This is a genomic window from Rhodanobacter sp. MP7CTX1, assembly GCF_014205795.1.
Taxonomy (GTDB): Bacteria; Pseudomonadota; Gammaproteobacteria; order Xanthomonadales; family Rhodanobacteraceae; genus Rhodanobacter.
Genome location: NZ_JACHCN010000021.1, coordinates 1 through 57671 on the forward strand (window position 1 = coordinate 1; position 57671 = coordinate 57671).

Genomic DNA, 57671 nt, shown 5'->3' on the forward strand with positions numbered 1-57671 from the left:
TTGGACGCTTGCATTTCTTTGGACAGGTCGTAACCCTCCATCGCAAGACGTCCACACAATTCACCTGCGCACACTGTCAAAGATCAATCGCTTGTTACTGATTCCTCAGTAACTACCTGAGACGTTTCGTCCTAGGTGAGCCGCCCATTCTACATCGCTTTTCGCGACCGTCAACACCTGCAGAAGAACTTTTTTGCTGCCGGTGTGCCGTGCGATGCGCTGCAGCGGCGGGGTGGCGAATACTAGGTAGGCGACCCCGGTTTGGCAAGCTATTTCTGAAATTATTTTCCAAGCTTCGCGTAAGACGTTGTTCCCATGCGAAACATCCGTTCGCGAACGCATCGCGACGACGTTGCGTCATCGCGATCAGCTCATGCGAGCTTCAACAGCACGCGAGCGAAGTTGCGCTTGCCGATCTGCAAAACCCCTTCGAAACCCGGGGAAAACACGCGTTGTGCATCTTCGACAACTTCTGCGTCGATGCGCACCGCGCGTTCCTTGAGCTTGCGATTCGCCTCGGCGTTACTCGGCGTGAGGCCTGCTGCAGTAAGTAGTGCAGGCAGACGCAGCCCTTCTGCAGGCACGGCGATTTCCGTAAGTGGCAGCAGGCTGGTATCGCCTTCACCGCTCACCACGGCTTGCCAGCCGGCGATCGCCTGCTCGGCAGCGGCGGCATCATGGAAACGCGTTGTCAGCTCGCGCGCGAGGCGCAGCTTCGCGTCACGCGGATTGAGCACCCCGCTGGCGACCTCGCGCTTCATCTGCGCCAGCTCATCCAGCGACACGTCGAAGCTGAGCAGCTCAAACCAGCGCCACATCAACTCGTCGCCGATTTTCATGGTCTTGGTGACCATGTCGATCGCCGGCTCGTTGATGCCGATGTAGTTGCCGAGCGACTTGGACATCTTGTTGACGCCGTCCAGGCCCACCAACAGCGGCATCGTCAGCACGATTTGCGCGGGCTGGCCATGGTGCTCCTGCAGCGCGCGCCCCATCAGCAGGTTGAATTTCTGATCGGTGCCGCCGAGTTCGACGTCGCACTTCAACGCGACCGAGTCGTAGCCCTGCGTTATCGGATACAGGAACTCGTGGATCGCGATCGGTTGCTGCGCGGCGTAACGCTTGGCGAAGTCATCGCGCTCGAGCATGCGCGCAACCGTATGTTGTGCGGCCAGTTTGATCAGGTCGGTCGCAGACATCTGGCCAAACCATTCGGAATTGAAGCGCAGCTCGGTGCGTGTCTTGTCCAGCACCTTGTAGACCTGACTGGCATAAGTCTCGGCGTTGGCCAGCACATCCTCACGGGTGAGCGGCTTGCGGGTGACGTTCTTGCCGGTGGGATCGCCGATCATGCCGGTGAAGTCACCGATCAAAAAGATCACCTGGTGGCCCAGATCCTGAAACTGCCGCATTTTGTTCAGCAGCACCGTATGACCCAGATGCAGATCCGGAGCAGTCGGGTCGAAGCCCGCCTTGATGCGCAACGGGCGGCCGCTTTTCAGACGCTCGGCCAGGTCCTCCCGCTTGATGATTTCGTCGGCGCCACGCGCAATCGTGGCCAGCGCCTGCTCAAGCTCGCTCATGCATTTCCTTAGTGGTGACAGTGGGCGCAACCGGTGCCGGGACATCCGGCTGTGTCGCCAACGTTAATTGTGCGTTAACCAGGAACCGCACGCAAACCCTTGATGGAAAAGGCGTTGACGCCATTTACACATGACCGTTATGGTACCCCCTGTTTGTTACTTTGTACCGCGGGACACCTAGAGCATGGCTGAAGAGAATCAGGGGGCGCGTCATGCGCGCAAACAGGCCATCTGCCGCAAGGCACAACGTCAGCATTCCCACTTTTACGAGCGCTGCTCGCACTGGTCGTTCAACCGTTCCGCTGAAGTCGAGCCGATTCACTGGCATCGCGAGCGTTGGGTGCTCGCCGGTACCGCGCTGCTGATCACCCTGGTGTCCGGCTTCATCATGCCGGCCTGGGCCAGCGCCATGCGTCCCGCGCCAGTGCCGGAAGCCCATGCACTGCTGACGCTGGCATTGCCGCGGGATACCCCTATCAGCGCACCCGTCCCCACCGTGGATGACTGGCAGGTCGTGCGCGTACAGCCCGGCCAGACGCTGTCGGACATCTTCGGCGGTCGCGGCCTCAGCATGACGGATCTGCAGAAGGTGATGGATGCCGCTGGCAGCGCGAAGACCGCGCTGCATAACATCCGTCCTGGCGACGAGTTCGACTTCCTGCTGGGCAGTGACGGCAGCCTCAAGGGTTTGCGCTTCGATCAGGACCAGGCCAGCCGAGCCATCATTCGCCTCGATGGTGCACACCCGACGGTCGCCATCCAGCGGCGCGACATGGATTTGCGCGAGCAGGTCGCCCACGGTGTCATCCGCAGCAGTCTGTACGCTGCGGGCGATCAGGCCGGCATGGACGCCGCGATGGTCGGCAAGCTCGCTGACCTGTTCAAGTACGACATCGATTTCGTGCAGGATCTTCGCCTGGGCGACAGCTTCACGGTGATCTACGACGATGTCTACCGTGATGGCACCCGCTACGGCGAGGGCAACATCGTTGCCGCTGAATTCATCAATCAAGGCACGCGCTACACCGCTTATCGCTTCAAGAAGGCCGACGGCACCGACGGTTGGTTCAGTGAGGACGGGCGACCGATCCAGAAATCGTTCCTGCGCATCCCGGTCGACTTCACCCGGATCTCCTCGACGTTCAGCGCGGCGCGCCTGCACCCGATTCTGGGCCTGATGCGCGCGCACAAGGGTGTGGACTACGCCGCTCCGACAGGTACGCCGATTCATGCCGCCGGTGATGGCGTGATCAAGTTCCGCGGCTGGATGAATGGCTACGGCAACTTCGTGATCATCCAGCACAACAGCACCATCAGCACGGCCTACGGCCACATGTCGCGATTTGCTGACGAAAGGATCGGCCAGCATGTGCAGCAGGGTCAGGTGATTGGCTTTGTTGGCATGACCGGCCTCGCCACCGGCCCGCACCTTCACTACGAATTCCGTGTCGATGGCGTGCAGCGCAACCCGCAGACCGTGACTTTGCCGCCACCCGAGCCGCTGCCAGCGGTTCAGATGGCCAGGTTCAAGGCACAGGTCGTGCAGCCCCAACTGGCGCGACTGACCGAGCTGGATGCCCAGATCAAACTGGCGCGCGCAAACGCTCCCACCAACAACGACAACTGAGAGCAGCGCTAGCGTGGATGACGCCTCGGCGCTTTATCTGGGAATGATTTCCGGCACTAGTGCGGACAGCATCGACGTCGCACTGGTCAGTTTCAACGATGGCCTGCCGCAAGTAAAAGCCACCCATGCCCACCCGTGGCCATCAGCGTTGCGCGATCGCATGTTGGCGCTGGCACAGGGTGAAGCTGCGCTGGATCTGGACGCCTATGGGCGACTCGACGTCGAAATCGGCCATTGCTTCGCGGACGCCGCCCTGCAGTTGCTCGAGCACAGCGGCACTCCAACATCATCGGTGCGCGCCATCGGTTCGCACGGGCAGACCCTGCGTCACCGCCCCACGGGCGAGTACCCCTTCACGCTGCAACTGGGCGACCCCACGGTGATGGCCGAACGTTGCCACATCGACGTGGTGGCGGATTTTCGCCGCGCCGATATCGCCGCTGGCGGGCAGGGCGCGCCGTTGCTGCCGGCGCTGCACGCGATGCTGTTGGCTCGGCCGGGGCACACGCGGGTGATACTCAACCTCGGCGGCATTGCGAACATCACCGTGCTCGCTGCGGACGGCAGCGTGCTCGGTTTCGATACAGGCCCGGCCAACGGCCTGCTCGACGCCTGGTGCCTGCGTCATCGTGGCGAATCGTTTGACCGCGAAGGCGCGTTTGCGGCAAGTGGCCAAGTCGATCAAAGCTTGCTCGACGCCATGCTGGCCGATAGCTATTTCGCGCTGCCGCCACCCAAGAGCACTGGGCGCGAACACTTTCACCTGAACTGGCTGGCCACGCATCCGCGGCTGGCCGCAGTGAGCGTGGCCGACGTGCAGGCGACGTTGCTGGAGTTGACGGCGCGCAGCGTAGCCGCGGCGATCGACGAACAGGCACCTACCGCTGAAGACGTGCTGGCTTGCGGCGGCGGTACGCACAACGGCGCCATGATGCGGCGGCTGGGCGAACTGCTGGCGCCACGCACCGTATGCAGCATTGCCGAGTTCGGCGTCGATCCGGACTTTATCGAAGCCAGTGCGTTTGCATGGCTCGCGCGGCAGCGTCTGCTCGGGCTGCCCGGCAACCTTCCCGCGGTCACCGGCGCAAAGGGCCCGCGGGTACTTGGCGCGATTTACTCGGCGCCCGCGTCGGGCTCCTCGACACGGGTGTTTTCCGGCGCCAATTGAGTCGCCGGGGTCTGCGCCAAGGCATGCAGCGCTTCCTCGAACACCCCTCTTTCCTCCGCTCCCCAATGACCGCCAAGCACCATCAGCGCTTGCGGATCGCATAGCGTTTCGCTGGTCTCCTGCGCGGGTGACACGCCCAGGCCATGGCGCAAGGCATCCAGCATGACGTCATTGACCGGGCACTGCCGCTCCTTGGCCAGCGACCTGATGCGCTCGACCAACAGGCTGTCGACATGCTGCAAGATCATGTCCGGCACAAGCATCTCTCTTTGAAAGGTGACCCGGGAACGTGATGTTCCTTGCGCTGACTCGCATTCCGACGCATCCGGCGACGACTTCCGTGACCCGAATGTCATCTTAGCGCGGCTCGATTCGCTCGATGTATGGATTGCATCGCGAAAACAGCGCAGGGGAAGTTCATCGCTGGCTACTGACCGCCATTCAGGTCAGCGCGGTCACGGTAGTCAACCGCGACGACCTGATCGCCGCTGCGATTACGTCGCGCCCGACTGATCCACGGCTTGCTGCATACGCTCGATACCGCGAAAGCGTGGCCACAGATAAGCAAATAACCCCATGGCCGGAAGGATCGACAGCACGGTGATGACGAAATACTCTCCGTAACCGGTTTCCGCCACGATCCCACCCGCAAAGAAGCCAAGCACCTTGCCGGGCAGATTGACCAGAGAGCTCAGCAGCGCGTATTGGGTGCCTGTGTGCTGCTTGTTGACCAGCGACGACAGGAACGCCACGGTCGGCGGCCCCAGCAGGCCCTCGGCGAAGTTCTGCCCGGAAATAGCCACGCCCAGCATCATCAAACTGCCGTGGTGACCGATCAGTAGCAGGTACAAAAGGTTGCTGCAGCTTTCCAGCACGATGGCGATGCCGAGCACTCGCCATACGCCCCAGCGAGCGACTGCGGCACCGCCCACGAAGGCGCCGGCAATGCCGATCCAGACGCCATAGATCTTGGTGACGGCGCCGATTTCGGTCTTCGAGAAACCCATGTCCCGATAAAACGGACTCATGACGCCACCAACGATCGACTGCTCGGGAATCTTGAATAGCAGGATGAACAACACGATCACCGCCGCGAGAGTCCAGCGGTAACGGCGAAAGAAGTCAGCGAACGGATCGATGACGCTGTCGCGCATCGCCTCGCGCCATGAGGAGGGCAGCATGCGACGTAGCTGCGGCTCTTGCATGACCAGGGTAGTGATGATCGGCACCACCATCAGGATCGCCATCAGCGCATAGACCGTGCTCCATGCCATGTGATCGGCAAGGATCAACGCCAATGCGCCGGCAGCGAGCAAGCCGAAGCGATAGCCCAGCGAATAAGTGGCGACCAGGGCGCCCTGTGCCGACATGGGTGCAATCTCGATGCGGTAGGCATCGATGGCAATGTCCTGCGTGGCACCCATGAAAGCAACGAAGAGCGTCGCCGCCACAAAGGGCGCCAGTTGATGCGGCGTAAGCACCGCCATCGCCAGCAAGCCCGCAAGCACACCCAGCTGAGCGAACAGCAACCAACCGCGGCGTTGTCCCAACCGGGTAAAAACCGGCAGGCGCCAGTGATCAAGCAACGGAGCCCACAGGAACTTCAGGGCATACGTCATGCCTGCACTGGCAATCATCGTGATGTCCTTCAGCACGATGCCGTTTTCCTTGAGCCAGAACGCCAAGGTTCCGGCGACGAGCAGAAACGGCAAGCCCGAAGAAAAGCCGAGCAGACACATTGTCCTCGCCGCCGGTTGCGAAAACGCACGCCACACCGACGGCTTGCGCGCGCCGGGGACGGCCGGCTCAGTCGGCATAGTCCACCGTGTACGGCGCATGGTCGGAGAAGCGCTGGTCGCGATAAATCGAGCAGCCGCTCATGCGATCGCGCAGTGAGGGCGTCGCAACCTGGTAATCGATGCGCCAACCGACATTGTTCGCGCGCGCCTGGCCCCGGTTCGACCACCACGTATACTCGACGGCATCGGGCTTCAGCGCGCGAAAGCTGTCGACCCAGCCGCGCTGCTGGAACAGCATATCCAGCCACGCGCGCTCTTCGGGCAGGCAGCCGGAGTTCTTCTGATTGGAACTCCAGTTCTTGATGTCGTTCTTCGTGTGCACGATATTCCAGTCGCCGCAAATGACGTAGTCACGCCCGCTCTTCAACCACTGATCGAAGATCGGCGTGAGCCATTCCATCACCTTGAACTTGAACTGCTGGCGCTCGTCGCCGGAGGATCCCGAGGGCACGTACAACGAGACCACCGAGAGATTGCCGAACCGCGCCTCGATGTAGCGGCCCTCCTGATCGAATGCGTCCCAACCCAACTCGGTCAATACCTGATCGGGCTCGCGTTTCGCATAGATCGCCACGCCGCTGTAACCTTTCTTGCTGCTGGCATCGCGATAGAAGCAATGATGGCCATCCGGGCGGAACATCGGATCGGTCAATTGATCCTCCTGCGCCTTGGTCTCCTGCAGGCAGACCACGTCGGCGTTCTGTGTGCGCAACCAGTCGAACACGCCCTTGGTCGCGGCCGAACGGATGCCATTGGCGTTGAGGCTGATGATACGCATGGAGTCTCCCGGCAGTGATAGGCGATCATAACAACCGCAGCGCATCACCAGCGCCTTTCGTGGTGGCGACACATGCCCAGACAGAGCAGGCCTGACGTGAACACACCCGATGACTCCAGCATCCGCGTCGCGCCGGTCGATGCCGCACTGCGCCCGGCGCTGCTCGGCCTGAGCGTGCTGCCGGCACAGCGCGATTGGGTCCGTGTCATCGAGGATCTGCTGGCCGACGTGGCGCTGTGCCCCGGTAGCGAGCCGATGGCGATCCTGCGAGGCGATACCCCGGTGGGCTATTACCGCATCGAACCGAATGCGCGCAGCGTGGCCGGGCATGATTTCGCGGTGCCGGCGCTGGGCCTGCGTGCGTTCTTCATCGATGCTTGCTGGCAGGGTCGCGGGCTGGGAACGCAGGCGCTTGCCGCGCTTATTGCCGACGTGGCCAAACGTCATACGCAGGCGCATCTGCTGGTGCTCACCGTCAACTGCAATAATCACGCGGCGTTGCACTTGTACCTGCGCGCCGGCTTCACCGACAGCGGCGAGCTGTACCATGGCGGCCGTTCCGGTCCGCAGCACCTGCTGCTGCGTATCCTGCCCTGAATCCCGACCGGCCCTGAATCCAACTATTGGCGAGACGACCTGTGCACGATTATCAGCGCGACTTCATCGAACTCACCCTGCAACGCGACGTGCTGCGCTTTGGTGAGTTCACCCTGAAATCCGGACGGCAAAGCCCGTACTTCTTCAACATGGGCCGGATCGATTCCGGTGCAGCGCTGGCCCAGCTGGGCCGTGCCTACGCCGAGGCGCTGGTGAACTCCGGCTTGGCCGTGGACATGCTGTTCGGCCCAGCTTACAAGGGCATCCCGCTGGCCGCGGCGACCGCCATCGCGCTGGCCGATCAGCATCAGCGGGACCTGCCGTGGGCATACAACCGCAAAGAAGCCAAGGATCATGGCGAGGGCGGCGTGTTGGTGGGTGCGCCGCTCAACGGTCGCGTGCTGATCGTCGACGATGTGATGACCGCCGGCACCGCCGTGCGCGAATCGCTAGAGCTGATCCGTGCGCATGGCGCGCAGCCGGCGGGTGTGCTGATTGCACTGGATCGTCAGGAGCGCGGGCAGGGCGAGCGCTCGGCTGCGCAGGAGGTTGCGGCTGACCACGGCATTCCGGTGATCGCGATCACCGGCTTCGACGATGTGCTGGCGTATGCCGGGGAACGGCCGCAGCTGGCCGCCGAACACGCTCGTTTGCTGGCCTACCGCGAGCGCTACGGGGTGCAGCGCTGAGTCATGACTAGCAAGGCAGGCTCGGTGAACCCGGTCACGCTGGCAGCCGTTGCCATCGGCGCGTAGCTAGGCAGCGCGATGACGCCGGCTATACTGCCAAGCAAGGGAGAATCCATGCGCAAGTTACTATCTATTTTTGCCGCTGCCACGCTGCTCGCGGGCGTGTCGGCGCACGCCCAGACAGCCAGCACGGCCAACGCCAGCGCCTACCATTACAAATGGTATGACGGCCAGGGCCAGATGCAATTCAGCGACAGCCTCACCGCTGATGCAATGAAGTACGGCTACGAAGTGGTCAACGCCCAGGGCCTGGTCATCCAGCATGTGGCGCGACAATTGAATCCGCAGGAACGGGCGGCGGCGAACAAGCTGGCGGCCGAGCAAGCCGAGCAGCAGCACGCCGTGCAGGAACGGGCCAAGGCCGAAGCGCAGATGCTGTCTGCCTATCCGGACGAGGAGTCGTTCAAGATCTCGCAGCAGCAGGCGCTGGATACGATCGACCAGCAGATCCACACCACCCAGACCAATCTCCAGATTCAGGAGAAAGCGCTGACTGACCTGCTTACGCGTGCCGCCGATATCGAGCGCGCCAAGGCGCCGGTACCGAAGTTCCTGGCCGACAGCATCAGCACGCAACGCAACATCGTCACCGGCCAGCGCAACGCGCTGGAACGCCAGCAGGCCGTGCGAGCGCAGACGGTAAAGCTGCAGGCCACCCAGCTGGTGCGATATCGTCAACTGAAGGCGGCACAAGAACAGCCGGCGCAGTAAGGCGCAGCTCATCACGAATGAGCGCCCTCAGTGGGCGCCCTCTTCCTGCAGCAAGGGTATTGAACACAGGTCCCGGCTCCGCCGAAACCTGATTCTTTAGAACGGCAGCTTCAGCGTGGGATCCACCGCGAGCAATTGCGTGCTGAAAACCTGCTGGATGCGCTTGAGCGCGACCGGGTTGTCCGCTTCGAAACGCAGCACCAGCACCGGCGTGGTGTTGGAAGCTCGGACCAGACCCCAACCATCCGGCCAATCGGCACGTACGCCGTCGATGGTGATAAGCGTGGCGTCGCCGAAACTGGCCTGCTGGCGCAACTTGTCCATGAAGCGATAGTGCTCGCCTTCGGCCAGTTCGATCTTGAGCTCCGGCGTGGAGATATTCTTCGGCAGTGTGTCGAAGATCTCCTCCGGCGTGCGCCCCTGCAGATCTCCTGCGAGTATCTCCAGCAACCGCGCCGCCGCGTAGATGCCATCATCGAAACCGTACCAGCGCTCCTTGAAGAAGAAGTGGCCACTCATTTCGCCAGCCAGCTCGGCGCCGGTTTCACGCATCTTTGCCTTGATCAGCGAATGGCCGGTACGCCACATCAGCGGGCTGCCACCGGCATCGAGAATCTGGGCTTTCAAATGGCCGGTGCATTTCACGTCATAGATGATCGTGGCGCCCGGCTGGCGCGACAGCACATCGCGCGCGAACAGCATCAGCAGGCGGTCCGGATAGATGATCTCGCCGGATTTGGTCACCACGCCGAGGCGATCGCCGTCGCCGTCAAACGCGATGCCAAGATCGGCGCCGGTGCTTTGCACCGAAAGGATCAGATCTTCCAGGTTGTGCGGATCGGACGGATCCGGATGATGATTCGGAAAAGTGCCGTCGACATCGCAATACAGCGAGATCACTTCGCAACCGACGCCTTCGAGCACCTGTGGCGCCAGCGCACCAGGAATGCCGTTGCCGCAATCGACGACGATCTTCAGGCTACGCTCGGCCAACACGTCGGAGACGATTTTCTCGACGTAATCCGGGCCCACGTCGACCTGGCGCAGGCTGCCCTGGCCACCACTTTCCAACGCGCCGCTGGCGATTCGTTGGTACAGGTCCTGGATCGCCGCTTCGGCCAGTGTCTCGCCGCCGACCACGATCTTGAATCCGTTGTAGTCCGGTGGGTTGTGGCTGCCGGTGACCGCCACGCCACAGCCGGTATTGAATCGATAGGCCGCGTAGTAGACGACCGGCGTCGGCACCGCGCCCACGTCGATCACGTCGATGCCGGCCGCACGCAAGCCGTCGGACAACGCACCGGCCAGCTCCGGGCCGGACAAGCGGCCATCACGACCGACCACGATTTCGCGCAGGCCCTTCTCGCCCATCAGCGTGCCGATCGATTGACCGAGGGCGTGCGCAACGTCCTTGTTCAGGGTCTTGCCTACGACGCCGCGCACGTCGTACGCGCGAAAGATACTCGGATCCACCATGAGCGCCGCCGTGGCAGGAGGCGCTGGTGGCTTGGCGACCGCAGGCGGCGGCTCGGCCAGCGCGCGGGTATTCTCGATTCTTGCGGGCAACGCCAACTCCTCGGGTACGAGCGCTGAAGACTCACGCACACGAGTGCGCAACCACAGCAGAAATATCCCGCCGCCCAACCCCAGCAGCGTCAACAACGCGCTCAGCAACCAGGAGCGCGGCAATACGATGAACGCGCCCGGCAACCCGGCGCCCACGCTGAACATGCTGCCCGCAACCGGCTTGCCCGTTTTCTCCGGTTCGGCCGAGGCGGTCCCGTTCGACAGCAGCTGCAGGTCGCCACGCTCATTGCCCTGTCGCAAATCCAGGCGGCCGCCAGCAGGCGAGACCGACTCGAATCGCTGCTGCAATGGCGCGAACGGCAGCTCGACCCAGGCCCAGGCCTTCACTTGCGACGATGATCCCAACGGAATGACCAGACTCAGTCGACGATCGCCCTTGCCATAGGAAACGCTTTGCGCCGGCGGCATCCCATCCGCGCCCTGCGCAGCCATCAGCTGGGCCGCCTTGGCATAGCCAAACTCGCGGTAGTTGGCGTGCAACACCTCGTTCAGATCGCCGCTATACAGCTCCAGTTTTCTGGCCTGCGGCAATTGCTGGCGCAACGCAGCCGCCGCCTTTACCGGGTCGCTCATCAGGGTGTTCGGATCGGCCGTCGCCAGCACCCTCATGACGTTGCCACGCTCGCTGGCGATCTCTGCGGACAGCACCTTCACGGCTTCATTCTGTGCCGCATGCACGCGTTCGATGGCGTTGCTTTCATTGGCAATCAACCAGGTCTGCCAGCCGCAGAACAGCCCCGCCATGAGCAGCAGCGTGCCGCCGGCCAGTAACAGCTGATGTCGCCAGTCAACCTGCAGACCGCGCAGACGCGACCCGGTGATGCTTATCGCCATATCCTGCCCCCGCAGGTTGTGCATGCCAGGCCGATCCATGTCGCATCGGCTCGCTTCACATCGGACCCGCCCATCCTACTTGATACCCGTCGAACCAAACCCACCGTCACCGCGCTCGCTCGGCGCAAATGTCGTCACGATATTCAGCCGCGCCTGTGCGACCGGCACCAGCAGCAGCTGGGCGATGCGATCACCCACGGCGATGGTGTAGGGCTGAGTGCCGCGATTCCAGCACGAAATCATTAGCGGGCCCTGGTAGTCGGCATCGATGACCCCGACCAGATTGCCCATGACCAGACCGTGTTTATGGCCCAGGCCGGAGCGCGGCACGATCAGTGCGCACCAGCCCGGGTCGCCGATGTGGATCGCGATGCCGCTGGGTACCAGCGCACTCTCGCCCGGTGCCAGGGTGAGCGGTTGCTCGAGTGCGGCGCGCAGATCCATGCCGGCACTGCCTGGAGTGGCGGCCTGTGGCAGCGGGATGCTGTCACCGAGACGTGGATCGAGAACCTTCAGTTCAACGTCAATGATCGCCCGATCCATCAGGAACGCCCGGATCGGTAGCGCGCGGCCACCTGCGCAATCAGCTGTTGCGCCAGCTCCGGTTTGGACGCACGCGGCAGCTCGAGCGCGCCGTCGCCCCAGTACAGAGTCAACGCATTGTCGGCCGCCTCGAAACCAAGGCCGCCGCCGACCTGATTGGCAGCGATCATGTCCAGACCCTTGCGTCGCAGTTTGTCCTGCGCGTAGCTCGCCACATCATGCGTCTCGGCGGCGAATCCGACCAGGAAGGGGTGCACAGTTTTCGCTGACAGGCTGGCCAGAATGTCCGGATTTTCACTGAGCTGCAGGGACAACCCCGCGCCGTCGTGCTTCTTCAGTTTGTGCGTGGCTATTTCCTGCGGGCGGTAATCACCCACGGCTGCCGCGCCGATATAGATGTCCGCCTGCGTGGCAGCATCGAGTACGGCCGCGTGCATCTGTGCGGCGCTGCGCACGTCGATGCGCTGCGCTATGCCCACGGGCGTTGCAAGGCTCACTGGTCCGGCGACCAGAGTCACCCTGGCACCCTCCTGCGCGGCAGCCTGCGCGATCGCAAAACCCATGCGGCCGGAGCTGCGGTTGCCGATGAAGCGTACGGGATCGATATCCTCGTACGTCGGTCCGGCGCTGACCAGCACGCTCAAGCCAGCCAGGGAGCCGCCGCCGAACGAGGCCACCAATGCTTCACGCAACTCATGCGGTTCGAGCATGCGGCCACTGCCGATATCGCCGCAGGCCTGCTCGCCCGCAGCCGGCCCCAGCAAATGCGCACCACGCTGACGCAATGTTTCGATATTTGCCTGTACCGCCGGGTGCGCCCACATCTGCTGGTTCATCGCCGGCGCGAGATACAACGGCGCGGCGCTGGCCAGACACAATGTGGTCAGCAGGTCATCGGCCAGCCCATGTGCCAGCCGCGCCAGCAGGTCCGCGCTGGCGGGCGCGATGAGGATACGTTCGGCCCAGCGCGCCAGCTCGATATGGCCCATCGCCGCTTCGGCCTGTTCATCCCAGAGGCTTACCCGCACGCTCTGGCCCGATAGCGCCTGAAACGTGGTCGGGCTGACGAAGTGGGTTGCGCGCTCGGTCATCACCACGCGCACTTGCGCATCCAGATCGCGCAGGCGACGGACCAGTTCGCAGGACTTGTAGGCGGCGATGCCACCGGACACTCCCAGCAAGATACGGCGTTGAGCAAGACTCATGTAAGACGGGCCTGACAATCGGGCAGACACGTAGCTTACCGGATTCGTTCGGTTCAGCCGCTGCGCTAAATGGGTGGCAGCCTGCAGGCTACCAGGATGAGTATCCGCGATTGGCCCGAAGGTGAACGTCCCCGTGAAAAACTGCTTGGCAACGGCAGCGCCATGCTCTCCGATGCCGAGCTGCTGGCGGTGTTGCTGGGCAGCGGCACTCGCGGCAAGGACGCGATTGCACTGGGTCGCGAACTGCTGATCAACGCTGGCAGCCTGGGCGCGCTGCTGAGCCGCCCCGAGCAACAGATCCGCGCCAGCGGCATGGGCCCGGCCAAACGGGCACGGATCATCGCCGCGCTGGAGCTGGCCCGACGCAGCCTGGCTGAAGAACTGCAGCAACGGCAAAGTCTGGGCAATCCGCGCGACAGCGGCGACTACCTGCGGGCGCGCCTGCGCCATCTACCGTACGAGGTGTTCGGCTGCCTCTACCTGGACAATCGTCACCGCGTGCTGGCCTTCGAGGAGCTGTTTCGCGGCACCGTGGATGGCGCCAGCGTGCATCCGCGCGAAGTGGTGCGGGCATGTTTGCAGCACAACGCCAGCGCCGTGATCTTTGCGCACAATCACCCCTCGGGTGTTGCCGAACCCAGCGCCGCCGACCGCGCGATCACCCATGACCTGCGCGATGCATTGCAACTGGTCGGTGTGCGTGTGCTCGATCATCTGGTGATCGGCAGCGGCGAACCGGTATCGATGGCAGCCCGCGGCCTGCTTTGAGCCGGCCAAGCTCTCCGGGGTAGCCGGTGCCGGGACTCAGACACCAAAAAAACGGCGTGGTAGTGAACCACGCCGTGGGGCCGATTGAGTAAGGGGAGAGAGCGGCGTCTCCAGATGCCTGTCATGGAGGGGAGTCATGCTTGGCACACGGGCAGTGTCGCAGCGCCGCATGACAAACCAATGACGTCCATCGCATGAAGTTAGCGCCGGCAGGTTGCCGAAACTTATACACAAAGTAGCGATATAGGCACTTGCCGGCCCTTTCGTACACCCAGGGACAGATTGTTATTCTAATTAATTGATTTTGATACGTTATTTTTTTGATAACCCTGATTTTCGCGGCGAGGGAACACACTTCTACCGCACGTCTCAAGCTTTCCCCACAGACTTATCCACAACACCAGCCGCCGCAGTGCATCAAAATCCGGGCAAGCCATGGCGATGCCGGCCGGACTCGATCACCGTCGACATCCCGCGTTCGACCCTGAGGCGGTCTGTTAGAATTGGCGGTTCCATCAGGAAATGATCCCGCCCCGTGAAAGCACAGTTGCGCGACCTAGTTTTGCAGGCCATCCAGACGCTGCAAGGCGATGCCACCCTGCCCGTCGACCTGCCACTTCCGGGGTTTGTGATCGAACGTGCGCGCAGCCGCGAACACGGCGACTTCGCCTGCAACGTGGCGATGTTGCTGGCCAAGCCAGCGCGCCTCAAGCCGCGCGAGCTGGCCGAGAAACTGGTGGCCGCTTTGCCCGCGAATGCGCTGGTGGAGAAGGTGGAAATCGCCGGCCCCGGCTTCATCAACTTCTACCTGGCCGCAGAGGCGTATCACGCCGAGCTGCAGCAGATCCTTGATCAGGGCGACGCTTACGGCCGCAGCCGCAGCGGTGCCGGCAAGATGGCGGGCGTGGAATTTGTCTCGGCCAACCCGACCGGTCCGTTGCATGTGGGCCACGGCCGCGCCGCGGCAATTGGCGACTGCCTGAGTCGGCTGCTTGAGGCCACCGGCTGGAATGTCCGACGCGAGTTCTATTACAACGACGCCGGCGTGCAGATTGCGAACCTCGCGATCTCGGTGCAAGCGCGTGCGCGCGGCATTACCCCGGACGACAGCGGCTGGCCGGAAAACGGTTACCGCGGCGACTACATCGCCGACGTCGCGCGTGCCTATCTCGATCGCGAGTCGGTCATGGCCGATGGCGAGACAGTGACCGGCGCCGGTGATGTCGATGACCTCGAGGCGATCCGCCATTTCGCCGTGGCAAGCCTGCGCCGCGAGCAGGATCTCGATCTGAAGGCATTCGGTGTCGGCTTCGACACCTACTTCCTCGAATCGTCCCTGTATACCGACGGCAAGGTGGAAGAGACCGTTCGCGAGCTGGTTGCCCACGGCCACACCTATGAAGAAGGTGGCGCGCTGTGGCTGCGCACCACGGATTTCGGTGACGACAAGGACCGCGTCATGCGCAAGTCCGACGGCACTTATACCTATTTCCTACCGGACGTTGCCTATCACCGTAGCAAGTGGCAGCGCGGTTACGAGCGCGCGATCACCGAACTCGGCTCCGATCACCATGGCTCGCTGGCGCGCGTGAAGGCCGGCCTGCAGGCGCTCGATACGGGCATCCCGAAGGGTTGGCCGGAATACGTGCTGCACCAGATGGTGACCGTGATGCGCGGCGGCGAGGAAGTGAAGATCTCCAAGCGTGCCGGCAGCTACGTCACCTTGCGCGACCTGATCGACGAAGTCGGCCGCGATGCCACGCGCTTCTTCCTCATCTCGCGCAAGTCCGATTCGCAGCTGGTGTTCGACATCGACCTGGCCCGCTCGCAGACGCGTGACAATCCGGTCTACTACGTGCAGTACGCCCACGCCCGCATCTGCCGGGTATTCCGCCAGATGGCGGAAAAGGGCTGGACGTTCGACGCGGGCGACGGCCTCGCCCAGCTGCACCTGCTCGGCAACGAGGACGAACAGATCCTGCTGACCGAGTTGTCGAAGTACCCGGAGCTGGTCGAAACTGCAGCCGCCAATCTCGAGCCGCACCTGCTGGCGACCGCATTGCGCGAGTTGGCCAATGCGTTGCACAGCTTTTACGACAAGCACAAAGTTTTGATCGACGACAAGCCGCAGCGCGACGCACGCCTGGTGTTGCTGATGGCTACGCGTCAGGTACTGAAGAACGGTCTTGAATTATTGGGCCTGAGCGCCCCGGAGAGCATGTAATGGCAGCACGCAAGGGCAGGGGCCGGCAGGCCGTGCGCAATGGCAACAATGGCTTTCCCGGCTGGGGATATGCGGTCATCGGCATCCTGGTCGGTGCGATCCTGGCGGTCGTGATGATGCGCGGCAGCTTGCTGAGCAGCCTGCAGAAACCCGTCGGCCCGCAGGCGAACCCGCAAGCTACCGCCGAACCCGGCAGCGAGCCGGGCGTGGCCGAACCGGCAGCCAGTGTGGCCGCGCCGAAGAAGCCGCAATACGATTTCTATTCCGTGCTGTCGGAAAAAGAAGTGCGTATTCCGGACGCCGAAATCAGCGCGCAGGCCCGTGCCGAACAGCAGCAGAAACAGCTTGCCTCACAGTCGGCCCAGCAGGAGGCTCCAGCCCAGCAGCCACCGGCCGCTGCCCAGCATGCAACGCCCAGCACCCGTACTCCGGCTGCCGTCAGCGAAAACATCACTGCCGCTCCCGCCAGCGCGGCTCCGACGCCCGCTGCTGGCAGCGGTTACCTGCTGCAGGTCGGTGCCTTCCCAAGCGCCGCCGATGCGGAAACGTTGAAGGCCAAGCTCGCCATGCAGGGCTTCATCGCCAACGTGCAGTCCGTCAGCATCGGTGGCCAGACCTTTCACCGTGTCCGCCTCGGGCCGTTCCCGTCCGCCACCGAGCTGGAATCGACCAAGCAGCGTCTGGCCGGCGCCGGGATCAATGCGATTGCGTTGAAAGAAGGGAAGTAGGCTGCAGCTAGATGTTCACCATGAAAGGCCGCGCATCCGCGCGGCCTTTTTCGTTTCGATGCGAAATCCGCATACCGTCCCATGAACCTGTTCGGCTAAGCGCCGATCACTGTCGGCGTTTGAGTCGGATCAGCGCCGAAATATCGTCATCGCCATGGCCTTCGCTCATCAGCTGCGCATAGTCGGCGAGCGAACGCTCGATCACACTCGTCGCGGTGCCGGCCTGTTCGGCGATGCCGCGAACGATGGCGAGATCCTTGTGCAGCAGGGCCAGCTTGAAGCCGACGCTGAACTCGTTGCGCAGCATGGTGGCACCACGCTTGTCGAGGAACCAGTTGCCGGCGGCACCGGCGCCGAGCGTTGGGATAAGCCGTTCGGGATCCAGGCCCAGCGCGTCGCCGAGCGCGAGGCCCTCGCAGACTGCCTGTGCGATACCAGCCACCAACACCTGGTTCACCGCCTTGGTCGCCTGGCCGGCACCGACGTCGCCGAGATGGGTGACGCGCAGGGCATAGGCTTCCAGCACGGGCATCGCCCGTTGCAGCACATCAGAATCGCCACCGACCATGATGGACAATTTGCCGTTCTTTGCACCTTCCACGCCACCGGAGACCGGCGCATCGAGGAAGTGCGCGCCGACTTGTGCCAGCCGCAACGCGGCTCGCCTGGCGGTGTCCGGCGCCACCGTAGAATGATCGATCACGATCGCGCCGGGTTTGAGGTGCGGTGCGAGTGCCTCGACCAGGTTGAGCACATCGGCATCGGCAGTGACGCACAGTGCAATCACGTCGCATGACGCGCCGAGCTCGGCCAACGTGGTCGGTGCGAGCACGCCCCATTCGCGAGCCAGTGCCTCAGCCTTTGCCTGCGTGCGATTCGCTACGGCGTGCAGCAGGCCCTTTGCGTTGAGATGACCTGCCATTGGCGCACCCATCGCGCCGAGTCCGATGAATGCTGTTTGGGGGCTCGCTGTTTTGAGGGTCATGCGTGTTCCTGCGGGATTCGGGATTCGGGATTCGATAGGTAGATTATCGCGAGCTCAACGAACATCGGCCGCGCGGTGAACGTCGTGCGTCACGAATGGATGCTCGGGATCGGGCGCGTCGAACCAGCGTGGATGCGTCAGCGTGTGCTGCATGTCGGCCACGCCGCTTTGCCAGTGGCCGCGCATGCTGCTCGCGCTGAACTCATAGTCCTTGTAGTGCCCTTCGTAGGGCTTGTTGCTGTAGATCAGGTGGATCAGGTTGGTTCGCGCACCGTTCGCGCGCGCCTCGGCGCAGCGAAAGGCCGGGTGGTCGCGCTGATCGAGCGGCACCAGCGCCATCAGTTCATGTAACAGGCGCTGCTGCTCACAGTTCTCATGCATATATTCGGTGACCAATCGGGTGCGGCTGGAATACTGGATCTCCTTGGCCCGTTCGGCGACCCCGGTCATGTCAGTCGGGAGCGTATTGCCCGCGCTCCACAAGTCGACCTGGAGGATCAGCGCATCGCGATGCGGCCGCTCGGTCAGCACCTTGTACAGCGGCGTGTTGGAGACGATGCCGCCATCCCAGTAGAACTCACCGTCGATCTCCACCGCCGGAAACCCGGGTGGCAATGCGCCCGAGGCCATGAAGTGTTCGAGCTTGAGCACGCCATGCGTGTTGTCGAAATAGGCGAAGTTGCCGGTACGCACGTTCACCGCACCGATCGACACACGCACGCTGCGTGCATCGTTGATGCGATCGAAATCGACCAGTCTTTCCAGCGTCGCGCGCAGCGGTGCCGTGTCATACCAGCTCGTCGTGGCCGGACTGGCGTGCCTCTGCAGCAATGGCGACGCCAGCCGTGGCCGGAAGAAGCCAGGCTGACCCTCGATCAGCGCGCGCCAAGCGGCGAATCCGCTGAGGCTGTTCTGTATCGTCAGCGGCCACGAGAGACCGTCGAACAGGGTGGGTGCGGGCCAGTATGCGGGCTGGCAAAGGGTGTCCCAGAATTCGTGCAGTCGCTCGACCCGCCGTTCGGGCGCGTTGCCGGCAATGATCGCAGCATTCAGCGCACCGATCGAAATCCCGGCGAGCCAGTTCGGCCGCAACCCCGCCACATGCAGCGCCTCATAGACACCCGCCTGATACGCACCCAGCGCACCGCCGCCCTGCAGCACCAGGGCGACGCTGCGGTAGTCGCGCGCGACCGCGTCGGCCAGCGTCACTGGTGTCTGTTTGCGTTTATCGTTGGCCATGGCGCTTACTGCATATACCAGCCGTGACTGACCACAATACTTTGTCCGGTCAGTGCGGCGGATGGGAACGTGGCCAGATACAACGCCGTCTGTGCGATGTCATCGACGGTGGTGAACACGCCATCGACAGTGTCCTTCAGCATCACGTTCTTGATCACGTCCGCTTCGCTGATACCAAGCTCCCTGGCCTGCTCGGGTATCTGCTTTTCGACCAGCGGCGTACGCACGAAACCGGGGCAGATCACGTGCGAGCGCACATTGCGTGGTGCACCTTCCTTCGCCAGCGTGCGCGCCAGGCCGAGCAAGCCATGCTTGGCCGTGACATAGGCGGACTTGAGCCTGGACGCCTCATGCGAATGCACCGAGCCCATGTAGATCACCATGCCGCCGCGGCTGTTGCCGGTACCGTCGTCCTTGTACATGTGCTGCAGCGCGGCCTTCGTGGTGAGGAAACCACCATCGAGATGGATCGCCAGCATCTTTTTCCAGTCGGCGAACGCGAACTGGTCGATCGGGTTGATGATCTGCACGCCGGCGTTGGATATCAGGATGTCCAGACGGCCAAATGCCGCAACCACCTTGTCGGTGCCGGCATTCACTGCGGCCTCGTCGGTGACATCCATTGCGATGCCGATCGCTTTGCCACCAGCGGCGTTGATCTCGGCCGCCGCGGCATCCGCCGCCTGTTGGTTGATGTCGGCGATCGCCACGGCCGCGCCGTTCTTCGCATACAGTTCGGCAATCGCCTTGCCGATACCACTGGCTGCGCCAGTGATCAGTGCCACTTTGCCGTCAAGACTCGTCATGTCGTGTCCTTCTCGCAGGGGAAGTGCTCATGATACGGCGATTCGATCGAGCGTCGGGCCACGCACCCTGTAGGAGCGCACCCTGTGCGCGAAAAACCTACGGAGCGGTGACGCTGTCGCGTCTTTCGCACACAGGGTGCGCTCCTACGAAAGGCACCCGGAACTTGGGCCTAAGCCGCCAGCGGGTGCAGCGCAAACCAGCCGAGGCAGAGCGCGCCGGCCACGATGCAATAGATGCCGAACGAGGCCAGCCGCCCGCTCCCCTCGAAATAACCCATCAGAAAACGCACGCTGAGATAAGCAGCGATACCGGTCAGCACACCGCCGAGCGCGGCCGTGGCGAGCTGGGCATGATCGTGCATCAGCTTGGGCAGCTCCAGCATGCCGGCCGCCAGGATGATCGGCGTGCCGAGCAGGAATGAAAATTCCGCCGCGGCCTTGCGCGTCAACCCAACTCGCGCGCCAGCGATCATGGTCAGGCCGCTACGCGAGAAGCCGGGAATCAGCGCGCCGATCTGCGCCAGTCCGACCAGCGCTGCCTGCACCAGGGTGAGACGCTGAGGTGCGCGTTCTGATGCTTCGTCATCGCCACGACGGCCACCGAGCCACAGCACGATGCCATTGACCAGCAGCGCAAATGCCACGATGCGCAAATCGTGAAACAGGCGCTCAAGCGGCTTTTCCAGCCACAGACCGACCAGGCCCGCCGGTATCGTGCCGACCAGCAACGCCCAGGCCAGATGACCATCATCACTGGGGCGACCGCGCAGGCTGCCGAAGAAGCCCTGTGCAATGGCGATCCAGCGGATACGGAAATACCACAGCAGGGCGATCGCGGTGCCCAGATGCAGGGCTACCAGAAACGGTAGCAGCGCGGGCGCGTGGTGATCCAGCTGCACGCCAAACAGAGCGGGAACCAGCAGGGTATGGCCGAGGCTGCTGACCGGGAACAATTCGGTGACGCCTTGCAGAATGCTCAGCAATAACAGCAACAGCACGCTCATCCGGACTTCTTTCCTCGATACGAATAGTCATTGGGTTGCATCTGCGCAGAGGGCCTCCGCGCAGATGCCTGGCGACGGTGAACAGTCAGAGCGCTTCAGCCAGATAGGTGTAACCGGTCAACCCGTGATGCAGCGCCTCGGCGAGCTGCGCGGCCTCGTCGCCCACGATGCCGGCGGCCGACATCCGGTCGGCATAGGCGGCGCGCAGTGCATCGAGGTCGTAGCCGACGTAATCGAGCATCAGGTCGGTGGTGTCGCCTCGACGGATGTGGGCGAACTCGTAGCTGTCGTCGGCCACGCGCACATTCACCGCATCGGTGTCGCCGAACAGATTGTGGATGTCGCCGAGCGTCTCCTGGTACGCACCGACCATGAAGATGCCAAGCCGGTAACTTTCGCCTTCATTGAGGGCGTGCAACGGCAGGCTCACATCAACGCCCTCGGCATCGACGTAATGGTCGATGCGGCCATCCGAATCACAGGTGAGGTCCACAATCACGCCGCGGCGGGTGGGTTCTTCGTCGAGCCGCGCGATCGGTGTGATCGGGAAGATCTGTCCAATCGCCCAGATATCCGGCACCGACTCGAACACCGAAAAATTGACGAAGTACTTGTCGACCAGCTTCTCGTCCAGTTCGTCCAGCGCCTGCCGATGTGAGCGCTCCGCCGGCAGCAGGCGCGTGCGCACGGCGTTGGTGATGGCGTAGTACAGCTCGTCCAGCCGCGCACGGTCGGCCAGCGCGAGCTGACCCAGCGCATACAGCGTCTGCCCTTCGCTGAGATGGTGCTGGGCTTCGTGGAACAACTCGAGTGGTGGGCGGCGTCCGAGCTCTTCGTACGTCTCGCGCAGCCGGCGCAGCACGGCGGGTTCGTCGTCGCACGGTGGCGGGATCGTCCCGGCCGGCACTTCCTCCACCTCGGTCACGTTGACCACCATCACCGCATGATGTGCGGTCATCGCGCGGCCGGCTTCGGTGAGGATGTGCGGCGCGCGCAATCCTTCGGCCTCGACCGCCTCGGCCAGCGACTGCACGATGGTCGAAGCGTATTGCTCGATCGAATAGTTGATCGAGTTGTGGCTGCGCGAACGGGTGCCTTCGTAGTCCACGCCGAGGCCACCACCGACGTCGACGATCTCCAGCGGCACGCCCATCCGGATCAGCTCAACGAAGTAGCGCGTCGCTTCGCGCATGCCGTTGGCGATGTCGCGCACGTTCGAAATCTGCGAGCCCATGTGGAAGTGCTGCAGCTTCAGCGTGTGCTTGAGGCCGGCCTGATCCAGTCGCTGGATCAGGGTGAGCACCTGATTCGGCGAGAGACCGAACTTGCCCTTGTCGCCGCCGGTGTTCTGCCACTTGCCGGCGCCGATCGAAGCGAGTCGCACGCGCACACCGAGCAGCGGCTCGACACCAAGTGCCTTTGCTTCGCTGAATACATGGTCCAGTTCGGAAAGCTTCTCGATCACGATGTGCACGCGCAGGCCGAGCTTCAACCCGATCAGCGCGAGGCGAATGTATTCGCGATCCTTGTAGCCGTTGCAGATCACGATGGAACCGGGCCGCGCCATCGCCAGCACGGCCATCAACTCCGGCTTGGAGCCCGCTTCCAGACCGAAGCCGTGGGTTCCGGCTGCCACCAGTTCGCCCACCACACCACGCTGCTGGTTCACCTTGATCGGATAGATGGCCGTATAGCCGCCCGCGTAATTCCATTCGCCGATCGCCTTGGCGAACGCGCCTTGCAGCCGCGCCAGACGGTCGGCCAGGATGTCGGGAAAACGCACCAGCAGCGGCAGCCGCAAGCCCTCGCTGCGGGCGCGCTCGACAATCCCCGGCAACGACAACGCCGGGCCACTGGCGCCGCGCGGGCGCATCACGATGTGACCGGCCGCGTCGACATCGACGTAACCGTCACCCCAGTGGGGGATGGCATAGGTATGCCGGGCCTGATCTGTATTCCAATGCTTCGCCACCAGCGTTGCTCCTTTAGAGCCTGTTTATGATCTCCCCGTAGCCCGCGCCGGGAGCTGTTTGCGCGCAGGCCAAGGAAGAGCGAGGGAGTGTACGTCCGTACACGACCGAGTGATGACGCCGGCCTGCGCGCAAACAGACCCGGCCCGAAGGGTTGTCGTTGAATGGCCGCCATGCGACAGCGCGCGGCTTGACCTGACGGACGTCAGGCACTGCGCCGCGCACTACCACCTGTCGGCCATTCAACGACAACGCGAGCCACGGGGAGATCATAAACAGGCTCTCAACCAACGGATGATGAAAGTCGCAGCGGCGAGCCTTGACGGTCTGCTCGGGAAGAGCTCGAAGTCCGAGCGACCGGAAGCCTCGCACGCCGCGGGGCCGATCGGACTTGATGGCTGCCAGACGCGCTGCGCCGGCGATGCCAGGGCGCCATTGTAATGGTCACCTGTGACGATATGCGCATGGCGCCCGATCGGCCTTGCCTACGGGTGACGGGACGCTGGTCACCGTTGCCGCTATAATTGGGGGTCTTTATCTCCCACCACGGTTCCCCAGGAACATCCGCCATGTCTCAGCAGCCCAGCTGGTTCACCGAAGCCCACCAGGCCTCCGGCTCCTCCATCGGTTTCCGCACCGAGCAACAGCTGCATGCGGAGAAAACACCATTCCAGACCATCGAGATCTACAAGACCACCGACTGGGGCAACCTGATGGTGATCGATGGCTGCGTGATGCTGACCACGCGCGACAACTTCCTGTACCACGAAATGATGACCCACCCGGCCCTGTTCACCCATGCGCGTGCCAAGCGCGTCGTGATCATCGGCGGCGGCGACTGCGGCACGCTGCGTGAGGTGCTCAAGCATGAGGAAGTCGAATCCGCCGTACAGGTTGAAATCGACGAGCGCGTGACACGGCTCGCCGAGCAGTACTTCCCGGAACTGTGCGAGGCGAACAATGACCCGCGCGCCGAACTGCTGTTCATCGACGGCATCAAGTACATGGCCGAGGCGGAACCGGAGTCGCTGGACCTGATCATCGTCGACTCGACCGACCCGGTCGGTCCGGCCGAAGGCCTGTTCAACGCGGCTTTTTACGCCAGCTGCCACAAGGCCCTGCGCCACGGCGGTATCCTGGTGCAGCAGAGCGAATCCCCGCTGGCGCACCTGGACCTGATCAAGTCGATGCGCTCGGCGATGCGCACGTCGGGCTTCGCGGCAGTGCGTACGTTGCCGTTTCCGCAGCCGTGCTATCCGACCGGCTGGTGGAGCTGCACGATGGCGCGCAAGGGCGGCGATCTGTCCGGTTTCCGCGAACGCGGCGCGATCAGCAAGAATTTCACGACCCGCTATTACAACGCCGACATTCACCGCGGCGCACTGGCACAGCCGGAATTCATGCGCGAGGCGCTGGGCGAATAAGCCGGCAAGGCACGCCGTTTGCACGCCGGGCGGGGCAACGGCCCGCCCCACTCGGCATCAAGCCGAGTGCAACTAGAACATCTTGCTGCGCACCTTGGGCAACAGGACCAGCAAGAGCGTCGCGAACGGGCCGAACAGCACCGACAGCAGGAACCACAGCAGGCCGCTGCGGTTTTTCCCCTGTGCGAGCGCGGCGTTGATCAGCGCCAGCGTGCCCCAGCCGACAAACCAGGGCGCGCCGGCGGCAAATGTCGAAAAATGATCCACTAATGCGTCTCCCGAACTAGCTTGATGTAGGCGCGATGCCGCGCCGGAAGCGGCCATCCTAACAAGCATTGCGCCGGCTTCGCGCCGAAAGCCCGTTCATAAACCTGCGACCAGGCTGTCTCACAACCACCCGAATCAGCCGAGCTTAATGCACGGGGGGTATGCTCGGCGCTTTGATTGCGGAAGGAAGCGAACGATGCGTGGACTGCGCTACCTCACCTTGCTGACGTGTGCCTTGGCATGCGTCGCCACGCCCGTGCTCGCCGGCCACCCCACCGGCCAGCCGGGCGCTGCCAGCAAGACCGCCGGCCCTGACGGAACGGCTGCGACCCGCGAAAAGGCCTTGCTGGGACTGCAGCGTGACCTGGTCAGTGTGCTGGCCCTGCGCGTCGACGCGCTGCCGTTGCTCGGTGCCGCCCTGTATGCCCGGCCACTGCTCAACCAGCCGAAGTTCGCCACCTTTCATGTGTTGATCGAGCGCGCGGCGCACGCGGACGACGCCGGAGCGGCGGTGAGTTGGGTCCGACTGGCTGATTGCGACGCCAAGGCAGACGCCTGTCCCAATTCGGGCGCGCTGGATCAACTGGTGACGCAGGCACCGGACAACGCCGCGGTATGGTTGCTCAAGCTCGGCGATGACACCCGAAAGATGAAGCCGGAGGCCGCGCGCGCGGACCTGGCGAAGGCGGCCGCCGCCAAGCTGTATGACGACTACACCGGAATCAGCCTGAAGGCACTGGCCGACTCGGTCAGCATGCTGCCACCGCCGGCCGACACGATCGATCCGGCCCACGCCGCCGGTGCGATGGGCGTGAAGCAGGTGCTGGTGTTCGGCCTGGCCAGCACCCAGCCACAGCCCGGCTTGCAGGTCACCGCCAAGCTGTGCGAGAACGCCAGCGGCGATGCATCGATCAAGGCCGATTGCCTGAACCTCGGCAAGATCCTCGAATGGGGTTCCAGCCCTCTGGGGCGTTCGCTCGGTCTGCATCTGCGCGAAGTGCTGGCGGATGACCCGGTGCAGCAGCAGGACGCCAAGCACGCCCGGCTCAATCTGATCTGGCAAGTGCAAAGCTTCGCCCAGCTGTCGGCCCGCGCGCAGGGCGACGCGGCGCTGTCCCAGCATCTGCTGTTGCTGGCGACCAGCGGCGGCACCGAAATGAGTCTGCTGCTGGCGGCCTTGCGTGACAACAACATCCCGACCGACGCGCCCGCCGACTGGAAGCCGCAGCGGTCCGAATGACGCCACCCGTTCAAAGCGGCTGCACGCACCTTTGCGCGGCATTCGCAGCCGTGTAGGCTTGGATCACCTCCGCGGCAAGGGTCAATCGATGCTTACGACGCTGGTAGCAAGCAGCAAGGGTGGTTGTGGCAAGAGCACGCTGGTAACCCAGCTGGCGTCGCACTGGGCACAGGCGGGTCAGCACACCGCCATCATCGACGCCGACCGGCAGGGCTCCAGCTTTCGCTGGGCCACCCTGCGGCCGGACAACGTACCCGGCGTGCTGGCGCTCGAAGGTGGCCGCAAGGCGCTACAACGACTGCCGCCGGACACTCAACAGCTGCTGATCGATACTCCCGCCGGCTCAGGTGAGCGCGAACTGGAACCGTACCTGGAACAGGCGAGCGTATTACTGGTGCCGGTGCTGCCATCGTCGTTCGATCTGCATGCCACGCTGCATTTCATCAAGGAGTTGCAGCAGATCAGCCGCATCCGCCGCGGCAAGCTGCCCGTGGCGCTGGTCGCCAACCGGCTCAAGCCGTGGACCCACGCCAGCCAGGACGCGGTGGCCCAGCTTGCCGAACAATCGCCCTTTCCGATTGCCGCGCAATTGCGCGACAGTCAGGCCTATGTCCTGCTCAGCGCGCTGGGCAAGGGCATCTTCGATTACCAGTCCGAACAGGTCCGCAACCATCAGGAGGATTGGAAAGCATTACTACGCTGGATCAAGCGCCAGCACTGAGAGTCTGTTCATGGGCTCTTCGCCGTCATCTTTGTGAAACCACCGTCGCACGACAATACCGGGAGTCCCCCATGCACGAATTGATCCTGTTGCGACACGCCGAAGCCGTGCCGATAGAACATGCCGACGATGACCAGCAACGCCCACTCAGCACTCGCGGTGAGCAGGAAGCGCAAGCTGCCGGGCTGTGGCTGGCCGCCCATGGCAGCCAGCCTGATCGGGTGCTGTGTTCGCCCACCCGGCGCACCGACGAAACCGCTCGGCTGGCGCTGGCCGCGATGGTTTCGGCACCAGTCCCGCAAATCGCCGCTGAAATTTACGACGCCTCCCCGGGCGAGCTGCTGGCGCTGCTGGACCAGCACGGCGACGCGGGCACCGTGATGCTGGTCGGCCACAATCCCGGCATCGAGCGGCTGGTAGCGCTGCTGGTCGAAGGTCGGTCCGATGAATTCCGTGGCATGCCGCCCGGCGCCTTGGCCGTGCTGCATCTGAACGGCGCACTGGAACCAGGCAATGCCCGGCTGGACGCATTCTGGTCGCCGTGAGGCGCGCGCTTGCCGTTGTTCTGCTCGCAGGCCTGGCGCTCGTTGCGCCGGCTGCGCGATCCACCGGTTACCGTATTGACCCCGCCCGCTCGCATGCCACCTTCGGCGTACGCCTGTTGTGGCTGCGAACCATCAGCGGACGTTTCTCGTTGATCGCCGGCGAAGTGCGGCTTGATCCACATGGTCAGGCAACCATCGACGCGCGCATCACCGTGGACAGCATCGCGATGGACTCCGAACGCCTGCGTCGCTGGGTGCTGGCGCCGGAGTTTTTCGATGCCGTGCATTACCCGACCATCCACTTCATGTCTGATCCCATACCCTTCGACACGCTGACCTCCGGCGGCATGCTGGACGGCCAATTGAGCCTGCGCGGGGTTACCCTGCCGGTGCACTTCGAGCTGCTGCCCGTGACATGCGCAACCGTCATCGCGCCCACCTGCCTGATCGAAGCGCGCGGCCTTGTATCGCGCAGCGCATTCGGCATGACCGGCCATCGGACGGCCCTGTCGGACCAGGTCCAGCTCGGTTTCTCGATCGCACTCGACGCCGCATCGGAGTAGGGCCATGACCTCGTTTTGGGGCGTGCCCGTATGATGCGGTGGATGCCCATACGCCCGTTTTTTCTGCTCAACCTGGTTGTCGCCATCCTGCTGCTACAGGGTTGTGTGGCATCACGGGCGCAGGTTCGACGCGTGGATGCCCTAGTCGTGGCGACCACCGACAGCCGGGTTGGCTGCGACCGCGACGATCACTGCGCGGCGGCATCGGCGCTGCTGGATGCCGCGAACGAGGCGATGACCGCGTCTACCCCACAGCTGCCGGTGCACGTGGTCAGCCTGCTCAACGACAGCGAAGCGGCGATGGTGGCGCGGCTCAATCTGATCCGTGCCGCGCATCGTTCGATCGACGTGCAGACTTACATCTGGGACGAGGACGATGCCGGGGAGCTGGTATTGAACGAGCTGGTGGAGGCCGCACGGCGGGGCGTGAAAGTGCGCATCCTCGCCGACCAGCTGTCATCGTTTGACGACATGCCGCTGCTCAACCGACTCGCGCGGGTCAGTCCGAATCTGGAAGTGCGCCTGTACAACCCAACCTTCCATGACGCCCATACTTCGTCGCTGCAATGGGCCGCCGGCCTTGCCTGCTGCTTCTTCAAGTTCAACCAGCGCATGCACAACAAGGTTTTTGTGGTGGATGGCAGCATCGGCATCACCGGTGGTCGCAATTACCAAAACCGCTACTTCGACTGGGACGACGATTTCGACTACGTCGATCGCGACGTGCTCGTCGGTGGCCCGGCGGCGCGCGCGATGGCCGACAGCTTCGCGCTGTTCTGGGGGCACAAACGCTCGGTGCCGCTGACCCATCTGCGCGACGTCGACAACTACATCCTCGGGCACCCGGCCGCGCCGGACTGGCCGGAAGCCAGCTACGTGCATCCGCAACGCGTGTATCGCGCGCAGGAAGAGGCTGACGATGCAGATTGGCTGCACGCACATGTGCTCGAGCACAGCATTCGTACCGGCAACGTGGAATTTTTCAGCGACCTGCCGGCAAAGACCGACAAACCACAGAAACGTAATGCGCTCCAGTTCACCCACTATGTGATGCAGATGGTGGCCGGCGCGAAGTATGAGGTCGTGCTGCAAACCCCCTACCTGGTGATGAGCCACCGCGCACGGGAGGTCTTTGAGCAGCTGCACGAGCAAACGACGGCGCCGCGGATCGTGGTCTCCACCAATTCGCTCGCCTCAACCGATGCGTTCGCGGTGTATGCGCTCTCCTATAAACACCGCAAACTCTATCTGAAGGACTACGGCTTCGAGATCTACGAAATGAAGCCACACGCCGTGGGTCCGGCCGAGGCCAACGCGTTCGCCAGCATGGAGTTGGATGACAACGATTCGGAAGATGGCACGCCGCCCGACAACCGCACCGAGGTTCGCGATTCCTCCAAACATTTCGTAGACACCGAAACCCATGGGCCGCTCGGCAGCCATGGCAAGGGCCGTCGGCCCGCGCCGCTACTCAGCGAAGGCCGTCGTTTCGGCCTGCATGCCAAGTCGATCGTCATTGACCAGACCATCGCGATGGTCGGTTCGCACAATTTCGATCCACGTTCGGATCACTACAACACCGAGGCCGGCGTGATCGTCTACGACCCACGCTTCGCCGATCAGCTGCGCGAGAGCATCCTGCGCGATACGCAGCCGCAGAACGCGTGGGTGATCGCTCCGAAACCAGCCGAGGTACCGGTGCTCAGCGATATCAGCCAGGCGATCGGCAGCGTCTCCGAACAACTACCGTTGTTCGATCTGTGGCCCTTCCGCTACGCCACCAGCTACGAAATCAAACCCGGCTGCCAGCCGCTGCGGGTCAACGATCCCGGCTTCTTCGCCTGCTATGAACCGGTCGGCGATTTTCCCGATTCGGCAGCGTCGCCGAAGCTGCTCTACACCCTGTTCATGACGGCATTCGGGGCGGGTGTCACCGGCGTGCTTTGAACGATATGCCGCCAACCCCGATCAGGGTCGTTCGAGGATCGCCGTAACGCCCATGCCGCCAGCGGTGCAGATGGAGATCAGGCCGCGACCCGAGCCCTTTTCCTCCAGCAGTTTGGCCAGCGTGGCGATAATCCGCGCGCCGGTGGCGGCAAATGGATGACCCGTTGCCAGGCTGGAACCGTGCACGTTGAACTTGGCCGGATCGATCGTGCCCAGCGGCGCGTCGAGGCCGAGGCGATTTTTACAGTACTCCGCCGACTCCCACGCGCGCAGCGTACACAGTACCTGCGCGGCGAACGCTTCGTGGATTTCGTAGTAGTCGAAATCCTGCAAGGTCAGGCCGTTGCGGGCGAGCATGCGCGGCACGGCGATGGTCGGCGCCATCAACAGGCCTTCGCCATGCACAAAATCCACCGCGGCGACTTCGGCGTCGCGCAGATATGCCTGAATCTTCAGGCCGCGCCGGGCCGCCCACTCATCGGTGCCCAGCAGCACGGCAGCCGCGCCATCGGACAGGCCGGTGGAATTGCCGGCGGTCAGCGTGCCGTGACCTGAGGTCTTGTCGAACGCGGGCTTCAGCGCGGCCAGTTTCTCGATGCTCGAATCCGGACGCAGGAAACCATCGCGCTTGAGTCCGCGAAACGGCACCAGCAAACCTTCGAAGAAACCGGCGTCATACGCGGCAGCCAGCTTGTGATGGCTTTCGAGCGCGATTTGATCCTGCGCCTCGCGCGTGATGTGCCATTCCCTCGCCATCTGCTCGCAGTGGTCGCCCATCGACTTGCCGGTGCGCGGCTCGGCGACACCGGGAAACGAGGGTTTCAAGTCGCGGAAGGAGAACCCACGCACCGCGATCTTCAACTTGTCCAGCGGCGTCTTCGCGCGGTTCATCGCCAGCAGCCGCTTGCGCAGGCGCGTGCCGAAGACGATCGGCACGTCGCTGGTGGTATCCGAGCCGCCGGCGATACCGGCCTCGATCTGCCCGGCGGCAATCTTGTTGGCCACGATGATCGCGTTGTCCAGCGAGGTGCCGCAGGCGCGCGCCGTGGTAATGCCCGGCGTCGTCGACGCCAGCCCCGAACTGAGCAGCGCTTCGCGCGCCAGGTTCCAGTCCGAGGAATGCTTGATGACCGCGCCCATCGCCACTTCGCCCAGCTCTACACCGTGCAGACCGAAACGTTCGACCAGCGCGCCGAGCACCTTCACCGACATACCGAAGTTGCCGACATCGGCGTAAGCCGTGTTATTGCGGCAGAACGGGATGCGCACACCGCCGATCACCCCAACGCGCTTGTGCGTGTTTTCCATGGTCAAAACAGTCCGGAACTCAAGTTTCCCAAGGCTAACCCGCCATGCCGCGCGGTGAAAGCCCAAAACCGTGAAGGATGCCCCGATCCATTCAGCACAGGCGACCCAAGGCCTGCTCCGAATCGATCAGAACGTCCCGCCTGCTAATATTCGGATTCTTTGCCGTTCGGAATGCTGCCCGTGGAAGCGCAAACGCTGCTCGCCCTCCCGATCGTGCTGGCATTGGAGCGGGTCGCCGGTGACCTACCGCCACGCCTGAGCCTGAGCCGCGACGAAGCGGCCGAGCTGGCCGAGCTGGTTGCCGCCGATCTGCTTGGATTGGTGCCGCAGGTGGCGCAAGCCCGACTGGCGCTGGCCGGCGCGCTGTTCGACCCGGTCGAATTGCTGCGTCCGGGTTTTCCGGTGTGGACCACGCTGGATGAGCTGGCCCGGCGCGTACCGCGCGGTCAGCTGGACAACGTGGTCGCGTTTGGCAGCCACGAAGGTCGCATGCCGGCGCAACCGCTGGAACCGTCGCCGATTTTTGCCGACGGCCCGATGCGCCTGCTGCCGATCTCCTTGCTGGCGCCAGAGGCGCTGGCCGCTGAGCTGTCCGAGCAACTGGAGATCCAGCTGGTCGGCCGCGGCGAAGCCGGCGCATTGACCAGTGACTGGCTGATGCGCACGCTCGGCACCCGACTGGAGCACGTGCGTTACCTGAGCCGCAACGACCTGCTCGCGCTGACCTGCGTGCAATACGAGCATGTCAACCTGGCCCCGCTGTGGACGCTGCTGGAAGGGGCGTTGCTGACGCCGTATCGCGAGGAGTCGACGATGAGCGCGCGCGGGCTGACGCTGCGTTACGCCCACGGCAATGTGCTGGCGCAGTCGCCCGCGCAATGGCTGGCCGCGCAAACCGAGGACCACGCTGAGCGCGCACATGCCTTCGCAGGCGTGGTGTTCGAGCTGCGCCAGTACGCCGCATTGCTCGATGCGCATCAGTTGCCCTTGCTGCTGCAGCCGGTGGTTGACGGGGAGCGCGAAGCGGGCGCCGGCTATCTGCTCGAAACCCTGGCCACGGTCGAGCCCGGTTACGACCCGCCGGCGCTGTTTGCGCATGAGGCTCCCGGGCTCGGCGTGGTCGCCATCACCGTGGCGCAACGTGGCGAAGCCGGGCGCGCGCGCGCGCTGGCACACGGCTATCCGCTGCAACAACAGGCCCTGGGGCCACTGCTGGCACGGCTGGCGGACCGCTACGGGATCGCCGCCGAGCTGCATGCCCTGGGCCGTATCGTGCTGGATGACACTGGTCAGCTCGGTGCGCCGACGATCGCCCTGCACTGAAATCGCCGTCACAGGACCTGCCGGCACCTGTGCAGCGGCGAACACTTGGCGCATGATGGGCCAGCGCCGACAGGGGGCGCTCCAGTTGACGGAAGACCATGCGGCCGCACAAGTCTGCCGAGGTATTGCCTTCGCTTCATGACGAGCCGGATTGGCCCGGGCGGATCTTGCGCGGTACTCCGGTGTTGCTTGCATATCTCGACAGTGAGCTGCGCTTTCGCTTCGCCAACGAAACCCATCGCACCTGGCTCGGCCTGGATCCGGAAAGACTGCTTGGCCGCCGCGTGGTCGACGTGATCGGCGAGCGCAACTATCAACGTGCCGGCGCGGCGCTGGAAAAAGCGTTGGCCGGGCACATGAGCTGTTATGAAGGCGAGCTGTTCAACGGTAGTGAACGGCGCTACGTCCACGGGAACTTTCAACCGGATTTCGACGCCGACGGCAAGGCCTGCGGCGTCTTCACCGCGCTGGTCGACATCACCGAACGGCGCACGCTCGAGCTGCGGTTGCACGAAAGCGAACAACGGTTCTTCGGCGCGTTCCAGCATGCCGCCATCGGCATGGCACTGACCCATCCGGATGGCCACTTCATGCGCGTCAACGCTGCGGTATGCCAGATGCTTGGCTATAGCGAAGACGAATTGTTGAAGCTGAACATCGCCGACATCACACATCCCGACGACCTTGCCGCCGACCTGGAGCTGCTGTCACAACTGTCGGCCGGGCAGCGCGATTCGTACCAACTGGAGAAGCGCAATTTCCACAAGAATGGCCACGTCGTGCATATCCAGCTCAGTGTGTCGGCTGTGCGCAATGCCCAGGGAGCGCCGCTCTACTTTGTTTCGCAAGCGCAGGATGTCACCGAGCGCAAGGCGTTCGAAGCGGCGCTATATCGCGAACGCGAATTGGCCGAGGTAACCCTGCGTTCGATCGGCGATGCCGTGATCACCACCGATCCGCGGTTGCGCGTTACCTCGCTCAATCCGATTGCCGAGGCGATGACCGGCTGGACCAGCACTGAAGCACAGGGAAAGCTGATCGAGGAAGTCTTCCAGCTGTTCGATGCGCAACACGGAACTACCGTCTCCAATCCGTTGCGCGCGGCGATCGAGCACAACGCCATCGTCGATCTGGCGAGCAGGACGCTACTGCGGCATCGGCACGGTTTTGACACGCCGGTGGAGGACTCCTCCGCGCCGATCCATGACAACGCCGGCAGCGTCATCGGCGGTGTCTTGGTATTTCACGACGTCAGCGAAACCCGTGCGCTGGCGCTGAAGATGATTCATCTGACCCAGCACGACACGCTTACCGGTCTACCCAATCGCAGCCAGCTGGACGGGCTGGTCGGGCAGGCGCTGATGACGGCGGCCCGGCGGCAGCAACGATGTGCGGTGCTGTATATCGACATCGACAATTTCAAGCAAATCAACGAGCTATATGGCCATGGCGATGGCGATCGCGTACTGCGGGCGCTCGCAGCGCAGATCCGCCGTGGTCTGCCTGGCGATGAAGTGCTCTGTCGCTATGGCGGCGACGAGTTTGTGGTGGTGCTACCGCATCTGAAAAGTGTCGGCGAAGCGGCCAGCGTGTGCCAGACCTTGATCGCTCAATGCGAGCAGACCAGCGTCGCCGGCCTGCCCGAACTTGCGCTGCGCGTCAGCATCGGTATCAGCGTCTATCCCGACGATGCCGGCGAACCGAAAAGCCTGCTGCAGCACGCCGAGACGGCGATGGTTGCGGCCAAGGCACAGGGCCAGCATGGCTACCGCTCGTTCACCGCATCGATGAACGAGCGCGCGCTCGCGCGACGCCGGATCGAGACGGCACTGCGGCAGGCGTTGCCTCGCCATGAGTTGAGCCTGCTTTACCAGCCCAAGGTGGCTGCGGACACCGGCCGCATCGTCGGCGCCGAGGCGCTGCTGCGCTGGTACGTGAACGGGCGCGAGCTATACACGCCCGATCAGTTCATCCCGGTGGCCGAAGACAGCGGCTTGATCTTGCCGATCGGCGCCTGGGTGCTGCGTCAGGCGTGCAAGCAGGCGCGATTGTGGCAGCAACTCGGGCAACCCATGCCGGTGTCGGTGAATGTCTCGCCGCTGCAATTCCAGCATGCGGATTTCTATAGTTGGCTCGACGACGTGCTGAGCGAAAGCGGCATTGATCCCGGGCTGCTCGAACTGGAACTCACCGAGCGCATGGTGATGTCCGGCGATGCCACGACCGGATTGCTGCGGCGGATCAGGCAACGTGGCGTGCGGCTGTCGCTGGACGATTTCGGTACCGGTTACTGCAGCCTGTCCTATCTGAAACATTTTCCGATCGATGCGCTGAAGATCGACCGCGCCTTCGTGCGCGACCTGACCACCGACCCCGATACCGCCACCATTACCACCGCGATCATCGCGATGGCACGCAGCCTCAACAAGGTGGTGGTCGCCGAAGGCGTGGAGACCCGCGAGCAGGGCGACTTCCTGCGTCAGGCCGGTTGCTCTCAACTGCAGGGCTTCCTGTATGGCGTGCCGATGCCGGCCGCCGCGCTTGAGCAACTGATCGTCGCCGCTGGCTGAAGCGCCTCCCTCGGCGCCATCGACGAATTCTGCGCTACTTGGCACATGCAAACGCGTACATGGGCGCGTAGCCGGCCATGAGCCAGTGCGGATAGTTGCCGATCAGTGCGCTGCTGATGCAGTCAGCCACCTGTTGCGGTGCATCGGAAGATGCCAGTGAGATGGCGTCGAAGACGTGAGCATCGAACCTCCCATGCGCAAACTTCAGATAGAACGGCAGCACGAGCGCGTCCATGTGCGAGCCGATACTGAATACACCCCGATGAATGCGACTGGGACGTCCGAGGATCGACACATCAACAGTCTCCATCGGATATTTGCGCATGGTGTACGGCGGCACGTCGGCAAACAACACGACAATGCCATCACGGCGCAAGGCGCGAACGACATTCAGGCCGAGGCTGTTGCGCCCTACCTCCTCGCCGGTATGCAACGGCACCAAGTGCGGCATGACCGTCGCGTCCACGCCGTAGCGGTCGCTCGGTACGCCGGTGACTACCGACAGCGAATCCAGGCGCAGCGCCTTGCGCACCTCTTCCACGACATAGGCGCACGCATACTGCGATACGTAATGAAACGGCGAAAGAATGATCGGGCGCTTTGGATACAAGCTACGCAGCTGCTCGATCCGATGTGCCAGCATCAGTGCCACTTTGCGCAAATCGGGCCACGTCTCATCGGGGCGCGCCTTTCTGCCGAGATACAGGCGCCGATCGAGCAATTTCTCCAGCACACCGCCTGTCATCGCGCTCAGCGCATCGGAGCGCTTGAGTGACACCTCATGGCAGCCCATCTCATAGCGAACGATGCCGTTCCAGCGCAGGCGTGAATCGAACACGCTTCTGACGCACCAACTCACCGTCGCCAACCGCGCGATCGATGGCAGCGACAGACTGCGCAGCCACGCGCCATACAGCTGGTATTTTCGATACCGCATCCATTTCAACCACCGATTCGGCAATCGGCGAAAGCTGTTCCACCGACTCATGACCGAACACTTCCGGTTTCCATCCTAGGCGGCATCGCAGAGCAGCCCGTCCGGCATTAGCGTGCCGTCGACTAACCTGTAGCGCCGCTCGAACGCTGAGGCGAGCGCCATATCGTGGGTGATGACGACCATCGTGCGATCGAGTCCCTGCAGCAGATTCGAGATGTGCGACACCGACGCCGCATCCAGATTCGACGTCGGCTCGTCCAACAGCAACAGTTCGCGGTTCTGATAGAGCGCGCGCGCCAGCAACAGGCGCTGTCGTTGTCCCGCCGAGATATTCGCAATGGTTTCGCTGATCACGGTGCGTGTGCGCATCGGCATGCGCATGACATCGGCAAGAAGTCCCACGTCTTCCAGCATCTGATTGACGCGCGCATCGTCTGCCTCGTGCGCGGAAAAAAGTGACACATTCTCCGAAATGGAGCCGTTCAAGAGAATGTCACCCTGACGCATTTGTGCCGCATGCCGCCTGATTTCATCCACCGTCAGGTTCGGCCACGCGATGCCGTTGAGAAGGATTTCACCCTGTTGCAGTGGTTCGGCGGCGCCCAGCAGTTTGAGCAGCGTGGTTTTTCCGCTACCGGAGGGGCCGACGATGACGATCTTGTCGCCCCGGTAGATATCGAGGCTCGCATGGTTCAGTACCGGCTGGTCAGACACCCCATAACGGAACGAGAGATTGCGCATCTCGATTTTCTCGAATGCCTTCACCTCGACGGCCTTTTGCCGCTCAGCCATCGGTGTATAGCGTTCCTCCTCGCACTCCACGATATCCTCAACCCGCGTCGCAGGAACTTCCAGCATGAAGTAGGCGATAAGCGCGTTAACCGAACGCGCGAGGCGATCCGTCGCGAGCGACTTGTAGATCATGAATGAATAGAACACGCCAACCGATATGCTTCCTTTCAGCATCAGGCCGGCGGCGAGCCAGGTGACTGCGATCAGGTCGGCATAGGTGGTCAGCTTCAGTACGGCATCGCGTGTGGCCAGCAACTTGGAATCCCGCACGAGCGTGGCCACATAGCCTTTGAAGATCGTCATGTAGGCGCAGACGCGGCGGATTTCTCCGGATGCCAGCTTGATCTGTGGCGCGGCGCGGATGGTCTCGATAAGCATGTTGTCGCAACGTGCCGACTCCTGCATCAGCAAGATGCGTGCATCCAGCATTCGAAAGAGCAGCGCTACCGCCACCAGCACGTAGAAGCCGAAAATGGCCAACGCGACTGCCGTCAATCGCGGGCTTTGCGACAGCATCAGAATCAGCGCCAGCACGGCTACCGTCAAATCGACACCGGTCGCCACCGTGGTTTTCACGGCGTGCGTACTGATCTCGTCCTGGGACTTCACTCGAGCAAACAGGTCGCCCACGTTGCGCTTCTCGAAGAAGGCGATGGGATTGCGCATCAAGTGCCCGACCAACCCCTCGCGCATATTCACGCAAACCATACCGTAGATCAGCTCGACCAGATAGGTCTGTGCGTACTGGCTGAAGGCACCGACAAGGAAGATGCCCGCGAACGTCAACGTCAGCACGTTGAGCAGATTTTCGTTGTCCGAAGAAACGACGTAATCCAGAACCAGGCGACCGAAGTAGGGCATCGCCAGTATGGCGAACTGCCCGGCCAACGCGACAAACATCACCTTGCCAATTTGGCGGTGCAGCTGGGGACACAGCATTCGCACGCGCGCCAGCGCAGCAGGTATCCGCGAACGAGCACGTATCTGCGGCAGCTCGGGCGTAGGTGCGAATTCGAGCAGATAACCCGACACGTTTTTCAGAAACATGTCCATCGATACCCGACGACGTCCGGCCGCCGGATCAAGCAATCGCACATAGCTGCGCGTGCATTTCTCGAAGACCACGTAGTGCGAGCCGCCAAAGTGCAGGATCGAGCCAGGCTTGATCTCGGCCAGATCGGACGCGCCAAATTGATAAGCCTGCACTGACAAGCCGAATTCGAGCGCCACATCGTGCAGGTCCATCATCGACAGGCCGTTCGCGGAAATCGGCCGGTACGCGGAAATTTCGCGAGTTTCCGTCGCTCGACCAAGGTGGCTCAGCGCCATGGCGAGACAGGCATAGCCGCACTCGGCCACTTCATTCTGATAAATGACGCGCATGGCTCAGCCCCTGATCATGCGAAAGAGCGGGGCGAGTACCCACTCGGCGATGGTGCGGCGTTCGACCACGATGCTTGCCGTTCCCCGCATACCTGGAAACATCTGAAATGACTCCCGGCCAACATCAAACGTATCGCCGCGCAGCGTCGCCAGCGCCCGGTAGTTATTACCCTGATCGGAGCCGGCCACGGCCGCACGCGATCCGTCTGGCACGCCCAGGGTGGTATCGGAAATCGACTCGATACGTGCCTCGTACGTGCCGAATCTCGCATACGGAAACGCGTCGAGCTTGATATGGATGATTTGTCCCGGCTTGACGAAGCCGCGTTGCCGGGAGGGAATGCGCAGCGCGATCGTCAACGGCTGCCCTGGGTCGGTATCGATGATCTGCGCTACTTCGCCCGCATCGAGCATGCGTCCAACGCGCAGACCGGAGAAGATCACCACGCCCGCCTGGGGCGCGTAAATCGTCACGTTCGGCTGAGGCTGTTCTGCCGGACCTGCAGGCTGCGGGTCATCGCTCGACGGCACCAGATCACGCGTCAACTGGAACAGCGGCGCTCCGCGTTCCACTCGGTCGGACGGATGCGCATAAACGGCCGATACCTGGCCGCGGAATCCCTGGACCCTGACCTGCGACCATGAAACGATTTCGCACGAAACGTCCTGCTTGAGTTCCACTTCGTGGAAGCACGCAAACACGACCGCCACGATCAGGGCGAAGGACGTCGCATAGGCGATCCAACGCCATCCGATATCCTTGAATTGGGGAAGATTTTGGAGTTGCACAAACATTGCTCCATGTGTGCACCCTCGTTCGGGCAATGCACACTGCATCCATATCTAAAGAACAAGCCACTTGAGGCGGCCCATGTGACAGCACCCCCTGCAACGTGAATGTCTCGCACGGCGCGACCTTGCCGGGACGGATCGTCAGCAGCCGGTGTCTGTAGAGAAAGATCTCTGATCACGGCAACGGCCTGGCCATTGCCCGTCGTTATCTACCCGCGTCAACATGCGCGCACCGCTTCATCGGGTTTCACGGCTCGCGTACAACAAGTGCCGGGCGCAAGATAAGCGGTCATGACGCAGGCCATGACCGTTTATCCCTGACTACCAGCAGATGTTACAGACCGCCGCCCTGGGCGGGGTTGATAACGATGCTGTCGTTGTTATTGCTACCGCTGTCCTTGATGGAGGCACCGGCAGCGGCCGGGATGGTTGCCAACATTTCGCGTTCGATCTTCTTCATGTTCTTTCCTTGAATTAAGTTAACAACGTCGGTGTTTTCCACATCTTTGCTTACTGCTACTTGCTACTTGCTACTTGCTACTTGCTACTTACTGCTTGCTACTTGCTACTTGCTACTTACTGCTTGCTACTTGCTACTTACTACTACTCACTACTGCCACGGTACCTGTGGCTTCGCTTCTCGAAGCTGGCCAACACCATGCGATATATCTGCAGGGGAGAAGACGGCGCGCAAGCTCAATCCGCAACGGCAGACGCACTTCGTTGCACCAGGCCCGCGGCTTGCGCCCAACCACGGTCGCGTCGGACGCACGACAAAATGCGCCTAGGCGTGATGAGCCGCGGCCATTGCTCACTGACTACCAGCAGCGATTAGATGCCGCCGCCTTTGCCGCTATCGCCGTTGTCACAGCACTTGTCGCAGCAACCGGCGGCCACGGGAATGGTGGCCAACACTTCGAGTTCAATCTTCAATAAAGGTTTATGTTTCTTACACCTTTGCTACTTACCACGGTCACGGTCCCTGTGACTTCGCCTCTTGATTTCTTGCTCTTTGTGTCATGTCCTACCGGAGGACGGCGAATAGGTTTCGCACAATGGCCTCTATTGATAGGACATGGTGAATGTGGCCACACCATTGGCCGGCCCGGGCGTCACGTTTGTGGCTGTTGCGACGTATTGCGCCGTAAAAGGCAGACTCGTCGGCAGCCCTGAGGACGATCCGAGCATGATCTGATGGAGATTTCCGGCAACCGACGAGTCGGGGCCATAGCTGACGGCGGTGCCGGCTCCCGGCAAACTTCCACTCGCTGCGATCTGGATGCCTACTCCCGTCGCGTTGGCCGGGCCCGTGGCGGACTGGATGGTCAGGATATTGGTCGTATTGCCGTTGTTGTTGCTATCGGTAAACGTTATCCCGACGTTCGTCGCCACACCGGAGCAATTGATGCCGATCGGGAACGGAACGGCTATCGATTTCGTGCCGACGCCAGTAAACGCGCTGGACTTGATCGCGCCCAACGGCACCGTAATCGATGGCGTAGTGACAGCGCAGGTCTGTCCGGTGATCTGGATACTGTTGCCGAGCCTGAGATCGGAGTCTGGATAGGTGCCTACGTTGAGCTGAAACAAATCAGTCGCTGGAATGGTGTGAGCGCCGGTGAGCGGTCCGGTAATCACGAATTGGAGCTTCATTGTGATAGCCGGGCCACCGATGATGAGGTAGCAGCTGGTTGAAGTCGTACCACTCGGGCAATTGCCAGGCCCACCTGCCTGGAAGTACGAAACCGGCAGGGCAGCATTGGTTTTCACGGTGTAATAGGCGCCCGTGCTGGTATTGATCACCTGATAGCCGATGCCTGGTATGTTGGTGGGCATGGTGTTGTTGGTCGACGTATTCGCGCCATACATATTGGTGTAAGTGACTGTAGTGTCGGTTGTGCAATTCACCCCGATATTTGTACCGCTGACAGTTGCAGGATTTGTGAATGTCGCCGAGGCAATCACCGTACCCGGCACCGCATCCCGAGGAATTGTGGCCGTTGGCGGCATAGTGAAAGTCAGAACCGCAGGCCCGGCGCCGCCTGGAGTACACACGGCATGCGCCCTGCCCGGCATCAACAGCATCGCGCACAGCATGAGGGGGACCAGCGCAAGCATGCGCTGAAAAAGCGTTCTAAATCCGCGGCGGGATACCTGTTTCATTCCGATGTTCTCCGTGGCCGCCATCAGAGGCCGCCGCCGCCATTTTGCTGCGACGTCCCGTGAGTCGTGGTTGCATTCTTGGTGCTGGTCTTGCCGGAATTGCTAGTAGTGCTGGCGTTACCGATAGCCGTCGCGCCTTGCACCGCCGGGGCAACCAAACTGCCTTGGGTGACCACACCACTTTGTGTGGTGTGGGCGCCCGTCTGGTCCGCTTGTGCACGGTTCTGCATGAACGGGTTTGACTGGACCGCCGATTTCGACGCGGCCATGACTGCGCCCATCGGCAGTAGGATCAACAGGCAGAACACCGCTCGCGACAAGGGTTTGCGCAGAGCATGTTTGATTTCGATCGACATCTTGATTCTCCGTATTTCGCTCATGGATGGTCGCGCCGCTTGAGGCGAAAGCCTCAAGGCAGTTCCGTCTGCTTCAACTGACCAAGATCATCACCGCTCTTCAGCAAATCATTCGCCGGGTCTGCGGACGGCGTGACTTTCGCAGCCGTCGAACTCACCAGCTTGCCGCGCATCTGCGCACTGGCCGAGACCGACGCCTCCGCCAGGCTGTAGCAGGTCGCGTCGAGCGTGCTGTAAAGGCCTGACTTGTTTTTCGCCGGTAGACGGAACTGAAACGTGCAGCGATCCGAGGGTTCACTGCCCCAGCTGACCGTGAACGTGCCCGCTTCGGGCAGACCACGTAGATAGACGCGGCCACCCTGTCCGACGGCGCTGACGGTATTGCCTTTCTCGTCCAGAACATCGGCACCGAACGGCAGTTCCTTGCCGTCCATGCGACGCAGCGAGAAGATCGCGGCGCGGCCACTCACCGTACCGAACTTCATCATCACCACCGAGCCGGCGTACGGCGCCACCTGCTGACCGGTCGTATCCATTTCGACATCGAGCGGAATGCCCTTGGGGTCCAGCGCGATGTTGTTGATGCGATACGGCGTCAGGTACGGGATGACCGCGTAGCCGCGACCATCGATGCGCACGCCAGGCCAGTTTTCGATGCGCGCACCGGCGGCATCCTTTGCCTCGACGATGCCGATCGTATCGCCCGTGGAGTTGGCCAACGTGATGCCACCCGGGTGCGCAACGATCGCGCCCGACAGTCCTGCCGACTCCTGCGTATAGCCGGTGCCAGTGCTCGCATTGGCGCTCAATGTCGTGTACGGGCTGCGGTACTGGCCGTTGACACCACCGGAAGAGTAGCCGGGATTGTTGGCGCCATTCACGCCATAGGTGAACTGGTTGTCCACGCCTGCCGTGCCGGTCAGGCTGGCTTGTTCCATCGTGCCGGAGCCGTCGGAATGCGAGGCACTGAATGACACCATCGGCGCATGCGCGCTCCGACCCAACGGCAGCGAGAGGCTGGCGAAAACCTGGTTCGTCATCTGACCTGAGTCCGCATCGCGCTGCCGCGAAGCCGACAAGCTGTAACTCAGATTGACCCCGGCCACGTGCAAGGTGTTGTTGTAGCCAATCTGGACCTGTCCGGTGACGCCGTCATGGTTCCAGTAGTTGACCGCCGAACCCACCAGATAGAGGTTGCCCCCAGTATCGCCGAGGCCTTGATTGAACGTGACCTGCAGCTGGTTGCGTTGGCGATCGAGGATGGACGGAACAAACGCGCCCTGTCCCGAAGCCAGGAAGGCCGCGGTGGTCTTGTAGCCACTCTCCTGACGCGCGAGCAATGCATCGCCAAGCGACCAGAAGCCGCGGGACGAAAATTGGTAAGCAGCAACCGCGATGTTGCTGTTCGTGTCCGCCAGCTCCTTGCTGTAGCTGACCCGAAAGCTCTGCCCGTCGACATACCGCTCACCGGGGATCTGCGCATTCGCCTGGGTCAGATCCATCGAGATCGCGCCGATCGGCGTGTTGAAGGCCGCACCCAGCAGCTCGGCCGCATAGTTCTGCGCCGCAACGACACCAAAGTAGCCCGTCACCGTGTTGTTGATACCGTGCTGCACGGTCGCCTGCAGGACGTCGTTGTGCCTGTCGACCATGGCATCGCGCACCTGACCAGCCGCCAGGTTGACGCGCCAGATGCCAGGCCGCAACAACTGCACGACTGACGTATACGGCACGACAAAACTGTGCTTGCTGCCATCGGCTTCAGTCACCGTGACCTGCAGGCTCCCGCCGTAACCGGTGGCATACAGATCGTTGATCGCGAATGCACCCGGCGCCACATTGGTTTCGTAGAGGGTGTTGCCGTTCTGGCTCACGGTAACGTGCGCGTTGGTATTCGCCACACCGCGGATGACCGGCGCGTAACCACGCAGCGAATCGGGCAACATGCGGTCGTCGGTCGCCACTTGCACGCCGCGAATGCCGATGCTGTTGAACACCGCGCCGTCGGTGTACGAGTCACCGATCGTCATCACACTGCGGATCGAGGGCAGATCACGCTGAACGTAGGTGGCGATGCTCTGATACGAATGCCCCTGGCCGGACTGCCAGGTGTAGGTGCCGTTGCTGCGGAACAGCCAGCCATCGATGTTGAACCCGGCATTCAGGGCGATGTAACCCTGGTTGCTGGTCCTGCCGTTATTGGTGGTCTGGTACGTGCTTGCGTTATAACCCAGCGTGGCCGAGGTCACGCCCTGATCCCACAACTCAGGGTTCACGTAGCCGCGCGGATTGCGTACCAGTGCAACCTGGGGAATGCTGAGGTCCAGCCGAAACTCGGACATGTCGAAGGTCTGCCTGGCGCCCTGCACCAATTGCGCAAGATCGGCACAACCGCCGGCATGCACCCTTGCCATCTCGACTTCTCCGGCATCGGAGAGTGCGTTGTTATCCAGGCCGATGCGCCCCACCAGCGAACGGTCGAAGCACGCGCCTGCGCTTTCGCTGCCGGGTGCCGTGGCGAAACGCACATTGGCGTGGGCCACCCAGTCGCCATTGACGTACAGGTCCACGGCATAGGTGCCCGGCGCCACCGGGCTAGCATGCTCGAAGCGAGCAACGTTGATGTGCTCACCAGGAGACTTCATCAGCACCGTGTCGTCGAACTGCACGCCCTCGATCGCGCTTGCGTCCGCACCACCGGGGTCGACGGCGGCGGCAGCGAACGAGGAAACCGGCAGATAGGCCGCGAGCGCGGCGCTGATTAGCAGATAGCTACGTTTAAGCGGCAGTCGCTTTCCACGCGGTCTCTGTGACTTCCGTGAATACATGAGTAAAGGCCTTATTCTTTTGGTCTTTGTGGCCCGCAGAAAGGGACACAGCCGTCTGAACGCAACAGACGTCCACGCAAGGGCGCGCCACAGCGCAGCCCCGAGCACAACATCGCTGCACTATTTCTTTTGCTGGGGATCGAACACGCCCTTCACGCCAACACCAAAATCGTTAATGAAGGTGTATTCGACGGCGACTGACGCGGGCATCGCTCGCACGTTGCCCATGTCGAAATCTTGTGTGGCTCCGGGTCCCACCATGCCGCCTTTGTCATTGGTCCAGCGGGTACCTCCCGCCGTTGCGGCAAGATGACTGAAGGTGACGTTGTAGGGGGTAGGGTTGGATGCTTCGAGAACGTAGCCGCCGTCGCTCTTGCTCACAAAGCGCCAGCTGACCTTGGCCGCCGTATCGTCCGCGTAGCCGGTCAAGCCGGTGGGACGAAAGAACACCTTGATGCGGGTGCGAAACGCCAACTGCAATTTGTTGACATCGTCATTCGCCGACATCGACTTGTCGCGCGGTGGCACCTCGAGCACGTTGAGCCAGAACACCGATTCCTTGTCCTGGGGCAGAGGATCATGTGTGTAGATCAGGCGCAGGCTTTGGCCCTTTTTGGGGTCAAGCCGGAATAGCGGTGGCACGACCGTGAACGGCGCCTTCGACTCACTGGGCAGCGTTTTCGGGTTGCCCTCGTCAAGCCATGTTTGAACCAGCTCGGGCGAACTGCCCACGTTATCGAGCCTCACCGTGACCTCCCGTTCCGCTTCGGGATAGATCACCCGCGTACCAGTGATCACGATGCTCGCCTGCGCACAGCCAGCACCCATCCACAGCGCCAACGCCAATAGCGACGCCAGTGATTTCATTCGATAGCACATCGGATCTTTATCCTTCGGGGCCGCGCGATACTTTTAATCTGAACCATGCCGCCACCCGTTGCGGGAGGCGGCATGGCAACTCAGTGCAGCTACCGCTTACTGGTAGGACATCGAGTAGGTGACCGTGCTGGCCACCGTGCCGGCGGTCGAGGCGCCGGTCACTGCAATGTACTGAGCGATGTAGTTCAGCGTTGCGCTGCCGGCGGCGATGGCCACAACCTTCGAGTTCTGAGCGGCCTGCGGCTTGCCGAGGCTGATCACGCTGGAGTCGCTGTTGAGCAAGTTGACTTCGACGTTGGTTGCCGAGCCCGTGGCATTGAACAGATTGCCGGTCGTCGCATCGACCGTGCTGCCCGCTTCGAAATAGGTCGAGACGTTGCCGGAGTTCGGCGAGCAGGCGGTCAGCGCAATGTTGAACGGCGTAGCGCCGGCGGTGGCGGCGGCCGCCGTCAGTGCCGAGGTCGAGACGGTCGGCAGTGCGACCGTGAAACTTGCAGCACCACCATTGCCGGAGATCGTGCAGGTCTGGGCGGTGATCTTGCCGTTGAAGGTGATAGTGCCGTCAGAGGCCTTGGCAGCCTGCGGGGCGAATGCCGCCACGCCCATGACTGCGACCAGGGCTGCCGAGAGGATGGTCTTTTTCATTGTCGTAATCCTTGACTGAAATTAAGTAGGTGTGTTGAGTCATGCATCAACGAGACCACCAGGATCAATAGCGGAATGCAATTAGCGTTTGCCTCGACTTTATGAGGGCTAACGCCGATCCATTCATTTCCCAATGTCGTCACCGCCGCCTCACGCAAACCGACGCTGCGCGGGACGTGCATAATCTCGAAAGAAGCACGGTTCCAAAATGAGAATTTTCTCAAAATGCACGATTATTGATTACGCCATTTCAGTGCCATCGTTAATTCGAGCCAATCAGAATTAGAGTCTCCCATGAAGGATCTCTGTGTAAAAAATACTGATTTCAGCGAAGAACAGATAGTCACGTATCGACGATTTACTGAAGCGACCTCGATAATTCGAGCCGATTACAATTAGAGTTTTCCACCAAAGGATTTCTTAATGAAGAAGTCAAAGTTCAGCAAAAAATAGTCGGGCATCGATTATGTCCCGAAGCGATCTCGTTGACTCGAGCCGATCACAATTAGAGTTTCCACTAAAGGAGCCATGCATAAACAAGTCAAAGTTCAGCGAAGAGCAAATAGTCCGGGATTGATTATTTCTTGAAGTGCCATCGTTAATTCGAGCCAATTACAAGTAGAGTTTCCTTAAAGCAGGTCTGTATGAAGAAGTCGAAGTTCAGCGAAGAACACATAGTCCGAATCCTCAAAGAGGTCGAGGCCGGGGCAAAGGTCGGTGAGACCTGTCGCAGGCATGGAATCAGCGAGCCGACGTACTACGTCTGGAGGCCCAAGTACGCAGGCATGGATGTATCGCAACTGCGGCACCTGAAGGATATCGAGAACGAATTGGCGCGGCTGAAGCGCAGGTATGCCGACCTGGCTCTCGAGCACGATGCGCTGAAGGATGTGCTCTCGCGAAAAGATTGAGCCAGGCCCAGCGGCTTACGCTGAGTCTGGCAATACAAAACCGGCATGGCTTGAGCGCCAGACGTGCGGATCGCACGTTGGGCCTGTCGCGCTCGGCACGGCAATACCGTCCGCGCCATCGCCATGACGAGCCACCGGATGCTGCGACCGACGCCCATTCAGGCGTTGCGCCATCAGGGCTTCCACAACGCCCGTAGCTGGCGACTTTTATCCGGCACTAAAACTCAACTGCCTCGGCGTGGCAAGCGACGCTTGCCCGCACGCACCTCTGCTTCCGGGTGCGTCGGAAAGAAGCGACGACACTTCAACGACCTTGACACCGCTGAGCAAGACAATTTCCTGCGTCAGGCCGGCTGCTCGCCACTGCAGGGTTTCCTCTGTGGCGGGCCAATATCGACAAGGCTCTTGAGCAACTGATGGTCACTGCAGACTGAAACGTCTCAGTCAGCGTCATCGACGACCGTGGGCATCACGCTTTCGTACATCTGGTAATGGCACTCCTGCATGCCGAGATCGGCATAAGTTGCCTGCGCACGCCGGTTCTCGGTTTCCACATACAGTCGCAAGCCAACCGCGCCGGCGGCCTTGGCTTGCTGCTCGACTTGCGCATACAACGCGCGAAACACCCCGCCGCGACGCGCTTCGGGCGTCACATAGACACTCTGAATCCACCAGAAATCGCCGCAGCGCCAATCGCTCCACTCATAGGTGACCAACAGGCTGCCGACGGCTACGCCCCCGCGTTCGGCAATCAGGTAGAAGCCCCGTCGTGGTTGCTCGAATACGCCGGCGATGCCGCGCTCCAGCACGACCGGATCGAGCCGCTTGTGCTCGGTTTCCCATGCCATCGCGGTGTTCCAGGCAAGCAGCGCCGGGATATCAGCGGGCGTGGCCTCACGAATAAGCAGCAGTGGCACCAGAGGACTCCAGGACGGGTTGGCAATCGCCTACATCGTAACGTGCATCGCCTTCACACGGCATCACGTAAGGTCGAGCAGGATCCATGCATGTCCGGCCGACGTGCCCGCCCTCGACGTCATCCGGGCGATTGCACGTAAGGACATGTTGCGGTCGGATCAAACTGAACACCTAAGGAAGTTGGATTTGGACATCGGCAACATATTCGACCGGCTCAAGCTGAGGCGCCTGCGCGCATTTCGTCGCCGCCGCACCGCGGCACGCACGAAGCCGGAGCAGGAGCCGGCACTGCGCTCGGAGCTGTTCAGCGCCGACCAGATGGAGCGACACGGCCGGATCCTGGCCGGTCAACATCGGCTGAGTCCGCGCTCGATCGCGAACCTGTTGTTGGCCCGGCTGGACGACAACGAGGCGGTGCTGATCCATACCTGCGAGCGGTTGACCGCAGCGACCCGGCATCGTCGACGCATCACGCCCGCCGGCGAATGGCTGCTGGACAATTTCTACCTGATCGAAGAGCAGATCCGCATCGCGCGACGGCACCTGCCCAAGGGCTACAGCCGCGCGCTGCCCCGGCTGGAACACGGGCCCTCGGCTGAATTGCCGCGCGTCTACGACATCGCGCTGGAAATCATTTCGCACGGCGATGGCCGCGTCGACACCAGCAGTCTGCGCCGGTTTGTCAGCGCCTATCAGACCGTGACACCGCTCAAGCTGGGCGAGCTGTGGGCGATCCCGATCATGCTGCGACTGGCGCTGATCGAAAACCTGCGCCGGGTCGCCGCGCGGGTGATGGCCGACTGGCGCTTTCGCGGCAAGGCGATGCGCTGGGCAGACCGCATGATCGCCACTGCCGAGCGCGACCCGAAGAGTGTCGTGCTGGTGGTCGCCGACATGGCGCGCTCGAAGCCGCCAATGACCGGCCCATTCGTCGCCGAAATGGCGCGCCGACTTCAAGGGCAGAGCCCGGCGCTCGCGTTGCCGCTGAGCTGGATCGAGCAACGCTTGTCCGAGTCCGGTCAGAGCATCGAACATCTGGTGCAGCTGGAAGCACAACAGCAAGCCGCGAACCAGGTTTCCATCGGCAACAGCATCGGCAGCCTGCGCGCACTTTCGGCGATCGACTGGCGCGACTTCGTCGAGCACACCAGCATGGTGGAGCACCGCTTGCGCGAAGACCCCGCCGAGGTCTACGCGGAGATGGATTTCGCGACACGTGACCGCTACCGCCATGTGGTGGAAGCGACGGCGCGCAAGCATCGGTTGACTGAGCAGCAGGTGGCCGATGCTGCGATCGCGCTGAGTCAGGCCAGCGCGGTGTCCGCGGCCGCATCCTCCCTGCAACGGCACGTCGGCTTTTATCTGATCGATCAGGGCAGAGGCGCACTGGAGCAATACCTGGGCGTGCGGCCGACCGTCGCTGAAACATTGCGGCGCTGGTTCGACAAGGCGCCACTGCCGATCTATCTGGGCCTGCTGTCACTGCTCACGGTTGCGTTTGCCCGACCGTTGGTGATGACGGCCGTCACTGATCGACTGCCCGGGTGGGCCGTGCTGGCCATCGGGATTCCATCCGTGATTCTTGCAAGCCAGCTCGCCTTGAGCCTGATCAATTGGCTGGCGACACTGACCGTCGCGCCCCAGCGCCTGCCACGGATGGACTATTCGGAAGGCATCCCGGCCAGCGCCCGGACACTGGTGGCGATTCCCTGCCTGTTTTCCAGCGCGCAGGACATCGATGATCTGGTGGAATCGCTGGAAGTGCGCTTTCTCGGCAACCGCGACGACAACCTGCACTTTGCCCTGCTCACCGATTTCGCCGATGCAGCCACTGAGACGTTGCCCGGCGATGCGGCGCTGCTGCGGCTGGCGCGGCTACGCATCGAGGCACTCAACGAACAATATTCCCGCGTCGATACCGACTGCTTTTTCCTGCTGCACCGACCACGGCGCTGGAATGCCACCGAACAATGCTGGATGGGCCACGAGCGCAAGCGCGGCAAGCTGGCTGATCTGAATGCGCTGCTGCGTGGCAAGCAAGAAAATCAAGATGCGCCAATGCATGGTAATGCGCACGACCGCTTCATGCTGATGGTCGGCGACTTCGCGACGCTGCCACCCGTGCAATACGTCATCACGCTGGACACCGACACCCAGCTGCCGCGTGACTCCGCGCATGAGTTTGTCGGCACCATCGATCATCCGCTCAACCGCGCGGTCTACGACCCGGACCAGCGACGCGTGGTCGCGGGTTACGCGATCCTGCAACCGCGCGTTGGCATCAGCCTGCCCAGCACGGCGCGCTCACGCTACGCGCAGCTGTATGGTAGCGACGCCGGCATTGATCCGTATACGCGGATGGTGTCGGACGTCTATCAGGACGTGTTCCATGAGGGCTCGTTCATCGGCAAGGGCATCTACAACATCGATGCGTTCGAGCGCACCCTGGATGGTCGCTTCCCGGAAAACAGCATCCTCAGTCACGATCTGGTTGAGGGCTGCCATGCCCGCTCGGGCCTGCTCAGCGATGTGCAGCTGTACGAGGAATATCCGGCCCGCTACAGCGCGGACGTGCGGCGGCGGCATCGCTGGATTCGCGGTGACTGGCAACTGCTGCCGTGGCTGTTGCCGTGGGCGCCGACCGCGCACGACGGCTGGCGCAAGAATGCGCTAACCGCGCTGTCGCGCTGGAAGATCCTCGACAACCTGCGCCGCAGCCTGGTGCCAACATCGCTATTGCTGCTGCTGGTGACGGGCTGGCTGCTGCTTTGGCCGGTGCTTTCCTGGACGCTGGCGGTGCTGGCGATGGTACTGATTCCACCCGTGCTTTCGGCGCTGCTGGAGCTGGTGCAAAAGCCACGTGAGGTACAACTGGACCAACATCTTCGCGCCGCGATGCGCACTACCGGTCAGCACCTGGCGCGAATGGCGCTGGCGCTGGCATGGTTGCCGCACGAGGTGTTGTACAGCCTCGATGCGATCGTGCGCACGCTGTGGCGCATGGCGGTCAGCCGGCGACTGCTGCTGCAATGGCAAACCTCCAGCGACGTCGAGCGGCACAGCAGCAACACGCCGGGCACGCTATGGCGCCTGATGTGGATCGGCCCCGTGCTCGCCGTGCTGCTGACTGTGGCGCTGGCAACGCTGCGTCCGATGGTGTTGACGCTGGCCGCGCCGTTGCTGCTGCTGTGGTTGTTTTCCCCATCAATCGCGTGGTGGATCAGCAAACCGCGCGTGCCCTCCGCGTTTACACCGACGGCCACGCAATTGCGCTTCCTGCGTACGCTGGCGCGCAAGACCTGGGCGTTCTTTGACGTCCATGTCGGCCCCACTGATCACTGGTTACCGCCGGACAACCTGCAAGAGCAGCCGACGCCGGTAGTCGCCCACCGTACCTCGCCGACGAATATCGGCATGGCCCTGCTGGCCAATCTGGCGGCCTACGACTTCGGCTATCTGAGCGCTGGCCGTCTGCTCGAACGTACCCGCCAGACGCTGGCGACCATGCATGTACTGCCGCGCCATCGCGGGCATTTCTACAACTGGTATGACACGTTGAACCTGCAACCGCTGGCACCGCTGTACGTTTCGGCAGTGGACAGCGGCAACCTCGCCGGCCACCTGCTGACACTGCGGCCGGGCCTGCTTGGCCTGATCGACGAGCCGGTGTTCCGACCGCAACTGCTGCAAGGACTGCTGGACACCCTCGGCGTACTGCATGACGCACTCGACAGCAGCGCCGCCAGCGTGCTCAATCCGCTGCGAAAGGAACTGGAAGGCGCTCTGAGCAATCCTCCAGCCATCATGGGCGCGGCCGTTGCGTTGTTGCAACGGCAGCTGGATCACGCTTACGCGCTTGCCCAGACCATCGCCGTCGAGCCTGGCAGCGATGCGGAATTCTGGCTGGACGCGTTGCTGAGCCAGTGCAGCGACCTGTTCGACGAGGCGGCCGCGTTCAACCTGGATCCACCGCCGGAAGACGACACCGTCTACCGTGGCATCCCCACGCTGCGCCAGCTCGCACGGATCGAACCACTGTGCTGGCCGTCCGAAGCGGGTGCCGATGCCTTGCGCGAACACGCACGAGAGCGCATCGCGGTGCTCGAACAGCTCGCGCAGCAGGCCGGCGAACTGGCGCTGATGGATTATCGATTCCTGTATGACAGCGCACGCGACCTGCTGGCGATTGGTTACAACGTCGACGAGCGCCGGCTCGACGCGAGCTATTACGACCTGCTCGCGTCTGAGGCGCGGCTGGCCAGTTTCGTGGCGATCGCGCAGGGACAGCTGCCGCAAGACAACTGGTTCTCGCTGGGCCGGCTGCTGACCACCAGCGGTGGCGAACCTGTCTTGCTGTCGTGGACCGGTTCGATGTTCGAATACCTGATGCCGATGCTGGTGATGCCCAGCTACGAAGGCACGTTGCTCGACCAGACCTGCCGTGCCGCCGTGGCGCGTCAGATCGAATACGGCAATCAGCTCAGCTTGCCGTGGGGAATTTCAGAGTCCGGCTACAACACGCTCGACGCGCACTTCACTTATCAATATCGCGCGTTCGGCGTGCCAGGCCTGGGCCTCAAGCTCGGACTCGGCGACGATATCGTCATCGCGCCCTATGCTTCCGCGATGGCCTTGATGGTGGCGCCAGCGGCGGCGACACGGAATCTGCAGCGGCTCGCCGAACTCGGTGCGGAAGGCCGCTTCGGCATGTACGAGGCGATCGATTACACGCCGGCACGGTTGCCCCTGGGGCAGGCCTCGGCCATGGTCCGTTCGTTCATGGCGCATCACCAGGGCATGAGCCTGCTGGCGCTGGATTACGCACTGCTGGATCGCCCAATGCAGCGGCGCTTCGAAACCGATCCGCAATTCCAGGCCACCAGCCTGCTGCTGCAGGAGCGCGTCCCGAAGACGGCGGCGGAATATCTGCATGCCACCGGCTTCCCCGAAATGGACGGCCAGCCGCGCGCGGCCGAAGCCAGGCTGCGCGTGTTCACCGATCCGGATCGCCCGCGTCCTGCTGTGCAGCTGCTGTCGAACGGTCGCTATCACGTCATGGTCAGCAGCGCCGGCGGCGGCTACAGCCGTTGCCGCGAGCTGGCCGTGACGCGCTGGCACGAGGACATCACGCGCGATAACTGGGGCATGTTCTGCTATCTGCGCGACGTGGAGAGCGGCGAGTATTGGGCTACTGCCTACCAGCCCACGCTGAAGAAGACCGAGCTGTTCGAGGCGATCTTCTCCGATGCGCGCGCTGAGTTCCGCGTGCGCGAACGCGACATCGATGCGCACACCGAGATCGTGGTGTCGCCGGAAGACGATATCGAGCTACGCCGCACCCGCATCACCAACCGTAGTCGTACGCGCCGCACCATCGAGCTGACCAGTTATGCCGAAGTCGTGCTCTCAACGCCGATAGCCGACGCGCTGCATCCTGCTTTCAGCAAACTGTTCGTGCAGACCGAACTGGTCCCCGAACTACAGGCGATCGTGTGCACCCGGCGGCCGCGGGCACACGACGAAGCGGTGCCGTGGATGTGCCATCTGCTGGCCGTGCACAACGCCGACATCGACGAGATTTCCTACGAGACCGATCGCGCCCGCTTCATCGGCCGCGGTCGCAGCGTGGCGCAGCCACTGATGCTGGACCGCGAGCAGACGCGACTATCCAACAGCGATGGCTCCGTGCTCGACCCGATCGTGGCGATCCGCTGTCGCATCACGCTGGAGCCCGAGCAGTCGACCACCGTGGACCTTGTCACCGGCATGGGCGACAGTCGCGACGCGTGCCTGCAGCTGATCGGCAAATATCGCGATCGCCATCTGGCCGACCGCGTGTTCGATCTGGCCTGGACGCATAGCCAGGTGTTGTTGCGTCAGCTCAACGCCACGCTGGCCGATGCGCAGCTATACGAGCACATGGCCACCTCGATCATCTATCCGAACGCGAATCTGCGGGCCGAGTCCAACGTCCTGCTGAGCAATCGTCGTGGTCAGTCCGGCCTGTGGGGGCAGGCTATCTCCGGCGATCTTCCGATCGTGCTGCTGCAGATCGCCGACCGCGCGCGGGTCGAGCTGGTGCGCCAGCTGGTACAGGCGCACGCCTACTGGCGCCTGAAAGGACTGGCAGTGGACCTGGTGATCTGGAACGAGGATCGCGCCGGCTACCGGCAGGAACTGCAGGATCAGATCATGGGTCTGATCGCCTCCGGCAGCGAAGCGAGCCTGCTCGATCGCCCCGGTGGCATCTATGTGCGTCCCGCGCAGCAGCTCTCCAGCGAAGATCGGATGGTGGTGCAGGCCAGCGCACGAATCATCCTGATCGATAACCGCGGCAGCCTGGCCGAGCAGGTCAGCCGGCGTCGGGTGGAAACCCTCGCGCCCCGCTTCGAACCGAGCAAGCCGCGGCGCCTTGCCCCGCCCGCCCCCGCCCCAACGCCAGCCCTGGTCGCACCTGTCACCGAGCCACGCCCGACCACGCTGCAATTGAGCAACCCGCACGGTGGCTTCAGCACGGATGGCCGCGAGTATGTGATCACCCTGACACCTGGCCAGACCACCCCGGCACCGTGGGCCAACGTGCTGGCCAATCCCAACTACGGCACGGTGATCTCCGAAAGCGGCGCGGCCTATACCTGGGGCGAGAACGCGCACGAATTCCGCCTGACGCCATGGCATAACGATCCGGTCAGCGACGGCAGCGGCGAAGCGCTGTACCTGCGCGACGAGGAATCCGGCCAGGTATGGTCGCCGACCGCGTTGCCCAGCCGTGGCAGCGGCGATTATGTGACCCGACACGGCTTCGGCTACAGCGTGTTCGAACATGACGAGGACGGCATTCATACCGAACTGTGGGTGTACGTGGCGCTGGATGCGTCGGTGAAATTCTCGGTGCTGAAAATGCGCAACGATTCGGGCCTGCCACGTCGGCTCAGTGTCACCGGCTATGTCGAATGGCTACTGGGCGACCTGCGCGAGAAGACGGCGATGCACGTCCTGACCGAATCGGATCCGACCACCGGTGCGTTGTATGCCCGCAATCCCTACAACACCGAGTTTCCAGGCCGGGTGGCGTTCCTCGATGTGGATGACCCGAGCCGCGGGATCAGTGGCGACCGCAGCGAGTTCCTCGGCCGCAACGGCAATGCACGCGCACCGGCAGCGTTGAGCCGCTCGCAGTTGTCTGGTCGACTCGGCGCCGGGCTCGACCCCTGCGCCGCACTGCAGCTGAAGGTGGCGCTGGTCGATGGGGAGCAGCGAGAGGTAATCTTCCGGCTCGGACTGGGTCGCGATGCGGCAGACGCCAGTGCGCTCGTACAGCGTTTCCGCACCAGCGGTGCTGCAGCGGACGCGCTGGAAAAAGTTCGCGCCCATTGGGGTCGCACGCTGGGTGCGGTGCAGGTCAAGACACCGGATCCGGCACTCGACGTGATGGCCAATGGCTGGCTGCTGTACCAGACCATCGCGTGCCGGATGTGGGCACGCAGCGGCTATTACCAATCCGGCGGCGCATTCGGCTTCCGCGATCAGCTGCAGGACTCGATGGCGATGCTGCACGCGGCGCCCGAGCTGGCCCGACGCCAGTTGCTGCTGTGCGCGGCGCATCAGTTCCCCGAAGGCGACGTGCAGCACTGGTGGCATCCGCCACTGGATCGCGGTGTGCGCACGCAATGTTCCGACGACTACCTGTGGCTCCCGCTGGCCGCCAGTCGCTACGTGCTGGCCACGGCCGACACCGGGGTGCTGGACGAATCGGTGGCCTATATCGAAGGCAGGCCACTGCATCCAGGTGAGGAGTCCTACTACGACTTGCCGCAGCACTCCGGCCTGCGTGAAACGCTGTATCGGCATTGCGTGCGGGCGATCGAACACAGCCTGCCACGCGGTGTCCATGGCCTGCCGCTGATCGGTAGCGGCGACTGGAACGACGGCATGAACCGGGTTGGCGAAGCCGGCCGCGGCGAGAGCATCTGGCTCGGCTTCTTCTCGTGCGAAGTGCTGACTCGCTTCGCCGAAGTGGCCCGGCTGCACCACGACGACGCGTTCGCCCAACGCTGCGATGAAGAGGTCGCCACGTTGCGTATCGCACTGGAGCAGCACGGCTGGGATGGCCAGTGGTACCGCCGCGCGTACTTCGACGATGGCACACCGCTGGGCTCCTCCTCCAACGACGAATGTCGCATCGACTCGATCGCGCAGAGCTGGTCGGTATTGTCGGGGATGGCCCCGCCCGAGCGTCGACAACAGGCGATGGATTCGCTCGATCGCTATCTGGTACGTCGCGACGCCGGCCTGGTGCAGCTGCTCGAGCCACCGTTCGACCGCTCCTCGCTAGATCCGGGCTATATCAAGGGATATGTACCCGGCGTGCGCGAGAACGGCGGCCAATATACCCATGCGGCGATCTGGGCCACGATGGCGTTCGCCGAACTGGGCGATAGCACGCGTGCATGGGAACTGCTGCGCATGATCAATCCGGTCAACCATGGCATCGATGCGGCGCAGATGGATGTCTACAAGGTCGAGCCCTATGTAGTGAGCGCCGATGTCTACGGGGTCGAACCGCATGTCGGCCGCGGTGGCTGGAGCTGGTACACCGGCTCGGCCGGCTGGATGTACCGGCTGATCGTCGAATCCCTGCTCGGCCTGCGGCTGGATGCGGGAAGACTGCGTTTCGCCCCTGTGCTACCGGCCGATTGGGAAGGCTTCTCGCTGAGCTACCGCCATCGCGATACCTGGTACCGAATCGAACTGCGGCAAAGCGCAGCCGGCACCCTTGGTAGCGTGTGGCTGGACGGGGTGGTGCAACCGGACGGTCACATTTCGCTGGTCGACGATGGACGCGAACACAGCGTCGAACTCAATCATCCACGCGCGAGCTGACTTGAGTACCGGCGGCTATCGGGTTGGGCCATCTGCATGCAAACTTATGCATCGACTTAACCTTAACGCGAGCATGCTCAGAGATCGACTTAACGTTGGGCACGCCGATGCAGCTGTCGGATGCCTGGACCCCCTGACCCTCGCAGCGCCTGACTGACGGCGCTGCGAAAGCCACCCGGAGACAACAACCGCCATGTCGATACCCCGCTCGGATGCCCTGGTCTTTTTCGGCGCCACTGGCGACCTGGCCTACAAGCAGATCTTTCCCGCGCTGCAGGCGATGATGCTGCGCGACGGGCTGGATCTGCCAATCGTTTGCGTTGCACATTCCGGCTGGACGGTGGAACGGCTGCGTCAGCGTGCTCACGACAGCCTGGCCCAGGCGGCGAAGAACAAGGGCGGCAGCATCGACGAGGCCGCGTTCGCGAAACTCTCCGCACGGCTGCAGTATGTCGATGGCGACTACAACGATCTGGCCACGTTCCAGCTGCTGAAGCAGACACTGGGCGACGCCAAGGCGCCGCTGCACTACCTCGCCATTCCGCCAAGCCTGTTCGGCGTGGTGGTGAAGAACCTGAAGCAGTCCGGTTGCGCCGACAACGCGCGCATCGTGGTGGAAAAGCCGTTCGGCCGTGACCTGGCCTCGGCGCAACAGCTCAACCAGACGCTGCACGAAGTGTTTCCCGAGGCGGCGATCTTTCGTATCGATCATTACCTGGGCAAGGAGCCGGTGCAGAACCTGCTGTACTTCCGCTTTGCCAATACCGTACTCGAACCGGTATGGAACAACCGCTATGTGGAAAGCGTCCAGATCACCATGGCCGAGAATTTCGGCGTGGAAGATCGCGGTGCATTTTACGAAGGCGTCGGTGCGATCCGCGACGTACTGCAGAACCATCTGCTGCAGGTGACCTCACTGTTGGCGATGGACGCGCCGATAGGTAACGACCCGGCTGCGCTGAATGCGGAAAAGCTGCGACTGTTCCGCGCCATGCGCCCGCTCGACCCAAAGGAAGTGGTGCGCGGCCAGTTCAAGGACTATCGCAAGATCGAGGGCGTGGCACCCGATTCCAACGTGGAGACCTTCGTGGCGCTGCGCCTGCACATCGACACCTGGCGCTGGGCTGGCGTGCCGTTCTACATCCGTGCCGGCAAAAATCTGCCGATCACCACGACTGAGGTGATGGTGGACATGAAGGTGCCGCCCTTGTCGGTTTTCGACGAGATCACGCTTAAAAATGCCAACTACTTCCGTTTCCGTCTCAGTCCCGAGGTGATCATTGCCGAAGGTATGCGGGTCAAGCTGCCCGGCGAAGCGATGCAGGGTGAACCGGTGGAGCTGGTGGCCCGGCATCGTCCGCAGTCAGAAAA

General features: G+C 62.7%; 43 protein-coding genes (1 of these 43 running past the window's edge). 19 read left to right on the forward strand and 24 right to left on the reverse strand.

What is annotated here, in order from left to right; all coding sequences use genetic code 11:
• Nucleotides 1-371: 371 nt before the first annotated feature.
• Nucleotides 372-1583, reverse strand: a complete 1212-nt coding sequence (tyrS, locus tag HDE77_RS18675) for a tyrosine--tRNA ligase (RefSeq protein WP_184419430.1) — start codon at nt 1581-1583, stop codon at nt 372-374.
• A gap of 184 nt (nt 1584-1767) precedes the next feature.
• On the opposite strand from tyrS, the gene HDE77_RS18680 reads away from it, so the two are divergent.
• Together HDE77_RS18680 and HDE77_RS18685 are read left to right on the forward strand one after the other, a co-directional pair.
• The gene (locus HDE77_RS18680; RefSeq protein ID WP_184419431.1) at nt 1768-3210 is read left to right on the forward strand and encodes a M23 family metallopeptidase; all 1443 of its coding nucleotides are present in this window, start codon (nt 1768-1770) and stop codon (nt 3208-3210) included.
• A 13-nt stretch (nt 3211-3223) separates the two neighbouring features.
• Entirely contained in the window at nt 3224-4378 is a 1155-nt protein-coding gene (locus HDE77_RS18685; protein WP_184419432.1) for an anhydro-N-acetylmuramic acid kinase, read from the forward strand.
• On the opposite strand, the gene HDE77_RS18690 is transcribed toward HDE77_RS18685, so the two are convergent.
• The 3 genes from HDE77_RS18690 to HDE77_RS18700 form a co-directional block, all read right to left on the reverse strand.
• A complete protein-coding gene (locus tag HDE77_RS18690) occupies nt 4324-4626 on the reverse strand; it encodes a hypothetical protein (RefSeq protein WP_255482811.1) in 303 nt (100 codons plus the stop codon). The genes HDE77_RS18685 and HDE77_RS18690 overlap by 55 nt on opposite strands.
• Before the next feature lie 246 nt (nt 4627-4872).
• Nucleotides 4873-6195 (reverse strand): MFS transporter, encoded by a 1323-nt coding sequence (locus HDE77_RS18695; RefSeq protein WP_255482812.1) that lies wholly within the window; start codon nt 6193-6195, stop codon nt 4873-4875.
• The gene (locus tag HDE77_RS18700; RefSeq protein ID WP_184419434.1) at nt 6185-6955 is read right to left on the reverse strand and encodes an exodeoxyribonuclease III; all 771 of its coding nucleotides are present in this window, start codon (nt 6953-6955) and stop codon (nt 6185-6187) included. Before HDE77_RS18700 ends, HDE77_RS18695 begins: the two co-directional genes overlap by 11 nt.
• A 96-nt stretch (nt 6956-7051) precedes the next feature.
• On the opposite strand from HDE77_RS18700, the gene HDE77_RS18705 reads away from it, so the two are divergent.
• From HDE77_RS18705 to HDE77_RS18715, 3 genes are all read left to right on the forward strand, one after another.
• The gene (locus HDE77_RS18705) at nt 7052-7552 is read left to right on the forward strand and encodes a GNAT family N-acetyltransferase (RefSeq protein WP_343206138.1); all 501 of its coding nucleotides are present in this window, start codon (nt 7052-7054) and stop codon (nt 7550-7552) included.
• Nucleotides 7553-7593: 41 nt separating this feature from the next.
• Nucleotides 7594-8241, forward strand: a complete 648-nt coding sequence (pyrE, locus tag HDE77_RS18710) for an orotate phosphoribosyltransferase (protein ID WP_184419436.1) — start codon at nt 7594-7596, stop codon at nt 8239-8241.
• A gap of 114 nt (nt 8242-8355) precedes the next feature.
• The gene (locus HDE77_RS18715; RefSeq protein WP_184419437.1) at nt 8356-9012 is read left to right on the forward strand and encodes a DUF4124 domain-containing protein; all 657 of its coding nucleotides are present in this window, start codon (nt 8356-8358) and stop codon (nt 9010-9012) included.
• 96 nt (nt 9013-9108) lie between these two features.
• On the opposite strand, the gene HDE77_RS20615 is transcribed toward HDE77_RS18715, so the two are convergent.
• The 3 genes from HDE77_RS20615 to coaBC form a co-directional block, all read right to left on the reverse strand.
• Nucleotides 9109-11433, reverse strand: a complete 2325-nt coding sequence (locus HDE77_RS20615) for a phosphomannomutase/phosphoglucomutase (protein WP_184419475.1) — start codon at nt 11431-11433, stop codon at nt 9109-9111.
• 75 nt (nt 11434-11508) lie between these two features.
• Entirely contained in the window at nt 11509-11964 is a 456-nt protein-coding gene (gene dut, locus HDE77_RS18725) for a dUTP diphosphatase (RefSeq protein WP_184419476.1), read from the reverse strand.
• 11 nt (nt 11965-11975) lie between these two features.
• The gene (coaBC, locus tag HDE77_RS18730) at nt 11976-13181 is read right to left on the reverse strand and encodes a bifunctional phosphopantothenoylcysteine decarboxylase/phosphopantothenate--cysteine ligase CoaBC (RefSeq protein WP_184419438.1); all 1206 of its coding nucleotides are present in this window, start codon (nt 13179-13181) and stop codon (nt 11976-11978) included.
• 96 nt (nt 13182-13277) lie between these two features.
• Between coaBC and radC the strand changes: the two genes are divergently transcribed.
• From radC to HDE77_RS18745, 3 genes are all read left to right on the forward strand, one after another.
• Nucleotides 13278-13949, forward strand: a complete 672-nt coding sequence (gene radC, locus HDE77_RS18735) for a DNA repair protein RadC (RefSeq protein WP_184419439.1) — start codon at nt 13278-13280, stop codon at nt 13947-13949.
• Between the two features lie 535 nt (nt 13950-14484).
• Nucleotides 14485-16173: an arginine--tRNA ligase gene (argS, locus tag HDE77_RS18740; RefSeq protein ID WP_184419440.1), complete on the forward strand. Its 1689-nt coding sequence runs from the start codon at nt 14485-14487 to the stop codon at nt 16171-16173.
• Nucleotides 16173-16901 carry an SPOR domain-containing protein gene (locus HDE77_RS18745; RefSeq protein WP_184419441.1) on the forward strand — a complete coding sequence of 243 codons (729 nt, stop codon included), beginning with the start codon at nt 16173-16175 and terminating at the stop codon, nt 16899-16901. The genes argS and HDE77_RS18745 overlap by 1 nt, the downstream gene beginning before the upstream one ends.
• A 106-nt stretch (nt 16902-17007) precedes the next feature.
• Here the strand turns inward: HDE77_RS18745 and HDE77_RS18750 are convergent, their stop codons facing one another.
• From HDE77_RS18750 to speA, 5 genes are all read right to left on the reverse strand, one after another.
• On the reverse strand, nt 17008-17886 hold the full coding sequence (locus HDE77_RS18750; protein WP_184419442.1) for an NAD(P)-dependent oxidoreductase: 879 nt from the start codon (nt 17884-17886) through the stop codon (nt 17008-17010).
• A gap of 54 nt (nt 17887-17940) precedes the next feature.
• The gene (locus HDE77_RS18755; RefSeq protein ID WP_184419443.1) at nt 17941-19125 is read right to left on the reverse strand and encodes a patatin-like phospholipase family protein; all 1185 of its coding nucleotides are present in this window, start codon (nt 19123-19125) and stop codon (nt 17941-17943) included.
• A 5-nt stretch (nt 19126-19130) separates the two neighbouring features.
• A complete protein-coding gene (locus tag HDE77_RS18760; protein ID WP_184419444.1) occupies nt 19131-19931 on the reverse strand; it encodes a 3-hydroxybutyrate dehydrogenase in 801 nt (266 codons plus the stop codon).
• 170 nt (nt 19932-20101) lie between these two features.
• Entirely contained in the window at nt 20102-20935 is an 834-nt protein-coding gene (locus HDE77_RS18765; protein WP_184419445.1) for an undecaprenyl-diphosphate phosphatase, read from the reverse strand.
• Nucleotides 20936-21020: 85 nt separating this feature from the next.
• The gene (gene speA, locus HDE77_RS18770; RefSeq protein WP_184419446.1) at nt 21021-22907 is read right to left on the reverse strand and encodes an arginine decarboxylase; all 1887 of its coding nucleotides are present in this window, start codon (nt 22905-22907) and stop codon (nt 21021-21023) included.
• A 567-nt stretch (nt 22908-23474) separates the two neighbouring features.
• Here speA and speE point away from each other — a divergent pair.
• Nucleotides 23475-24329 (forward strand): polyamine aminopropyltransferase, encoded by an 855-nt coding sequence (gene speE / locus HDE77_RS18775; RefSeq protein WP_184419447.1) that lies wholly within the window; start codon nt 23475-23477, stop codon nt 24327-24329.
• 72 nt (nt 24330-24401) lie between these two features.
• On the opposite strand, the gene HDE77_RS20620 is transcribed toward speE, so the two are convergent.
• Complete coding sequence (locus HDE77_RS20620) at nt 24402-24596, reverse strand: antitermination protein NusB (protein WP_184419448.1); 195 nt, start codon at nt 24594-24596, stop codon at nt 24402-24404.
• A gap of 196 nt (nt 24597-24792) precedes the next feature.
• Between HDE77_RS20620 and HDE77_RS18785 the strand changes: the two genes are divergently transcribed.
• The 5 genes from HDE77_RS18785 (at nt 24793) to HDE77_RS18805 (ending at nt 29612) form a co-directional block, all read left to right on the forward strand.
• Nucleotides 24793-25836 carry a hypothetical protein gene (locus HDE77_RS18785; protein ID WP_184419449.1) on the forward strand — a complete coding sequence of 348 codons (1044 nt, stop codon included), beginning with the start codon at nt 24793-24795 and terminating at the stop codon, nt 25834-25836.
• 88 nt (nt 25837-25924) lie between these two features.
• On the forward strand, nt 25925-26557 hold the full coding sequence (locus HDE77_RS18790; RefSeq protein WP_184419450.1) for a ParA family protein: 633 nt from the start codon (nt 25925-25927) through the stop codon (nt 26555-26557).
• 71 nt (nt 26558-26628) lie between these two features.
• A complete protein-coding gene (locus HDE77_RS18795) occupies nt 26629-27102 on the forward strand; it encodes a histidine phosphatase family protein (RefSeq protein WP_184419451.1) in 474 nt (157 codons plus the stop codon).
• The gene (locus HDE77_RS18800; protein WP_184419452.1) at nt 27099-27665 is read left to right on the forward strand and encodes a YceI family protein; all 567 of its coding nucleotides are present in this window, start codon (nt 27099-27101) and stop codon (nt 27663-27665) included. Before HDE77_RS18795 ends, HDE77_RS18800 begins: the two co-directional genes overlap by 4 nt.
• Nucleotides 27666-27707: 42 nt before the next feature.
• On the forward strand, nt 27708-29612 hold the full coding sequence (locus HDE77_RS18805; protein ID WP_184419453.1) for a phospholipase D family protein: 1905 nt from the start codon (nt 27708-27710) through the stop codon (nt 29610-29612).
• A 21-nt stretch (nt 29613-29633) separates the two neighbouring features.
• Here HDE77_RS18805 and HDE77_RS18810 read toward each other — a convergent pair whose 3' ends face one another.
• Complete coding sequence (locus tag HDE77_RS18810; protein ID WP_184419454.1) at nt 29634-30920, reverse strand: acetyl-CoA C-acetyltransferase; 1287 nt, start codon at nt 30918-30920, stop codon at nt 29634-29636.
• Nucleotides 30921-31100: 180 nt separating this feature from the next.
• On the opposite strand from HDE77_RS18810, the gene HDE77_RS18815 reads away from it, so the two are divergent.
• Both HDE77_RS18815 and HDE77_RS18820 read left to right on the forward strand, forming a co-directional pair.
• Nucleotides 31101-32243 carry a hypothetical protein gene (locus HDE77_RS18815; RefSeq protein WP_184419455.1) on the forward strand — a complete coding sequence of 381 codons (1143 nt, stop codon included), beginning with the start codon at nt 31101-31103 and terminating at the stop codon, nt 32241-32243.
• Between the two features lie 98 nt (nt 32244-32341).
• Nucleotides 32342-34813, forward strand: coding sequence for a GGDEF and EAL domain-containing protein (locus HDE77_RS18820; protein WP_184419456.1), 2472 nt, complete (start codon nt 32342-32344; stop codon nt 34811-34813).
• Nucleotides 34814-34847: 34 nt separating this feature from the next.
• Here HDE77_RS18820 and HDE77_RS18825 read toward each other — a convergent pair whose 3' ends face one another.
• The 9 genes from HDE77_RS18825 to HDE77_RS18860 all read right to left on the reverse strand — a co-directional run bounded on the left by HDE77_RS18825 (nt 34848) and on the right by HDE77_RS18860 (nt 45588).
• The gene (locus HDE77_RS18825) at nt 34848-35801 is read right to left on the reverse strand and encodes a hypothetical protein (RefSeq protein ID WP_255482813.1); all 954 of its coding nucleotides are present in this window, start codon (nt 35799-35801) and stop codon (nt 34848-34850) included.
• A gap of 24 nt (nt 35802-35825) precedes the next feature.
• Nucleotides 35826-37925, reverse strand: coding sequence for a peptidase domain-containing ABC transporter (locus tag HDE77_RS18830; protein WP_184419457.1), 2100 nt, complete (start codon nt 37923-37925; stop codon nt 35826-35828).
• Nucleotides 37926-37928: 3 nt separating this feature from the next.
• Nucleotides 37929-38714: an HlyD family efflux transporter periplasmic adaptor subunit gene (locus HDE77_RS18835; RefSeq protein ID WP_184419458.1), complete on the reverse strand. Its 786-nt coding sequence runs from the start codon at nt 38712-38714 to the stop codon at nt 37929-37931.
• A 337-nt stretch (nt 38715-39051) separates the two neighbouring features.
• Nucleotides 39052-39177: a hypothetical protein gene (locus HDE77_RS20625; RefSeq protein ID WP_255482815.1), complete on the reverse strand. Its 126-nt coding sequence runs from the start codon at nt 39175-39177 to the stop codon at nt 39052-39054.
• Nucleotides 39178-39779: 602 nt separating this feature from the next.
• On the reverse strand, nt 39780-40625 hold the full coding sequence (locus HDE77_RS18840) for a fimbrial protein (RefSeq protein ID WP_184419459.1): 846 nt from the start codon (nt 40623-40625) through the stop codon (nt 39780-39782).
• A gap of 278 nt (nt 40626-40903) precedes the next feature.
• Nucleotides 40904-41236, reverse strand: a complete 333-nt coding sequence (locus tag HDE77_RS18845) for a hypothetical protein (protein WP_184419460.1) — start codon at nt 41234-41236, stop codon at nt 40904-40906.
• A 53-nt stretch (nt 41237-41289) separates the two neighbouring features.
• Nucleotides 41290-44064, reverse strand: coding sequence for a fimbria/pilus outer membrane usher protein (locus tag HDE77_RS18850; protein WP_184419461.1), 2775 nt, complete (start codon nt 44062-44064; stop codon nt 41290-41292).
• Between the two features lie 120 nt (nt 44065-44184).
• Nucleotides 44185-44931, reverse strand: coding sequence for a fimbria/pilus periplasmic chaperone (locus HDE77_RS18855; protein ID WP_184419462.1), 747 nt, complete (start codon nt 44929-44931; stop codon nt 44185-44187).
• A gap of 108 nt (nt 44932-45039) precedes the next feature.
• Nucleotides 45040-45588, reverse strand: coding sequence for a fimbrial protein (locus HDE77_RS18860; RefSeq protein WP_184419463.1), 549 nt, complete (start codon nt 45586-45588; stop codon nt 45040-45042).
• A gap of 644 nt (nt 45589-46232) precedes the next feature.
• Between HDE77_RS18860 and HDE77_RS18865 the strand changes: the two genes are divergently transcribed.
• Entirely contained in the window at nt 46233-46499 is a 267-nt protein-coding gene (locus HDE77_RS18865; protein WP_184419464.1) for a transposase, read from the forward strand.
• 440 nt (nt 46500-46939) lie between these two features.
• Here the strand turns inward: HDE77_RS18865 and HDE77_RS18870 are convergent, their stop codons facing one another.
• Nucleotides 46940-47416: a GNAT family N-acetyltransferase gene (locus tag HDE77_RS18870; RefSeq protein ID WP_184419465.1), complete on the reverse strand. Its 477-nt coding sequence runs from the start codon at nt 47414-47416 to the stop codon at nt 46940-46942.
• A 187-nt stretch (nt 47417-47603) separates the two neighbouring features.
• Here HDE77_RS18870 and HDE77_RS18875 point away from each other — a divergent pair, with 187 nt between their 5' ends.
• A complete protein-coding gene (locus HDE77_RS18875) occupies nt 47604-56300 on the forward strand; it encodes a glucoamylase family protein (protein ID WP_221444369.1) in 8697 nt (2898 codons plus the stop codon).
• A 193-nt stretch (nt 56301-56493) separates the two neighbouring features.
• On the forward strand, nt 56494-57671 hold the 5' portion of the coding sequence (gene zwf / locus HDE77_RS18880) for a glucose-6-phosphate dehydrogenase (RefSeq protein ID WP_184419467.1). 229 nt of this gene lie beyond the right edge of the window; the window shows 1178 of its 1407 coding nt (coding positions 1-1178); its start codon is at nt 56494-56496; its stop codon lies off the right edge, out of view.

Coding starts and splice junctions, on each gene's coding strand:
- HDE77_RS18715 (WP_184419437.1), top strand. CDS start 8,356: ATGCGCAAGTTACTATCTATTTTTGCCGCTGCCACGCTGCTCGCGGGC.
- HDE77_RS18865 (WP_184419464.1), top strand. CDS start 46,233: ATGAAGAAGTCGAAGTTCAGCGAAGAACACATAGTCCGAATCCTCAAA.
- radC (WP_184419439.1), top strand. CDS start 13,278: ATGAGTATCCGCGATTGGCCCGAAGGTGAACGTCCCCGTGAAAAACTG.
- HDE77_RS18700 (WP_184419434.1), bottom strand. CDS start 6,955: ATGCGTATCATCAGCCTCAACGCCAATGGCATCCGTTCGGCCGCGACC.
- HDE77_RS18855 (WP_184419462.1), bottom strand. CDS start 44,931: ATGAAATCACTGGCGTCGCTATTGGCGTTGGCGCTGTGGATGGGTGCT.
- HDE77_RS18805 (WP_184419453.1), top strand. CDS start 27,708: ATGCCCATACGCCCGTTTTTTCTGCTCAACCTGGTTGTCGCCATCCTG.
- HDE77_RS18845 (WP_184419460.1), bottom strand. CDS start 41,236: ATGTCGATCGAAATCAAACATGCTCTGCGCAAACCCTTGTCGCGAGCG.
- HDE77_RS20615 (WP_184419475.1), bottom strand. CDS start 11,433: ATGGCGATAAGCATCACCGGGTCGCGTCTGCGCGGTCTGCAGGTTGAC.
- coaBC (WP_184419438.1), bottom strand. CDS start 13,181: ATGAGTCTTGCTCAACGCCGTATCTTGCTGGGAGTGTCCGGTGGCATC.
- HDE77_RS18850 (WP_184419461.1), bottom strand. CDS start 44,064: ATGTATTCACGGAAGTCACAGAGACCGCGTGGAAAGCGACTGCCGCTT.
- tyrS (WP_184419430.1), bottom strand. CDS start 1,583: ATGAGCGAGCTTGAGCAGGCGCTGGCCACGATTGCGCGTGGCGCCGAC.
- HDE77_RS18755 (WP_184419443.1), bottom strand. CDS start 19,125: ATGGCCAACGATAAACGCAAACAGACACCAGTGACGCTGGCCGACGCG.
- HDE77_RS18765 (WP_184419445.1), bottom strand. CDS start 20,935: ATGAGCGTGCTGTTGCTGTTATTGCTGAGCATTCTGCAAGGCGTCACC.
- HDE77_RS18810 (WP_184419454.1), bottom strand. CDS start 30,920: ATGGAAAACACGCACAAGCGCGTTGGGGTGATCGGCGGTGTGCGCATC.
- HDE77_RS18860 (WP_184419463.1), bottom strand. CDS start 45,588: ATGAAAAAGACCATCCTCTCGGCAGCCCTGGTCGCAGTCATGGGCGTG.
- HDE77_RS18785 (WP_184419449.1), top strand. CDS start 24,793: ATGCGTGGACTGCGCTACCTCACCTTGCTGACGTGTGCCTTGGCATGC.
- HDE77_RS18825 (WP_255482813.1), bottom strand. CDS start 35,801: ATGAGTCGGTGGAACAGCTTTCGCCGATTGCCGAATCGGTGGTTGAAA.
- HDE77_RS20625 (WP_255482815.1), bottom strand. CDS start 39,177: ATGAAGAAGATCGAACGCGAAATGTTGGCAACCATCCCGGCCGCTGCC.
- HDE77_RS18750 (WP_184419442.1), bottom strand. CDS start 17,886: ATGACCCTCAAAACAGCGAGCCCCCAAACAGCATTCATCGGACTCGGC.
- HDE77_RS18820 (WP_184419456.1), top strand. CDS start 32,342: ATGCGGCCGCACAAGTCTGCCGAGGTATTGCCTTCGCTTCATGACGAG.
- HDE77_RS18790 (WP_184419450.1), top strand. CDS start 25,925: ATGCTTACGACGCTGGTAGCAAGCAGCAAGGGTGGTTGTGGCAAGAGC.
- HDE77_RS18795 (WP_184419451.1), top strand. CDS start 26,629: ATGCACGAATTGATCCTGTTGCGACACGCCGAAGCCGTGCCGATAGAA.
- HDE77_RS18745 (WP_184419441.1), top strand. CDS start 16,173: ATGGCAGCACGCAAGGGCAGGGGCCGGCAGGCCGTGCGCAATGGCAAC.
- HDE77_RS18830 (WP_184419457.1), bottom strand. CDS start 37,925: ATGCGCGTCATTTATCAGAATGAAGTGGCCGAGTGCGGCTATGCCTGT.
- HDE77_RS18680 (WP_184419431.1), top strand. CDS start 1,768: ATGGCTGAAGAGAATCAGGGGGCGCGTCATGCGCGCAAACAGGCCATC.
- speE (WP_184419447.1), top strand. CDS start 23,475: ATGTCTCAGCAGCCCAGCTGGTTCACCGAAGCCCACCAGGCCTCCGGC.
- HDE77_RS18760 (WP_184419444.1), bottom strand. CDS start 19,931: ATGACGAGTCTTGACGGCAAAGTGGCACTGATCACTGGCGCAGCCAGT.
- HDE77_RS18690 (WP_255482811.1), bottom strand. CDS start 4,626: ATGATCTTGCAGCATGTCGACAGCCTGTTGGTCGAGCGCATCAGGTCG.
- HDE77_RS18695 (WP_255482812.1), bottom strand. CDS start 6,195: ATGCCGACTGAGCCGGCCGTCCCCGGCGCGCGCAAGCCGTCGGTGTGG.